Source organism: Pseudoalteromonas sp. SA25 (assembly GCF_011378705.1).
Lineage (GTDB): Bacteria > Pseudomonadota > Gammaproteobacteria > Enterobacterales > Alteromonadaceae > Pseudoalteromonas > Pseudoalteromonas arctica.
Genome location: NZ_WTKV01000002.1, coordinates 1 through 57,671 on the forward strand (window position 1 = coordinate 1; position 57,671 = coordinate 57,671).

The window sequence follows — 57,671 nt, forward strand, 5'->3', positions numbered from 1 at the left end:
AAGCAACCAACCAAGAATAGTTGGATACGTTCCTAAAAAGAGTAATTCTACAGCCTCAACGCCGCACTAAGCGGACTAAAATAGTGGGTTATAATGTGTAGCGAAGCGAAATCTAACCCACTGTTTTAATTCCGTTTAAGTGCCTTGTTAGCTATTATCTTCGATGCAAAAGCTAGCTTTATAAATATTATTTGCCACTAAATAGAATGCTAAGGATGCAAGCCAAACCATAAAGTATGAAAATTGATTGCTTAACGTTATAAGCATAGAAAACTCACCGCCGTATACTGTTCCAGAAGTAAGGTTTGCTACAGTTATACCTTTATATAGCATAATGATCGAAGTTAATAATAAAAATATAATTGATGTTTTATAAATAATAGAAATTTTCTCTGACATTGTATTTCCTTTACGTAGATAGCTAACAACTTTGTCTACGACATTTGTCGTTTTATAAACCGACAAATGTCCATATATTACAGTGCATTTATCTTAACCATCAAATAAACACCTGTAAACAATTAGTTAACTGAAAATTATTTTTAATCAGTGCGAAAATGCACCGAAATGGTGGAGATCAGTAATATTGGACAAAACAACAAGCACTGTCTATATATACAGTTAACTTTTGCTAGAGATTCATATCATGAAATCACCTTTTTTAACTATGATAGCCGAACAAATGTATCTAAAGCGTTATGCTAAAAGTACCGTTAAAGCGTATTTATACTGGATAGCTTCGTTTATTCGATTTAACTCTATGAGGCACCCAACAACGATGGGAGACAATGAGGTCGAACTTTTTTTAAACCACCTTGTCAACCAACAAAATGTTGCTCCTAACACTCAAGCACAAGCCTTAAATGCATTGAGCTTTTTATTTAAAGAAGTGATTAAAAAACCACTTTCATTATCATTAGGTTTTATTAAGAGCAAACGAGCAACTAAACTACCGGTAGTTTTAACGCAGCAAGAAATAAATAATTTTTTTAAAGTGTGCTCTGCAAAGCATTATTTACCCTGTGGATTACTTTATGGTAGCGGTATGCGCTTAATGGAGGTACTGCGTTTACGGATACACGATATTGACTTTGACTATAACTGCATTCGAATTTGGGATGGCAAAGGAGGCAAAAATCGTGTTGTAACGCTTGCAGTAGAGCTCACACCGCAATTACGTTCTCAAATACAATTAGTTGATAGTTACCTGCAATTAGATTTGAAAAACCCCTTGTATAGCGGCGCTTACATGCCTCATTTATTACGTAAAAAATATCCAAACCACAATAGACAGCTGGGCTGGCAATATTTATTTTCATCACATAAATTAAGCATTGATCCTGAGAGTAAGCAATTAAGACGTCATCATATCGATGAAAAACAATTACAACGCGCTGTTAAAAAAGCCGCTTTTGATGCACATATTAATAAACACGTTACGCCACATACTTTGCGTCATTCATTTGCTACGCACTTACTGCAAAGCGGCGCTGATATCCGCACAGTACAAACACAGCTAGGTCACAGCGATGTGCGTACTACACAAATATATACCCATGTACTACAACAAGGTGCTAATGGTGTTATTAGCCCTTTTTCAAGATTATAAGCGTCTCTTTTTAATCCTCTACGCATACATATTCGCTTTAAGATCAATACCGCCATCTATTTCTACTTTTAAAAAACATAAAAAAACCCCGCTTGTTTTTACACAAACGGGGCTCCACACTAATTTTTTAATCAAAAATAAAAGCGCCGATACTGCGGGCGCTTTGCATTATTGAATTTAATTACTTTAACTTACTGATTAACTACGCTTTTAAGTGGGTTAATCGGCTGTGCGTTATCGTCCAGTAGGTTCATATCAAAATCGAACTCATCTACACGAATCGCTTTTTCACGTTTGATGTTGTAATCAATTAACTGAACGTGTTCAGCTTGCGTGATTACGTTTGCCGCTAGTGCGTTATCAAGCGTGATGTTAAAGCGTATACCTGGTTTAATTACTTTAGCACGTAATGCTTTTTTAACTTTAGCCAGTTCGCCAAGTGATGCCATTTTAGCTTTGTAAGCTTGCTCATTAATATGATGGCCATCGCCCACTACTGGTTTAACTAAATGCGTGATTTGCGCTTTAAATGCGGTATCTAGCTGAGCTTGCTTAGCTAATTCGCGGATTAAGTCATCGCTAATTTTTGGCATTTTAGTTGAGTAGTTCATTGTAATGAAACGAATAAACTTACGAGTACCACTTGCAGGGAAGTTATCTAAAAACTTATGCAATGCTTCTTCAGCACTTTGTAGTGCAAAACGAGTCGCGTAATGGAAATACGGCGCTGCTTGCTCACGGTCACTACTTGATACTTTTTGCTCGTAATATTTAATTGATGCCATAGCTGCATATAAGAAGCTCATTACATCACCTAAACGTGCCGATAGCATTTCTGCTTGTTTTAACTTACCGCCAAGTACAAGTAACGAAAAGTCTGCGTACACTGCAAGTTTTGCAGATAACTTATGTACTGCTTTTTCGTAGTCGCGTACTTCTGGTAAATCAGAATTAGCACTTGCTGTAAATGGTAAAACACCAAGGCGAAAAGCACGGAAGCTGTTTGCTGTGCTGTAACCAATTGTTTTACGTAAAATGCCGTTAAATTCTTTATCTGCGCCTTTGTCTTCGCTGTGAATTGACTCAACCATAGATTGTAAATATGGGTGACAACGCATAACACCTTGACCAAATATCATTAGGTTACGTGTAAGAATGTTCGCGCCTTCTACCGTAATGGCAATCGGCTGAGCAACATAACCACTTGCTAAGGTATTTTGTGGACCGTTTTGAATCGCTTTACCCGCTTGAATATCCATTGCTGAATCAAGCACGTCGCGACCAAGCTCTGTCATGTGGTATTTAGCGATTGCGGTTACTACTGATGGTTTTAAGCCCATGCCTAAGCCTTCAGTTGTAAGTACGCGCATTGCTTCTTGTAGGTATGTTTTACCTGCAATGTCAGCTAGTTTTTCTTGAATACCTTCAAACTGGCCAATGGCTAAACCAAACTGTTCACGCACTGCTGCGTATTCAGATGCTGATTTAAATGCAACTTGTGCTGTACTAACACCTAGCGCAGGTAATGAAATACCACGGCCAGCACCTAAACAGCTAACCAGCATTTGCCAACCACGGCCGATATTTTTTTGCCCGCCAATAACAAAGTCCATTGGTACAAATACTTTGTTACCACGTGTAGTACCGTTGTAAAAACGAATACCCATTGGGTCGTGACGATTACCAAGCTCTACACCTGGGTGCTCTTTTGGAATTAGTGCACAGGTAATACCTAAGCTTTCTTTACCACCTAATAAACCATTAGGGTCCATTACTTTAAAGGCTAAACCAAGTACAGTAGCAATAGGTGCAAGCGTTATGTAGCGCTTGTCCCATGTGATCTCAAGGCCAAGTACTTCTTCGCCTTTATACATGCCTTTAGTAACTGTACCAATGTCTGGAATGCCACCGGCATCAGAACCCGCTTCTGGGCTTGTTAATGCAAAACATGGAATATCTGTACCATTTGCTAGGCGTGGTAGGTAATGTGCTTGTTGTTCTTGCGTACCAAAGTGAAGTAATAGCTCACCCGGGCCTAACGAGTTAGGAACCATTACGGTTACCGCAACTGCTGAGCTTTTAGTCGCAATTGTGCCAACAATAGTAGAATTTGCATAAGGGCTAAACTCTAAACCACCAAACGACTTAGGAATGATAAGCGAGAAAAAACGCTCTTTTTTCAAGAATTCTAAGATGTCATTTGGTAAATGAATGCCGTTTTGAATCACTGAATCGTCAATCATGCCCAATAACTCTTTTACTGGACCGTCTAAGAATGCTTGCTCGTCTGCGCTTAATGTAGCAGCAGGTACGTCGCGAAGTGCACTGAAATCAGGTTTACCTTGGTAGATAGAACCTTCAAGCCATACATCACCCGCGTCTAGCGCTTCTTGTTCTGTGATAGAAATACTTGGTAATACTTTTTTTAGTTTTGTACGTAAACTCATGATTGAACTCATCCGACCAGCTAAATAATACCTACATTACGTCATAAAAAATCGTTTAGATCAATTGCTCTATTCAATTAATTAACAGTTTTTTCAATTTATTTTCTTTACCTGAACGTAAACTGTTGAAACACAAAGGCTTACAGTTGTACGCTGAAAAAAAGTATTTTGATTAAAATGATGAATAAAACAGCAAAAGCTCTAGCGCTGTATCTATTTTTTTATGGGCATAAAAAAACGCAGCACAAATAGGCTACGTTTTTATTCAATTTGTAGAGGCTACATTATCAGTTAATCTAGCTAAAACTACCTAAATTTAAATCGAATTGTATAAGCGCTTCACTTAGTAACTTTAACAACTTGCTTGCCGGTAAAACCACCCGCAAGTTGTTTATTAAGCGCTTGCGATACTGACTCAGCACTAAAATCTATGGGCGTTATTTCTGGGTGTTTAATGTCGCCACTAACAGCTCCTTCAAGTAACAAGTTGCCCATAAAACTCAAACGTTGTTGTGCACATAAACTATTAGCAAGCCATGCACCACCAATCGATACAACACTAATATTGGGCGCTCGGTGATACATTAAGTCTTGATCAAAACAAGGTAGCGGATTTAAGCAGGCAATACGTCCGCAAAAACGCATTAACTCAATATTACGCTGAGTACACTCACCACCTATCGTATCAATAACCGCATCAAAGCCTTGTGGGCCAAGTTCTCTGCGGATTTTTTCGCATAGCTTTTTATCGCCATAGTCAAAAACCACATCAGCGCCTAGCTGCTTAACCAATTTATGGTTACGCTTTGATGCCGTGGTAAATACATCTGCACCGCGCTGTTTTGCATATTGAATAGCAAACTGCCCTACCGCTCCGGCTCCGCCTTCAATAAAAATAGTATCGCCTTCACTAATGCCTATTTTATCTAAGCTAATAAGTGCTGCCATACCGGCGCATGGAAGTGTTGCTGCAATGGCCGGATTTAAACCGCTTGGCACAACCGACACTGCAAAGTTAGGTACCTTGGTGTATTCGCTCAAAGCACCTTGCTCACCAATGTTGGCATGCCACATAACGCGCTGGCCAACATTTGGAAACACACCTTTATTAGCTTTAACCACAACACCTACGGCATCTAAGCCTAAAATGTGTGGATACTGCCATTTACAAAAGCCTGTTTTAGCAAATTGACCATCAACTGGATTTAAACCAACGTACTCTACTTTTACAAGCAGCTCGTTATCTGCACAAATAGGAACAGGCAGCTCAGCATCCGCTAAGTCAATTGCTTCATTTGGTTCTGGCAGTACAATAGCGCGCATCGTTTGCGGGATAATGTATTCATGTAAATTTTCAGTATTTGGCATCAATATAACTCTACTTATTAGTGTCGTTTAACGCATAACTCCATTGGCCATTAAATGACTGGTAAGCATTTACTTTGGCAAGCAGTGAAGAAATTGTTGTTTCAACAGCATTTTCTTGTGCTATTAAAACATCCTGGCGCGCATCTAACAACTCAAGGTAAGGAATTTGACCTTCTTCGTACATTGCTTGTGCTTGTAAAAATGCTTTATTAGCAAAGTCATAGCGCTCATCGGCAAAGCGTTTTTGCTGTGCTTGATTGACCAACAATTGCAGTGAAAGTTCACTTTCACTTAGTGCAGTTAATACCACTTGTTGATAATCGCTGTAAGCGGCTTCACTTAAAAACTGCTGCGCGTCGCGCTGTGCTAATAATGCTGGGTAGCTTAATAACGACCATTGTAACTGCGGCGCTACTTGCCACTGTTGGTCGGTATTTTTTAAGCCTGTGCTGTCTATACTCACAACCCCTGCAAATGCAGATAAGCTAATATCTGGTAATAACGCTTTGCTAGCTGCAACACTTAAACTATTTGCTTGGCTAAAGTCAAACAGTGCACGGCTAATATCTGGACGTAAGGCAATGGCATTATTAGCGTTTTTTAGTGCTACGCTAAAGTCACGTTCAAGCACGCCTTGCTCGTTTTCAATAGCAATATTTTGCGCTAGCTTACCGCTTAGTACTGCAAGAGCAGATAAATCGCTGTATTTTGCATACTCAATAGCAGGCATTAATGCTTGTTGCTGCCTAAGCTGCGCCATCGTACGGTTTAAATCAAGTTCGTTTGCGACGCCTTCGTCAACACGGGCTTGAAGAACGTCAATACTTTGTTCAAGCGCTTCAATTTGAAGCGTAACAATGTGTTGTTTTTCAACATTCCCTTGATAACTTACAAAGCCTTTAACAACTGACGAAACTACTTCAATTTGTAATAAGCGTACTTGCTCTGCTTGGCTCATGGCTGATGCATTTGCAGCATCAACCAACGCTGTTATGCGACCAAATAAATCTAGCTGCCAATCAAGAGCAACGTTTGCACTTGATTGGCGGTCAAACACGCTTGGTGCATCGCTTCGAGCTGCGCCAACATTTACGCCACCTTGCGGAAGGTACTGGGCTTTTTGCTCTCCTAGTCGCGCTAATGCACTTTTAAGTGTTAGCTGGCTTGTTTGCAAATTATAGTTATTTGCAAGCGCACCAGTAACAAGCTCATTTAGTTGATCAGAATTAAGCTTTTTCCACCAGTTTGTTTCATCAGCAACGCTAACGTTACTAGCAATATTAGCTTTAGCAACAAATTCGTTAACGGCTTTTTGCTCACTCATGGTGTCAATTTTACTCGCACACCCGGCTAAAAACACAGCGACTAATACTGCACTGGCAGTAAGACTTGTTTTAAGTCTTTTTTGCATTAATTTAGTCATGAGTATTCTCCTGCGCTTTCTCTTTTTTGTTAGTCACTAACATATAAAATACCGGCGTAAACAATAGGCCAAACACAGTTACACCTATCATCCCTGAGAATACTGCGTTACCCATTGCGTGTCGCATTTCGGCGCCTGCACCGGTGGCAAGTACTAACGGTACAACACCTGCTGTAAATGCAATTGAGGTCATTAATATTGGGCGCAAGCGCATACGACATGCCTCAAGTATTGCCTCTAAGTGCGATAAGCCTGAGTCGTGTCTATCTTTTGCAAATTCAACCATCAATATTGCATTTTTAGAGGCCAACGCGACCAGAACTATTAACGCTATTTGGGTGAATATGTTGTTGTCAGAGCCAACAAACCACACACCTAACAAGGCTGAGAAAATAGTCATTGGTACAATTAATATAATTGCCAGTGGTAAACGTAAGCTCTCGTACTGCGCTGCAAGTACCATAAATACAAGTAATACAACTAACGGGAATACATAAACCATGGTGTTACCGGCAAGTACTTGTTGGTACGTTACTTCAGTCCACTCATATTCAATACCTGTTGGTAGTGTGTCTGCGAGTACTTTTTCAATAGCAACTTGTGCTTGATCAGAGCTATAACCTGGCGCTGGGCTGCCATTTAGTTCTGCACTTGGGTAACCGTTGTAATGCATAACACGGTCAGGACCAATTGTTGGAGTTACCGTTAATACAGAGCCTAGTGGCACCATATTACCTGAGCGGTTACGTACTTTTAAATTAAGTATTTGATCAGGGTCTAAGCGATAGTCAGCATCGGCCTGTGCATTTACTTGGTACGTACGGCCAAACATATTAAAGTCATTTACGTACACAGAACCTAAGTAAATTTGCAGTGCATTAAATACTTCATCAAGTGGAATACCTTGAATAAGCGCTTGCTCACGGTCAATATCAATATCCATTTGTGGAACTTGGATACGGAAACTTGAGTACAGGCCCATTAATGCTGGATCTTGTTGCGCTTTAGTAATTACGGCCTGCAGACTATTAAATAGTGCTTCAAATCCTTTATTAGCTCTATCCTCTATTTGCAGTTTAAAACCACCTGTTGTGCCTAAACCTTGAATTGGCGGCGGTGGAAATACCGCTACAAATGCCTCATCAATGGCGGCAAAACGTTTATTCAACTCTGCCGCTATCGCCATCGCTGATTGGCTTGGGTCAGTACGTTTGTCAAAGCTCTCAAGTGGTGTAAATACAATGCCGCTGTTAGGGCTATTCGTAAAACCGTTCACTGATAAGCCAGGAAAAGCAACAGTATGTGCAACGCCTGGTACTTCTAGTGCAATTTGCTGCATTTGAGCAAGTACATCTTCAGTACGATCAAGGCTTGATGCGTCAGGTAACTGCGCAATAGCCACTAAATACTGTTTATCTTGCTGTGGAATAAAGCCACCTGGTACGGTATCAAATAACTTAATTGTGCCGCCAACAAGTGCGATGTAAGCCACCATTACAACAACGGTCATACGAATTAGTTTTTGTACCAGTTTTTCGTAACCTTTAGCACCACGATTAAATACGCGGTTAAATGGTTTAAACAACCAACGACCAAACAATTTATTAAGTAAACGCGTGAACGCATCTGGTTTTGCATCATGTGATTTTAATAACAATGCAGCAAGCGCAGGCGATAACGTTAGTGAGTTAAACGCTGAGATAATAGTCGAAATTGTAATTGTAAGTGCAAATTGCTTATAAAATTGACCTGATAAACCGGTAATAAACGCAGTAGGAATAAATACAGCACTTAGTACTAGCGCAATTGCAATAATAGGGCCTGTTACTTCGCTCATTGCAACGCGGGTTGCTTCAAGTGGCGATAAGCCTTTTTCAATATTACGCTCTACGTTTTCAACAACTACAATCGCATCATCTACAACAATACCTATGGCCAATACTAAGCCAAACAACGACAAGGTATTAATTGAGACACCTAACCACTGCATTACGGCAAACGTACCAATGAGTGAAATAGGCACAGCAATTAGCGGAATAATTGATGCACGCCACGTTTGTAAAAATACAATAACAACAATAACTACCAGCACAATTGCTTCAAGCAACGTTGCAATTACCGCGTCAATTGAGCCGCGAACAAATACTGTAGGATCGTACACAATGTCGTATTCAACACCAGTAGGGAAATCTTTAGATAAGCGCGCCATTGTTTCGCGTACTTGATCAGAAAGCTCAATAGCGTTTGAACCTGGGCGTTGGAATATTGGCATTGCAAGTGCCGGTTGATTATCAAGCTCTGCACGCAGTGCGTAAGTGTCTTGGCCTAAATCAACACGGGCTATATCAGATAAACGCGTTAACTGACCTTCGTCGCCTACTTTAATAATAACTTGTTCAAATTCTTCAATACTGTTTAAACGACCTTTAACGTTTAACAATATTTGAAATTGACTGTCGTTTGAAATTGGTTGCGCACCTAAGCTACCTGCAGCAACTTGCTGGTTTTGCGAGCGAAGTGCTGTTACTACATCTGTTGCTGTTAATTCGCGTGCAGCAAGTGCATCTGGGTTTAGCCATACTCGCATTGAGTACTTGCCAGCACCAAACATGCGAATATCACCTACGCCTGGCAAGCGGGCAATTTCATCTTTAATATTTAAATCAGCATAGTTAGATAAGTAAGCTGTGTCGTGCGTTTTTTCAGGTGAGTATAAATGCACTACCATGGTTAAATCTGGTGATGACTTTTCAGCCACAACACCTAAACGTTGTACTTCTTCTGGCAAACGCGGAAGCGCACTGTTTACACGGTTTTGTACTTGTACTTGAGCACGATCTAAATCGGTACCTAAAGCAAAGGTTACCGTTAGTGTCATGCGGCCATCACTGGTACCTTGCGAAAACATATATAGCATGTTTTCAGTACCGTTAATTTCTTGCTCCAGCGGTGTTGCCACTGTTTGCGCAATAACGGTAGGGTTAGCACCTGGGTAGTTAGCGGTAACAACAACTGTTGGAGGAACTACTTCTGGGTATTCACTTACTGGTAATTGGAATAGTGATATACCACCAGCAATTAAAATAACCAATGACAGCATGGCCGCAAATATTGGACGCTGTATAAAGAAATGCGAGAATTTCATCAATAAACCTTATTGCTTAGCCACAAGTTGTGCGTTGTCATTTAACAATGTAAATGCCACACCACTTGTATCAATTGTTACTGTTTGCGGAGAGATTGGCATACCAGGGCCTACGCGGGCTGGGCCATTTACAGCAATAACATCACCTTCGTTAAGGCCCGATGTAACCGCACGTAATGCACCGTAACGCTCACCAGTAGTGATAAGTTTGTATTCAAGTACGTTGTTTTCGCCAACCGTTAATACAAAACGATTTTTTAAGTCGGTACCAATTGCACGTTCTGGGATAATAATCGCGTCGCTAATAGAGTTGGCTGCAAGCTTAATACGTGCAAACGAGCCTGCGCGTAATTGGTTGCTGTCTTCATTAAATACTGCACGTACACGTAATGTGCCCGTTGATGAATTAATTTGGTTATCAATAAAGTTAATGTAGCCTTTGTATGCAAAATCGCTTTGACCCACTTTTTGCATTACAACAGTTTGATGGCTCGCAGCAGTAACATCATTAAAAGAGCTATTCCATGTGCGTTCATCAACATCAAAATAAGCGTACATAGCTTGGTTTGAAACAATTGACGTTAATACGCTTTGACCCGCAAGTATGTTATTACCTTTAGTAATATTTGCGCGAGAAATAATGCCATCAATTGGTGATACTACTGACGTAAACTCTAAATCAAGCTCTGCTGAAGTAAGTTGTGCTTGAAGTGCAGAAAGCTGTGCTTCGCGTTGGCGTAGTGTTGAAGTACGCGCTTGTGCTTGCTCAGTTGAGATTGCCTTACGGTCTAATAAGCGTACCGCACGTTTATCTTCACTTTTAGCTTGCTCAAGTGCGGCTGCTGCGCTGTTGATTTGCGCTTTTAAACTAGCAACCACGGCAGCAAATGGGCGAGCATCTAATTGAAATAAAACATCACCTTCTTTAACCACATCGCCTTCTTTAAATTCAATGCTATCGATGATTCCCGATACACGCGGCATTAAAGCAACTTCTTGTGGAGACTCTAAACGAGTTGTATATGTGTGCCAGCTTTGTACCGGCTTAACAAGCACCTGTGCTACATCAATTGGTTGAAGTTGCTGTGCAGGTGCTGATTGAGCTGTGCTCTCATCAGCACAACCCGCAAGTGTTAAAGATGCCGCAGTAAGTGCAGCAGCAATTAGATGTTTGTTCATGAAGACGCTCCATTGTTGATTAGCCTCGCATAATACGGATTAAACCCGTGTGTAAAAACCATAGATTTTTAAATTCATTAATGCCAAAATGGCATCAATAGATTAGTTAAGGTGTAATAATGGATACAACAAGTCGACTTTTAATGTTACTTGAAGTGGTTGAGCAAGGCTCTTTTGCAAAAGCTGCAGAAATCCGCAACATAGATCGCTCTGTTATATCTAAACAAATTAGCCGTTTAGAGGATGAGTTAGGCGTTAGGTTACTTAACCGAACCACGCGTTCATTTTCGCTCACAGCGGCGGGTGCCGAAATGATCAAAAAAGCCGCTGAGCTTAGAGAGCTGCTTGGCGAAACCGTACGCATGGCTGAAAACTACCATTTAGAACCGCGTGGCGTATTAAAAATCACTTCATCAACACTTATTGGTCGTCGTTATTTACAACCTGTACTTAATGATTTTCAAAAACGCTTTCCGCAAGTAGAAGTTGAACTGCGTTTAGACGATAGATTAGTAGATATAGTCTCTGAAGGATTTGATTTGGCTTTTCGTGTAGGTGAGCCTAAAGATTCGTCACTTATTGCACGTAAAATAGCGCGTAACCGATTATTAATTTTAGCTGCACCACAGTTTATTGAAACTTACGGTATGCCAAAAACAATCGAAGAGTTAGCGCAATTACCAGCAGCAAGCTATGCCAGTAATTCTATTCGAGTAGAAACCATAGATTACTACGATAGTAAGGGTGAACGCTGCGAGCAAAAAATAAAAAGTGTGTTTCGTGCTAATGATGCCGAGTCATTGTTAATGAAAACATTATCGGGCACAACTTACTTTGTCGCCCCTGCATTTATTATTGGTGATGAAATAATACAAGGTAAGCTAGTGCCTTTATTGACCGATGTAAAACTGATGGAGTTTAGTGCGATGTATGCCGTATATCCGCACCGAGATTTACCAGTGAGGACCCGGTTGTTTTTTGATGCTGTACGCGAGCATTTAGGAAAAGATAAACCGATTTGGGAAAACGGGATCCCCAATTTTGAGCAAATGTATTAAGTAACCCTGCTTAAGCAACTACCGTTTCATAGTCATGTTCTTTTTTAAACTTACAGTACACTTTATTACGGCCAAATTGTTTTGCTTTGTATAACTGTTTATCTGCTTGGTTTACAAAGCTTTCCAATGAATTAGTACTTTTAAATTTTGCCACACCAATACTGGTTGTAACATTAATTGCAAGGCCGTCAATGTCAAATGTGGTATTTTCAAAGCGTGCTCTTATTTGTTCAGCGGTATTAAGTGCAGCCTCTTCATTTGCAAAAGAGCTAAATAAAGCAAACTCTTCACCGCCTACTCTAAATACATACCCTCTACCAAGGACAACTCTTAGTAAAGTGGCCACCTCGACAAGTACTTGGTCACCCACACCATGGCCATGCTCATCATTTACCTGTTTAAAAAAGTCTAAATCGAGTAAAAACAAATATAACTGCGACTTATCTTTTAGTTCTACTTCAAAGTAGTGGTTCATTGAAAGGCGGTTACCTGCACCCGTTAATGGATCAAGTAACGCTAAATTTTTAAGGCGCTTTGAAAAATGCGAGCGGCTTCCTTCAAAAACATGAGAAATCGCCCAAATACTAAAATAAGCACAGATTAAATTAAGGGATAAGTTAAAAGTTTCAAAGGGGGCAAGTGTAGACTTACTCCCTAAAATAAACACTTGGATAACTAATAAATTTGCAGAAAAAATTACACCATATTGTTTACCTAATAACAGGTAGTACAAAATAGGTAATGCAAATGACCATACAAACACACCATTACGAGGCGATGCTAAGGATGTACCTAAAATAACAATTAGCGTTATAAGTACACACATTATTAGGGATTGCCAAAACTGTAGTGGACGGCGTATAAGTGAAATATAAGTAAATATACAATAAATAGAAAAACAGATTTCGATGTAGCCAAGCAATGGAAAGTTATTTACAGTTAAATTAAATCCCGCAAATCCTACCGATAAAAAACCAAAACAAAGACACATCCCTCTCAGGACGTCCTTTCTTAATGATTTAGTGCTATTAAGAGCCGCAATATCCATTCTAATCACTTAATAAAAATAAAAAATAAGTTTAACGTGAAAATACAATTTAACAAGCTTTGTTGATATAAAACCATGTAGATACAACCAGTTATTTACATTTTAGGGATAATGTAGTGTATTTCAGAAACACGTTTGATGCTTTAATATCACTAAGTGGCTTTAACAACTAGCCACCTAACATGGATAAATTAGTAGTAATACCTGTATTACCTTGGTGTAAAAGGTGAGTTGGTTTTTTGGTCTTAATATAACGAGATAACAATGCCATTAATTCACTGTTTGAACTGTCGTTCATATATTCTCTTAGCGAAATACCCTCTTCAGAAAACAGACACAAGTGCAGATTTCCTTTAGCTGTAACCCTTAATCGATTACAGGTACTACAAAAGTCGTTGCTGTAAGGCATGATCAAACCAATTCTGCCTTGATAATCAGGGTGGGCAAACTCTTGAGCAGGACCTGCTGATGCACTACGCGCAACTTGCTGCCAACCCGTTTGTAATAACTGAGTTTTTAAAACTTGCCCAGAAACATGGTTAGCATCAAAAAAGGCTTTGTTGTCGTTTGTTTGCATCAATTCTATAAAGCGGATGGTAACGGGACGGTGTTTAACCCAATTTAAAAATGTATCAAACTCTTTTGCGTTGTATTGCTTCATCAGCACGCTGTTTATTTTTACCGAATCAATACCCGTTTCAAGCGCAGTATCAATACCTTTCATTACTGAGGTAAATTTGTCATGCCCAGTAATGGTGTTAAACATGCGTGAATCTAAGCTATCAATACTTACATTAATGGCGTTTAAGCCTGCATCTACCCAGTCATGAATATTCTTATGAAGAGAAAAACCATTCGTAGTCATTGCAATTTTTTTTATGCCCGCGACATCTTTTGCCGCGCGAACAACATCTATAAAGTCTTTACGAAGCGTTGGCTCTCCGCCAGTGATCCTCACTTTTTCGATACCATGGTGTGCAAACGCTTTAAGCGTGTTGCTAATTTCATCAATTGTGAGAAAGCCACGGTCATGACCGCCCTGATAACCATCTGGTAAACAATAAACACACTTAAAATTACATACATCAGTAATAGACAAACGTAAGTAACTAAACTCTCGCCCTGTTGGGTCGATTAGCATAAATAAACCTTAACTAATATCAACAAGTAATAACAACCTAATACCAATTTGCAATAATACTTAATCATTTAATTAAGCAAATTGGTATAAACAACGCTACTTATTGATACATAAATAATAATTACATAAATATATTTAATAACTAAAAGGGGCAGCTTAAAGCATACCCCCTTTAGTTATTTTTGTTTTACGCTTCTAAGCCTTTTTTAAGTTCGCTTGGCTTCATTGGTAGGTCACGTAAACGCACGCCTACTGCATTAAACACAGCATTACCAATAGCAGGAGCAACCCCTATAACGCCAGGTTCGCCTAAACCAACTGGAAACTCATCACTTTGTAAAAATTCAATGTCAATATCTGGCACATCTTGCATTCTTAGCGGTAAGTAAGTATTAAAGTTAGTCGCTGATACCTGTCCATCTTTATACGTATTTGATTCATGCAATGCAAGGCTGCTGCCCCATAGTAACGACCCTTCAATTTGCGCCAGTGCGCCATCAGGGTGAACTATTAAGCCCGCATCTACAACAACATAGAGCTTTTTAAGCGTTATTTTACCACTATCACGGTTAACGTGAACATGCGCTGCGGTTGCAAGCCATGCTGGCATGGTACGTTCTTGCCCTGAGCTTACAGAAAAACCAATGCCCTCATCTTTAGCTAATTTAACAGAAGCTACTTTATCAGACACCGTTTTAAGCACATTACGTAAGCGCAGTGCTCCACCAACGCTCTCAGGTGCTTTACCCGCTTGCTTGCCTTTACCGTCTAACATTTCAATTCTAAATTGAACTGGATCTTTGCCTTGCTTATGGGCAATTTCATCAATAAACGACTCAAGGCTCCATGCAATCCAGCCAGGCCCTACTGAACGTAACCAACCAGGAGTAAAGGTGCTTTGTGCAACTTCGTTATTAATAGCACGTGCACGATGACTGCTCATGCTGTACCAATGATCAGCGCCCGATGCCGAAAATGCATCAAATTTACCTTTACCATCCACACCCGGTGATAAAAACCCTGGTGCCATTGCTTTAGTAGGCCAACCTGCAGCAAATGCATGCTCTAAACCAGTAAAAGTACCGTTTTTATCAAACGACGCCGTCATTTTTGCAGCAGATGCAGAACGAGACTGATCGAATAAACTATCGTCTGCTCGTGTAAATACCAGTTTTACTGGTTTACCTACTGCTTTTGCAGTTAGAGCTGCAGGTACAGTCCAATCACCAAATAATCGACGACCAAAACCACCACCTAAATAATAAGGACGAATAATTACTTTGTTTTGTTCTATTTCGAGTGCTTTAGCAAGCGCAGGTAACGTAAGTGACTGCCATTGGTTACCAGTATGAATAATCCAATTTCCGTCTTTAAATTCTGCAACCGCATTTAATGGCTCTAGCTGATAATGACTTGCTGTCGCTGTGGTATACATTGATTCTAACGACTCACTGGCGTCTGCTTGGGTTTTCTTTATATCGCCTTGATCAACAAATAAAGTACCCGAGTCGCGTTGCTCGCATAATCGCTTACCTTCTTTTTGAATATCAGCTTCAGATATATTTGCTGACTCACCCTTTTTGTAACTCACCTTTAAAGCATCTACTGCTTTAATGGCACTTGGGTAACTATCAGCTAATACAACAACCCAGCCTTGCACTGTGTTACTAGGGTCATTTAAAATTTCATAGCCTTTGTAACCTTTAATAGCTTTTGCTGCACTATCGTCAACGTTTGTTACTGTGCTGCCATAACGGGTTGGCGGTATTACTGGTCGCGCGTACAGCATGCCTTCAACTTCTACATCTATCCCATATACTGCGGTGCCATTTGTTTTGGCTGGTATATCAAGCGCTTTAAAGTCTTGTTTAAGCCCAGTTAAATGACGTTTATTAGCAGGTTTTAGTGGAAGGTTTGCAACTTCATCGCTGGTAAATGTACGATTAAACTCGCCTTTTTTAACTATGTCAGCGTAACTAACCGATTTTTCGCCTGCAATAATATAGCCCTTTTCAGCACGACATTTGTCTGCAGGCACGCCGAGCATTTTAGCTCCGGCTTCTATTAATGCAATTCGACCCGCAGCGCCGGCTTGAGATAATGGCTTGAAGCTTTGAAATACAGACCACGAACCACCCGTTACCATAAAACCCCATTTTTCATGGGTATCTACGTAGGTAATTGATACTTTATCCCAATCACATTCAAGCTCATCAGCCACAATGCGCGCAAGAGCAGTACCAATATGTTGACCCATTTCAGCTTTAGCAATACTCACTTCTACGGCGCCGTCGGTGCTCATAGTCCACCAAATAGTGGGGGAAAAAGCTTGTTGCGCAATTGATTCTTTTGCACTGAGCGAACCCGAAAATAACGCAGGGGCAAACGCCATGACTAAACCTGCGCTAGCAGTGCCAATCATAAACGAGCGACGATTTAAATTAACGGTTTCGCTATTTTTTTGAAATAATTTTTTCATTATCGGCTCCAGTTAAGCGTCTTGTGCATTTGGATCAAATATATTTACTACACTTTGTGACTCATCTGCAGCGCGTTGAATAGCAGTTTTAATACGTTTATAAGCCATACAGCGACAGTAGTTACCATTCATATGGCTTACTATTTCTTCATCTGAAGGACTTGGATTAGCTGCCAGTAATGTAGCAGCTTGCATTATTTGCCCCGACTGACAGTAACCGCACTGTGGTACTTGCTCTTCAACCCATGCTTTTTGAAGTGGGTGTTCGTTATTAAGCCCTTCAATTGTGGTAATGTTTTTTCCTGCAATTGCGCCAATTGGTAAAACACATGAGCGAGTTGCTTGCCCATCTAAATGCACCGTACACGCACCACACATTGCAATACCGCAACCAAACTTCGTACCTTTTAATCCAATTTCATCACGAATAACCCATAACAATGGTGTATCTTCACTTGCGTGTGATTCAACCACCTTGCCATTAATTGTAAACGTCACCATAGCTTGCCCCTTGATTAAGCTTTATAACCTGCGTTTAAATTATTTAATTTAAACGCAGGTTATAACAGTTAAGATTGTTGTAACTACTAATCCATAACACATATAGTTACCGCATCAGCTACATTAACAGCTAAATACCATAACCACTGCACTAAAGCGTTAGCGCAGCTAAAACTTATTTTGCCCTACTACTATTTTTTCACTCATTTTTAGCTATAAAATTACTTAGCTGCTTTTGAGTATCTATGTCTAAACTCGCACTATGTAAACTAATTGTATTGACGACCTCACTGCTGGAGCGCAGTAATTGCTGTGCACCTCTATCTGAAGTTAAGCTTGTAAGCTGAGATAAATCAACTGCTGGGAATATAGCGGGTACGCCTAAACGCTCACCATAGTTTGCGCACCAGCGCGATGGATTACGTGTAAAACCAGTAACTAGCTCACTTAAGTGCGCTACTTTTAGCTCAACCTGATCCGCGAGCATAAATAAAACCCCATCAAAGGACTTATTTTTAAACACTGTTTGAGAAGCTATCGCGATTGAATTACCTAAACCTTGGCTCCATTGCTTGTTCTCAATGAGCTCTATGTTTTTATAACCTGCCAGTGCTTGTGATACTTCTTTATGCCATGCCCCGGTAACTACATACACCGGCGTGTCATCAAGTGCTTGAAGTGTATTTACTGCATGCTCAATCATTGTTTTGCCAAACCCGATATCAGCCGTTAATTTACAGCCGTTAAAGCGAGATGATTGACCTGCGGCTAAAACAACTTTTGCAATTAGCACGCCTCTTGCCCCCAATGGCTTAGCGATTGGGCGTTTTTGTCACACAGCACTGCATGTATTTCACTGATCAGCGATAGCGCAATACTCTCTGGCGAGTCGCCGCCTAAATTTAAACCGACAGGCCCAAAAACAGGAGACTTTATTTGTGAAACACGCGTATTTGCGTGCTCTAAAACTTGTTCACGTCTGTGCTTAGGACCCAATAACCCTATGTATTTAAAAGGAACATCTTTAAATTGAGCCAACGTATTCGCGTCGAGATCAACGCTGTGAGCCATTAAAATAGCAGCATCTACTTTATGAGTTATGCAATATTCTTTTAACTCACTCGGTGTGATGCGCAAAATAGCATCAGCATTTTTAAAATATTGCCTTTTTGCATTAGCCGCGCGTGTATCCCATACAGTTACACTCCAACCAAGTTGTTTGGCAAATGTATAAACCGGAACTGCATCGGCCCCACCACCCACTATTAATAAATGAGGCGGCGGATAAATAGAAGTTTGCAAGCACGTAGCGCCTTGTAATTCTACCAATTGCGCTTTGCGGTTCATTGATAAACCATGTAACTCATCATTTTGCGTAAATACACCACTGCCGGCTGGCAAAATCGGGCTTACTTGTTGAAGGTATCGCCCTGGTTTATTCTCATTAAGTGCTTTAGATACGAGCTCTAACTGTAAATAGTCATTAGCTTTGTGAATGGGCTGCAGTAAAATGTGTACTATGCCCCCACAACCAATGCCAAGTTGAAATGTTAAATCGTCTTCATCGGTAGCATCATAACTAATGGTTTTACTGGTTAAAGTACTCATTACTTGTTTAGCGTGGCGCTGTATGTCAGCTTCTAAACAGCCTCCCGAAAGCATCCCCAAGCGCTCGCCTAGGCTCGAAATAAGCATCATAGCCCCTAGCTTTCTGTAGCTAGAGCCTTCAATTTTGTACAAAGTAGCTAAAACCCATTCTTGGTTGTCCCTATTGAGATACCAAGTGTTTAAGATACTTTTCAAATCTGTAACCATATATTGCCCTTTAAAAAGCATTTTTTGCGTTTAAAAACAAACCAGCCTAAACAGCTAATTTAAAACTTAATAATTCACGCACAATTTAGTTTTCTATTATATCGTTTAAGGTCTCAATTAACTCATCAAATTGATCATTAACGCTTTGGCGTTGTTTATCATTTAGAGTTAGGTTTAATTCGTAGAGTAAATTTATATATAAATTTAAGTTTGCTTCATTGCTTTTCAATAGTGCGTCGCTCATATAAAGTTCGCGCTCTTCAATAACTGTACTTAACTGATTTATAAATTCTTTTTTTGTAATTTCAGCATTTGTAAATACCTGTTTGGCTGCATTCAAACGGTTTTGCTTGTACTCTAACCACAGCGCTCCTGAGTCTTGATGTTGCTCATTAGTTGATTTAATCAGCGCTTTTTGTTGTTTATTAAGCTTGCCTATCCACTGCTCGTAGTATTCAAATTGATCTTCCAAACGCTCACTTTTTCGCTCAAGCGGGGTTTGTTCGTTAAACTCTTCGCGTTCGTCGTTAATTTTTATTTGAATATTGTCTAAAAGCTCACCTCTTTGCTCACTTGATAAGGTTGCTCCAAGCTCAGCTAAAGGCAGCTTTGCGTATCCAAGTAGGTTCTGCCAATGTTGTTTTGCAAGCACAACCTGTGTTTTTAATTGTTTAGCCTCCAATGTTTGGTTAAACAATACTTTTATATTTTGTATGTCTTGTCTGTAGGCGGGTAACTGGGTAGTTCGGTGCCAATTTTGTGTTGTTGTAATTATGTTTTTTAGCTGTGTATTTTGCTTTTTATTTAAATCAACATAATCGTCAACCCAAAACGATGAAAGCCAACTCAAATTATTGTAAGTAAAAGATGCCGAACAACTACATAAAAACAACATACTTACAGCAAGGCATATCTGTTTTAGTTTTTTTGCTTTGAAATTATTAAGCATAACCTTCTCTATTATTTAGATTGTGGCAAAGCTCAAAACTCATTTGATAATAATTATCATTTAAGTATTGACTTGCATTTAGATCTAACTGATAATCGTTCGCACAAACACAGTGTAACGACCTCAGTGCCTACGGAAGAATATTCAGCAAGGATGCTGACACATTAAAAGAAGAGCGTGCCGCTTCGTGTTATTACTTACTCGACCCAAGTAATAACATCAAATATCACATTTACTTGCTACATTGCTCATATTAGTGACGGTTAATATGACTCAAAAAAGCCCTAACGGGCTTTTTTTATTTCTTTAAATTTTCTATAAAATCTGTATCTTACACTTCTTAAACTCGTTTACTTACCTTAAAAGTCCACCGCGCTATTATTTACATTTTATACGCACGATCTGATAAGGTATCGCCTTGCGTTTGCGCTAAAGCTGGCGTAAAACATAACAGTAGACACCCTTTTTTGCATCTATTTATAATAACCGATTTAGTCTCTACTTAAATGCATTGAGTATTAAACGTTTAAAATGCGCAAATAGTGCAAATAGTGCAAAAATTTAATAATTTAGCATTTAACTAAAGTCTGTTTACCTGTCGGGATTAAAACTTGTTCTATTTAGGCGCTATTTAATCGCGGCAAGATATACTGGCCCTAAAACCTATCGTAACTATTACTAATTGGAGACATTAATATGTCACAGTTTAATTTGAAAGCACTCGTTCTTGCTGGCGTTTTACTTGCCAGCCCTTTCGCTCATGCAACATTAGAAGATGGCATAAGAGCAGCTAACGAAGGTGAATTTGCAGTCGCCCTAAAAGAATTTCAATACCTTGCCGATAAAGGTTTTGCGCCAGGAATTTACGAACTAGCTAAATTATACGAAGGTGGATACGGTGTAACACGCGATTACCGCAAGGCAGCTGCGCTTTATCAACAAGGCGTTAAAAAGAACCACCCGGATTCAATGTTTGCGTTAGCTGTTTTATACGACGAAGGTAAAGGCGTAAAGCTTGATCACCAAATGGCTGTTACCTTATTTGAAAAAGCAGCCAATAAAAACCTGCCTGCGGCTCAGTTTAATTTAGGTGTAATGTATTCCAATGGCGTGGGCGTTACGCGAGATTATGAAGCGGCACGCAACTGGTACGAAAAAGCAGCTGCAAACAATTACTCTTTAGCACAATTCAATTTAGCCCTCATGTATTTTGAAGGGCTAGGTATGCCAAAAGATTTAGAAAAGTCATACATTTGGAATACTATCGCTGAGTACAACGGCAATATGCAAGCGAGTCATAGCCGCAAACTTGATGAGCGTAAAATGCTACCAAAAGAAATTGAAGAAGCTAAAGAAAAAGCCGATGCCATTTATGCAAAAATACAAGTGGGTACTTATGCTGGCGAAGGTCGCTTATTTTAAAGTCTTATTTTAAAGTTTAAGAGTTTAAGACCTTAGTTTGAAGCTAATTTAAAAAGGCTGAATTACATAACGTAATTCAGCCTTTTTAATATCTTGATTTAGCAAGTTCAAAATCTATTCAACTTTACAAAATCAACATACTCTTATTTTATGTAAAGCCACTTTAGTAGCTTAATAATAAGTTTGCTTTGTTTTAGTAGCATAACAATGCGAGGATTAAACGAGCCCGATACTAACGTATTTTTTGCATGACTGAACGTTAAAAACCCTTCTATACCATGATAATGCCCCATTCCTGAGTGCCCTACACCACCAAAAGGAGCATCGTCAGCAGTTACTTGCACTAGCGTGTCGTTTATTGCCACAGTTCCACTGATTGTTTGCTTCATAATGTATTCTTGAGCGTGCTTATCTTGTCCTAAAATATAAAGCGCTAATGGGTGGTGATGGGCTTTAATATAGTCAATTGCGCTGTCGAGCTTGTCATAACTCATTATTGGTAGTATTGGGCCAAATAACTCATCTTGCATAAGCTGCATTTCGTCAGTAACTTGAGTCACTAAGTGCAGCCCCATACGATGTTTTTGCTCATCTTGCTGGTTTTGCTCAAGTGGCTTAATAATGTTTGCGCCAAGCTCTTGGGCTTGCTCTAAGTAGGTTGCTAAACGTTTATAGTGTGCATCGCTAATAATAGAGGTTAAGTTTTTACCTTCAACACCGTCTTTAAAGTGCTTTTTATAAAGCTCGCATAATTGCTGAACCAATTGATGCTCAAGCTCTTTGGGTACAAATACGTAGTCGGGTGCAACGCATATTTGCCCTGCGTTGGCCATTTTTCCAAACAGTAAAGCTTGCGCCGCTTTTTTAATATCGGCATTTTGCGTAATAATAACTGGCGATTTACCACCGAGTTCGAGCGTTACTGGTGTTAAATTACGACTCGCTGACGCCATTACTAATTTACCAACGGCCGATGACCCCGTAAATAATAAATGAGCAAATGGCAGTGATGAAAACTGCGCGGCTACGTCGCTACCGCCTTGTATTATTTTGCAATGCGTTTGCATGTCGTCTTTAAATATTTTTTCGATAACGGCGTTTGTGTGAGGTGTAAACTCGCTTAATTTAAGCATCACTCTATTACCGGCAGCTATGGCGGTAAGCACAGGTACTAACGCTAACTGAATGGGGTAATTCCACGGTGCAATAATACCAACCACACCTTTAGGTTGGTAATTAACACTTACTTTTGAAGGCCACAAGCTTAAACCTACAGAGCGGTTACTTGGCTTTGCCCATTTTGGTAGCTTTTTGATAATGTGCGCGAGTGTTTGAACCGTAGGCAATATATCGCCAAGTAAAGTATCGAAAGCGGTTCTGTAACCAAAGTCTTTTGAAGCAGCATCTACTAGCTCTTGCTCAAGTTCAACAATACGTACACGGAGTTTTTTTAATAAAACGAGACGTTTATCAATTGGCAAGTAAGGTGTTTCGAGAAAGCTTTTTTGCAATTCATCAAATTGGGGAATTAAAGGCATTGCCTGTGATGTGTCGGTGCTCAAAATAGATTACTCAATTTTTAAAGTTACCGCAGACTATAACCTTGTTCTGTTTTTCGAGCAATAACACTAATTATCTAAAAAAGAGCTTCTTGAGCAATATAAATAAGTATAAAGAGTAGCTTTGTTTAAAACTGTAAATATAAACAAAGCTACTGTTTGGAACTAATTTAGTACAGCTTTAAAAGCCAAATACTTGCGCTGCGATAGTCATTGTCACTAGCGTAATTAATACAATGGCGACAATATTTAGCACAAAGCCGGCTCTTATCATGTCGCGCATTTGAATTTGCCCAGAGCCAAAAACGATAGCGTTTGGTGGTGTCGCTACTGGCATCATAAATGCGCAACTACATGCAATAGCGGCAGGAATAACCCATACAAGTGGCGAACCTGTTATAGATTCTGCAACGGGTCCTAACAAAGGAAGAAAGCCAGCAGCAGTCGCTGTATTACTCGTGATCTCCGTTAAAAACGTAATTAATGCCACAACAACAAGTACGCTCATAACAAGTGGAATAGTACTTACACCTTCTATCATTTGGGCAATAAAATCAGCAAGACCTGATGATTTTATTTGAGATGCTAATGTTAATCCGCCTCCAAACAAAAGTAGCACACCCCACGGTACCTCTGACGCGTGATGCCAATCAAGAATACGCTCATCTTTGTCTTTATTCGCTGGCATTACAAACAACAGCAATGCCGCCGCAATTGCAATTGTAGTATCTGAAATATTAAGACCTGTTATATCACCTAATAAAGGTCTAAATATCCAACAAAGTGCAGCAAGTACAAATACAAACAACACGCCTTTTTCTGCACGTTGCATTACTCCAAGGTTTTTTAACTGCGTTGAAAATACCGCTTTCGTATCAATTTTTTGATCGTTTTTAACATTAGCATCTACTTTATACGCAAATTTAGTAAGCCAAACCCAGCTAATAATTAGCATGCTTAAAGACAGAGGTACACCTATAATCATCCACTGAGCAAAGCCAATTTCTATTTGGTAACTATCTGATAAGTAAGCAGCCATTAAGGCATTAGGCGGAGTACCGATTAAAGTAGCAATACCACCAATACTTGCACCATAAGCGATTGATAACAGTAAAGCCTTACCAAACCCTTCATTACCCGGGTCTGATTGCTTAACTAAACTGGTAATTGAAAGTGCAATAGGTAGCATCATTACGGCTGTAGCCGTATTAGACATCCACATCGACAAAAATGCGGTTACCAGCATCATAGCTAAAATTTGTAAACTTGGTTTTTTACCCGCATATAGCATAGTGCTTAGCGCAATACGTTTATGTAACCCCCAACGCTCCATAGCAATTGAGATTAAAAACCCGCCTAAAAATAAAAAGATTAACGGGTGTGCATACGGCGCGGCCACACTTTTTATTGCTGCTATGTCAGCCAGTGGTGATATTACCAGTGGTAGCAATGCAGTTGCCGGAATTGGTACAACTTCACTTACCCACCACGATGCCATCCAAAACGCTAAACCTGCGGTTTTAAATGCGGCTACAGACATACCCGTTGGTGGATCGAGTAAACATGTTAATAGCATTACTAAAGGGCCCAGTACTAAAAAAAGCCATTGAAAATGTCTGTTCTTACCTGGTTCTTGCGTCAATATATTATCTGTCATGGCTAGCCTCTAAAACTTGTATTTAAGACCAAGCGCAACACTGCTGTCGTCTTGTTCTTCTAAATTAAGATCGGTATATAAAAGGTAAGCTGTTGTTTGCTTATCAAATACATAGTCAAGGCCTGTGCTCCATTGCGTTGCCTCAGATGCTTGACGAAGAGTTGAGTCATCTTTAGCAAATTGAATTTTTGGCACCCACTTATCAAGTGTATAACTGGCACTTAATACGTAACCATTGCCCGACTTACTGCCATCTACTGATTCTGAATGCTGGTACAGCGCACCTAACTGTAATTGTTCGAACTTATAAACACCAACAAGGCGGCTTGCTTTTACATTGTTAAGTGAATCTACATGACTGAACGACACATAATATGAAGTACTTTTTAAATTACGGTCGCCATAAATAAGCGTAGCAGCAAAGCCTGCTTTATCGTCTTTATTGTCATCTTTTGGCGCATAAGTAAATGAAAACTGCGTATTATGCCAATAGTTTGAGGTGTAAGTTATAGTATCACCGAGGCGGTCTTGGCCTGCAATAACCTGTGCCATATCGGCTTGAGTTTCGTTAAAGTTATCGAGTTTACCTTCAGAGTATTTAAAACGAGTGTCGTTACGACCTACAACAACTTCACCAAACGCGCCTTTTAAACCTAAGTAAGTATTACGTGCTGTGAAAGGCTCTTGCGTATCATCTTCTTCAAAACCTTTAACTTGTACCTCATATTTAAAAACAGCACTTAAATATTCGTTAAGTTTATGATCGCCCTTAATACCAATACGCGAGTATGGCGCTTCAATTTGAGTACCCTCTTCGGCATAACGCATTATGCCCGTATCAGTACTGGCAATTTGTACTTCAGCTTTACCGTATACAGCGTACTCTGCAGCAAAAGATGTGTGTGAAAACGTAGCTAAGCAACCATAGGATAGAAATAAAATACAGGTGTGTGTAGTTTTTGTCATCGTGTGCCCTAATTATTAGAATCTACTTGTTGTAGCGCTAATAAGGCAACTTTACTGCCAAGTGTATAAAAGCAATCTATTTCAATAGCTTACTAAAATAAGTCGTTTAATTTAAATAAAAGGGTGTGAATTACCACACATAAGAAAGTGGGTCTTGTCACCAAACCCACACATTTAGTCAGTAAACATATCTCTATTAAGATTGTATTTACTCATTTTATCGTAAAGTGTTTTACGAGCAATTTGCAGTGTTTCCATGGTGTTTTTAATACTGCCGTGGTTTTGCTCAAGCGCGTACTCAATAAGTGACTGCTCATAAAAAGAGACTTTTTCAGATAAGCTTAAATCGGGAGATAAGCCACCTAATTGTTGTGTTTTAACTTCAGCAAAAGCAAGTTCGGCACCAAGTAATACAGCTCGCTCTGCTTGATTTCTTAGCTCTCTCACATTGCCCGGCCAGTCATAGGCAACTAACCGCTGTTGTATTTCGTAATTTACTGCCGCCGGCGGCTTATGATAGCGAGTTGCAGCAATAGAGCTAAAGTGTTTAAACAAAAGTAATATGTCAGCTTTTCGCTCTCGTAATGGCGGAATATTAACGTTAACCAAACTAAGTCTGTAGTATAAATCAGCTCTAAAATCACCCTTTTCAACTAACGCAAGTAAGTCTACTTTTGTAGCTGCAACAATTCTGATGTCTAAATCAATTGCTTTGTTATCGCCTACAGGTGTTACTTTTCGCTCTTCTAATACGCGTAATAACTTAACTTGCAGTGCCATTGGAGTGCTTTCTATTTCATCTAAAAAGACCGTACCACCTTGTGCATATTCAAACTTACCTTTTCGACTTTGAGTAGCCCCTGTATAGGCACCACTTGCTGCACCAAACAATTCGCTTTCTATTAACTGCTCTGGTACTGCGCCACAATTAATAGCAACAAAATTACAGCTAGAGCGATTACTCTGATCGTGTAGATACCGCGCTACAAGTTCTTTACCTGTGCCAGTTTCACCTTCAATCATTACATCGGTTGGGGTATCTATAATTGTGTTTAATAAGTGCATCATGTGTTGCATTTTAGGTGTGTCACCTAGTATGCGTACACCTGGGGCTGAGGTTTTCTGTACAGCCACTTTTAATGCGCGGTTCTCCATAACAAGGCTTCGTTTGTCGCACGCTCGTGCTATGCAATCAAGAAGATGTTCGTTAACTGGTTTTTCAAATAAATCATACGCACCTAATTGCATCGCTTTAACTGCTATCGATACATCAGCGTAACCAGTTAAAAATATTACAGGGAGCTCACTATCAAAAGCCGTTATTTGCTCTAAAAGCGTTAAGCCATCCATGTTCGGCATATTTATATCGCTCAGCACAACTCCAGCAAAGCGCCTATTGAGTTTGCTAAGAGCGGTACTTGCGTCATTAAAGCACTCAACGGTGTATCCTTCGAGAGTGAGCAATTGCTTTAAAGAGTCTCTGATCATTGCTTCATCATCAATGACTATTATGTGATTACATGGGGAGCTATCAATCATCTTTATTTTCCTGCCTGTTAGAGAGGCTAATTATAAATTCAGCCCCGCCTTCAACTCGATTGTGCGCGCTCAAACAACCATTAAACGAATCTATTATTTGTTTTGATATAGATAAACCAAGGCCTAAACCTTTACTTGATTTAGTACTATAAAAAGGTTCAAACAAATTACCAAATGCATGTTGTTCAATACCAGAGCCAGTATCTAAAATCGACAGTTTTACTCGCTCTTCAAAACACTCCAGTTGAAAACTTAAGTTACGAATAATTGCACCATTCATAGCTTGGCTAGCATTAGTAATTAAATTAACGAGTACTTGTTCAAATTTAAGCGAATCGACCCACACAACGACTGTTTCATCAAACTGAGGTGGCTCTACTTGTACGTTATCTTGCTTTAACTGCGCGCTAGAAATCATTAATGCGTTATTAACAAGCCCTGCAAGAGGGTAAGGTCTGAGCTGCATTTTTGAAGGTTTACTAAAATGCTTTAACTGACCTACAATTTGGTGCACTCGATTAACTAATCCCTCAATCACTACTAAGCTTTCACCAAGTGCTGAAGTATTTCCTTTAGCTAATAAACGCTTTGCCGAAGCTAAATAAGTATTAATAGCACTGAGCGGCTGGTTTATTTCGTGGTTGATTCCTGCACTTAGCTGTCCTATTGTCGCAAGCTTTGCAGACTGCACTAAAGCCGTTTGTACTTTTTCCAAAGCCTGAGTGCGCTCAAGGACTTCAAGTTCAAGGCTATGTCTGGAGTACACCAGCTTTTTATAACCCGCAAACCGAGTTAATAAAATATAACTAATAATAATAACTAAGCTACAGATAATAAATACCCAAAATAAGCGAGGCAGTTGAGCTGAATTAACTTTTGTTATATCAACAAGTACGTTCATTGTGGCATTAAAATATCGTAAAGGTCTTTGCGACATTACGTAAAGTTTTTTATCTATTTTTAAATGTTTAATACCTTCATTAGAAAATTGAAACTGCTTAATATACAAAGGCTGATGATCTAAATAAGCCCGACGAGATTTAATATCTCTGCGCATAGTTATATCAAGTTCAGTGAAGCTGTTTAATCGCCACGTTTGCATATCTGACATTGCAATTACCTCATCTGCAAGCTGCAAAAAAAAGTGACTACCCTTTGAAGTATTTAGAAGCTCTCTGTCATCCTCAAATTTACTTACATTCACTTTTAACACAACAACACCAATGGCTTTATTGTCGCGATATACTGCTTGTGAAAAGTAAATACCACGCTCTTTAGAGCGCATGCCTAATGCAAAGTACGCTACTTTTTCGCCTGCAAATGCACGTTTGAAATAAGGTCTAAACGCAAAGTTGCTACCTAAAAAAGTATAATCTGCTTGCCAATTACTACTGGCAATAACTTCGCCTTGAGTATTTAGAACAAAAATATCTGAGGAACCGCTAGCTTGTTGAATATCAGCAAGGTAGTTATTAATAGCGTTATAGTGCTGTGGCTGCGCATCTACAAAGTCTATCATTAACGAGTTATAGGTAAGTAACTGGGGAATAGCAGAAAAACGAGCAAGCTCAGTATCAATATAGTTATTTAATTGCGTAACTTGGCGCTCAGCCTGGTAGGTTGCTTGCTCAACATCATGAGAACGACCAAGCCAAAACGTAACAACTAATATAAGTACGAGTAACACACAAACAGTAATGATTTTTTTAGAAAAAGAAAACATGAAGAACTCGCAAAAAATAGCCAAGAAAATTTTAGGGCGCTAGTGTAACGGCTAATCTCTAGCAGAGATATAAACTTTTTGTTAACAACAGTTTTAAAGTGTTTAAAAACAAAAATCGCCGTAAACAACTACGTTTACAGCGATCTGTTTAGCATTAAATTAAAAAACAATTAATTTGTAGCTAATGTTGATCTATTTTTAACATATTTATATAAGCCAATTAACGACGCTGCAATCCAAAATATTTCGATTACAAAGCTCGCTAAATTAAAGTTATAACAAAGGCTAATTAACAGTAAAATTGCCCCTGTTAAATTCATCATATTATACGTTAAGCTAGCTGGAGATGTTTTACCTAGCTGCAGTAAAAAAAATGAACCAACTACTAAAAAAGTACCTGTCATGCCTATGATGTCAAATAAGAGTGCTATCACGAAACTATCCTTTATCCATTTTTAAATAACCCAATAAACTGGCCCGATCCATGGGGAGGGTATTTTTTCATTCATTGAAACAGCAAACCGGGCGATTCTATCAATATGGTAAATTCTAACAAGGCCATATGTCCGCATGCACAAGGCTTTATACTTATTCGCTTAATTAAGTATTATTGCGGTTTAGTATTACTTCATATACCTTATTTAAAGGTTACTTTGCCGCCAATTATTTTATAGGCCGGCGCACCGCGAATAATCGCTTCTCGGGCAAATGGCCGGCTACAGTTAGGGCAAATACAAGCCTCTGTTGTAAAGTCTTGGCTAATACGCTCTTTAAAGCACTTAATTAATGCTCCTTTCCCCCCTTTTCGATATTTAAATAAAGAGGCTTTACAAGCAGAGCAAAAAATATCAACCGTTTTAGTAGGGCCTTTTTTGTTGGGTTTTGCCATTACGTCCTGCGGTATTATATAAAGAGTAATTAGCAATTATATCAGTTTAGATGGGTAAAGGTTACCACCTCTGACTTAGAATTTAGATACGGCAGACTTAATCTATAAAGGCCCATTAAAATATAGCCCTTATAAAATAAACACATCCTAATCTTTAAAAAAGAAGCGGTTTAACTGAGATGACAATACATTCATATTAAAAGGTTTGACTATAAACCCTGATACCTTAGCTGCAATAACTTGCTTAACTTTATCTGTACTGTCTTCACAAGTAACCATTAAAACGGGAATATCAGCGAGTTCTTTATCTTTTCGAATGTTAGTAAGTAAACTAACGCCATCCATTTTTGGCATATGAAGGTCAGTAATAACCAAATCGAAATGTTGATTACGCAGAAATACCAAAGCTTGCAATCCATCAGTTGCTTCAACGATATTGCTATACTCTAGTTTTCTAAGCATATTAATTAGTACGTGTCGCATGAGTGGCATATCATCAACAACTAATATTTTCATTAGTTTCTTTACCAAATTGTATAACGGGATTATATAAAACTACTCTACTCGTAGATAAGGATCAAATTTGGATTTGCTGATTATTTAAATCTTACGGCCATATCCCTAAAATGAGCCCCATTAACGAAAATTGTAAAATATGGTACCCCCCGTTAATTAAAAAAAGCTTTAGAGGGCGTTGCTCAAATATATAACTCAATCCAAATGAACTACTGATCCAAAAAAAGCCGATCACAAAGCCGGCTCCTATACTTTCACCTACGCTTGCATCCTTACCTAAAAAAAGAGATAGCATTAAAGCCGCTATAAAAACTAAAAAAAAACTGCCACCAAATATCAACTTAGGGTTAGCCGATTGTAAATCCAGATCAGTTAAGCCAATACTTTCTAGCCATGCATTTTTAAAGAGAGCTTTTGAATACCATATACCACCAAGCATAAAAGAAGACAGCGTAGCCACTAGTATCGCAAAATAATCAACATCTAAAAGGTTCATACAAACAGCCGTATACAAAAAGTGTAATACCGTTTGGTATTAAATATTAACGGTATAAAGATACTCCCAATGTAGTTATAAATAGGGGATTGAGCAAATGGCCTAACTTAAATTAATTTTTGGTATAGAAGATAATTATAAAAATAAAATTTATAAATCGCCAAATTTTGCATTGGTCAATAAGGCTAAATCAGTTGGCGAGAGTGCTATTTCTAAGCCTCTTTTTCCGGCGCTCACATAAATAGTGTCAAAGAGAGAAGCACTGCTATGAATAAACGTAGCTAGACGTTTTTTTTGTCCAAGCGGACTCACCCCTCCTAAAATATAACCGGTACTAACTTGTACTTTTTGTGGGGCAGCCATAATTACTTTTTTAGCACCACATAGTTTAGCTAACTGTTTTAAATTGACTTGTTGAGATACAGGTGTAACAGCAACAATCAGTTGCCCTTCATGTGTTTCAAGTACTAAGGTTTTAAATACTTGTGCACTGTCTAAATTTAACTTTTCAACGGCTTCAAGCCCGTAGTGGCTATTATTCTTATCGTGCTCATAACTGAGGACTTCAAAGGTTTTTTTTTGCTTTTTAAGTAGATCTATTGCTGGTGTCATGCTGTTTCATCTTTTTTATTCACAGTAACAAAAATTAAGTTTAAAGCAAAAAAAAACGACGCTAAAAGCGTCGTTTTTTTGTTTATAATAATTTAAATTTATTTAGTTAAATCATCAAAAAACTTTTTAACACCGTCAAAAAAGCCTTGCTCTTTAGGACGGTTTTTAGAGCTATCTGTGCCCATGCTTTCATCTAACTCTTGAAGTAGTTCACGTTGACGCTCGTTAAGATTAACTGGCGTTTCGATTACCACTTTACAAATTAGATCGCCTTGTGCACCACTGCGTACAGACTTAACACCTTTGCCACGCATACGGAACATTTTGCCCGTTTGAGTTTCAGACGGTATTTTAAGTTTTGCACGACCATCAAGTGTTGGCACCTGAATTTCGCCACCAAGGCCTGCTGTAGTAAAGCTAATTGGTACTTCACAATATAAATTATTCGCTTCACGTACAAATATTTCATGTTCACGAACCGATACTTGCACATACAAGTCGCCCGATGGCGCGCCATGCATTCCGGCTTCGCCTTCACCCGTTAAGCGGATACGGTCGCCTGTATCAACGCCAGCTGGAATTTTAACTGAAAGCGTTTTAGTTTTTTCTACGCGGCCTTGTCCATGACAACTGTTACAAGGGTCTGAAATAATTTGACCTTGTCCCTGACACGTTGGACACGTTTGCTGAACAGCAAAGAAACCTTGGCGCATTTGCACCTGGCCAGCACCATGACATGTAGTACATGTTTTAGGCTTAGAACCCGCTTTAGCACCACTGCCATCACATGGCTCACAACCAACCCATGTAGGTACTTTAATTTCAACTTCTTTACCACGAACAGCTTCTTCTAAGCTTAAGTCCATGTTGTAACGTAAATCAGATCCACGTTGTTGGCGAGATTGACGTCGACCACCGCCGCCACCAAAAATATCGCCAAATACATCGCCAAATACATCACCAAAGTCACCATGTCCGCCACCAAAACCACCGTGACCACCGCCACCACCTTGTTCAAAGGCTGCGTGACCATGTTGGTCATACATTTGACGTTTTTGATCATCGGTTAGTATTTCGTACGCTTCTTTAACTTCTTTAAATTTTATTTCGAGATCTTTATCGCCTGCGGTACGATCTGGATGATATTTCATCGCTAAGCGTTTATACGCTTTTTTTATGTCTCGCTCACTCGCATCTTTGCTTACGCCGAGGACTTCGTAATAATCGCGTTTTGACATATCTATCACACTACTCTTTTCTGTTTACAGCGTAAGCTGCTGGATAAACCGATAAATCGCATCGATTTATCATTGAATTTTTAAACCTTGAATACATGCAAAAGGCGCGACAAGCTATTGCTCGCGCGCCTCAATTGTTCATCCTAACCTAAACACCTAACTGAGTTAAGTGTTTTTGGCTAGCGAGAAGCGGTAGCAACAATTACTTGTCGTCTTTCACTTCTTCGAACTCTGCATCAACAACGTCGTCGTCTTGCTTAGTTGACTGTTGTTCGCCAGCGTCTGCTGAACCTTGCTGTGCTTTCGCTTGAGCAATTTCCATTAGTTTTTGAGACTTTTCAGCAAGAGCTTGAGTTTTAGCTTCAATCTCTTCTTTATTGTCGCTCTTAATTGCAGCTTCTAAATCTACAACAGCCGCTTCAATTGCTTCTTTGTCTTCGTTTGGTAATGCATCGCCAGCTTCTTCAATTTGCTTACGTGTACCGTGAACTAAAGCGTCAGCTTGGTTACGAGCAGCTACAAGTTCTTCAAACTTTTTATCGTCTTCAGCATGTGCTTCTGCATCACGAACCATCGCTTCAATTTCGTCATCGCTTAAGCCTGAAGATGCTTGAATCGTAATTTTTTGCTCTTTACCTGTATCTTTATCTTTCGCAGATACATGTAAGATACCATCGGCATCAACATCAAATGTTACTTCGATTTGTGGTGTACCACGTTGTGCTGGACGAATACCTTCTAGGTTAAATTGGCCTAGAGATTTATTGTCGCTTGAACGTTTACGCTCACCTTGAAGTACATGAATTGTTACAGCAGATTGATTATCTTCAGCTGTTGAGAACGTTTGCGATTTCTTAGTAGGAATCGTCGTGTTTTTCTCAATCAATGCAGTCATTACTGAACCCATTGTCTCAATACCTAGAGATAATGGAGAAACGTCTAGTAATAGTACATCTTTAACGTCACCAGCAAGTACACCACCTTGAATCGCTGCGCCTACGGCTACTGCTTCATCAGGGTTGACATCTTTACGAGGTTCTTTACCGAAGAACTCTGCAACGATTTTTTGTACTAAAGGCATACGTGTTTGACCACCAACAAGAATAATGTCGTTGATGTCGCTTACTGATAAATCAGCATCAGCAAGTGCACGTTTAAGTGGCTCAATTGTTTTAGTTACTAAATCTTCAACTAGTGACTCAAGCTTAGCACGTGTTAGTTTCACGTTCATGTGCTTAGGACCAGATGCATCAGCAGTTACATACGGAAGATTTACTTCTGTAGACTGTGCAGATGAAAGTTCAATTTTTGCTTTTTCAGCAGCTTCTTTAACACGTTGCATTGCAAGCGGATCATTTTTAAGGTCTAAGCCTTGATCTTTCTTGAATTCAGCTACTAAGTAGTTGATTACGCGGTTATCGAAATCTTCACCACCTAAGTGAGTGTCGCCGTTTGTAGCAAGTACTTCAAAAGTGTGCTCGCCTTCAACTTCATCAATTTCAATGATTGATAAATCGAAAGTACCGCCACCTAAGTCATATACTGCAACTACGTTTTCGCCACGGTTTTTATCCATACCGTAAGCAAGTGCCGCAGCCGTTGGCTCATTGATAATACGTTTAACTTCAAGACCCGCAATACGACCAGCATCTTTCGTAGCTTGACGTTGTGAATCATTAAAGTATGCAGGTACTGTGATTACGGCTTCAGTTACTTCTTCACCTAAGAAGTCTTCAGCTGTTTTCTTCATTTTTTTCAGTACTTCAGCAGAAATTTGTGGTGCAGCGCGTTTTTCGCCGCCCGCTTCTACCCATGCATCGCCGTTATCAGCTTTAACAATTTTAAACGGCATGATGCCGATATCGCGTTGTACTTCTTCGTCTTCAAAACGACGACCAATTAAACGCTTAATTGCAAATAATGTGTTTGTCGGGTTAGTAACCGCTTGACGCTTAGCAGATTGACCTACTAATGTTTCGCCGTCTTGCGTGTAAGCAATAATAGACGGGGTTGTGCGATCGCCTTCCGCGTTTTCAATAACACGTGCTTTGCCACCATCAAGTACTGCAACACAAGAGTTTGTAGTACCTAAATCGATTCCAATAATTTTACCCATGAAACTTCTCCAACTTCAATATTCGTTAATACGTTCGATGACATAGTAAATAGGGATGCGCCAAACTTATTTCAACTGTAAAAATGAAAAAAAATTCATTTTTTATGATTTATTTACAAAATAACCCTAATAATTGTAAGGAATGGTGATTTTTACACCGCCAGGGACGCTTTTAATTACTGGTCTGACTAGTTTGATTGTGTTATAAATTTATTAAATCGCACTACAAAAGGATATCTTCTATGCATTTTGAACAATTACTTCAGCAAGCTTCAAAAATTGGAAATTTAGACAATACCGAACAATCAACTAGCACAATGCAATTCCCAGAAAACTGGTGTCAGGGCAGAACTGCTTTTGGTGGGCTTTCGGCTGCGCTGTTATATCAAGCAATCAGAGGCAAGGTAACGGATGATCGTCGCTTACTTTCACTCAGTACTAATTTTGTAGGGCCATTACTTGCCGATACCTCTTTTTCATTGTCTGTTGAAATACTGCGCCAAGGTAAAAGCAGTACACAGGTACTTGCCAAAGCGATTCAAAATGAACAAGTGTGCGTAATTGTACAAGCGTGTTTTGCTAAAAGTAGAGAGTCGGGTATTAATGTGCCTGTTTCGAAGTCTTTGGGTTTAAAGCCAGTAGATGAGCGCCACACGTTACCTTTTATAAAAGGTCAGATGCCTGAATTTTTCCAACATGTTGATTTATGCCCCCAACAAGGTGCTATGCCATTTAGTAGTGCAGAAACTTCTCACTTAGGTGGCTGGATGCGGTTTAAACATACGCCCGAACAAATAACTGAAGCCCATGTGATTGCACTTACCGATGCATGGCCGCCAACACTTTTACAAATGTTTAAACAACCCGCTCCTGCAAGTAGCATGTCGTGGTATTTAGAATTTGTGCAAGAGCCAAACTTAACACCTGGAGAATGGCTTGGCTTTGAAGCAATTACTCATCATTCAAAAGATGGATACGGTTTAGAGGATGGCTGTATATGGTCGCAGTCGGGTGAGCTAATAGCGCTTACACGTCAAACAGTGGCTTTATTTGATTGATGAATGGGTTTGGCCTTCATCAACAATCCTTTTATAAGTACCATTTTGCTTGATGAGCGCCAAACCAATATCAAACTCAGTAGCTAAAACGAGGTTATTAAAATAAGCAGGTCGATCTGCTTTTGGAAATAAAGTGTAAATTTGCACAGCTTCGGGGGATTTATGCCGATTGTAGTAATAGTAAAAAATACGCTTATCTAACACAATTACATCAACCCAACCTTTTAACAGCTTATCTACCTGCGCTTTTTGATTAATAACCTCTTGATATGAGCTAAAGTGTTTAACATTCCTTTTAAATATAGGAGGCAGATATGCCGTTGCATTTTGAAAAGCAAGAACGTTTTTATTAAACGTGCCTTCTATTTTATCAATGTTATATCTATTTCGCTTGAGTGTAATAGCTACATTTTCATAACTAAGTACCGTTTTACTTGGATAAATACCCGCACTAATTCCTCCAGCATAATTTAAAAGTATATCTACTCCATTATTATGTAATTGATGCTCAGCGCGTTTATTCGACATATATTGCATATTAATATTGGCAAATCCATTGGCCTTTAACGCGGCTTTTATTAAATTTAGGTGTATACCCGAGTCCGTTTTTACAAAAACATAGGGTGGAATTGATGCGCTCGCAGCGATCATTACCTCTCGCTCTTTATTAATAGCCACAGCATTTTGCGAGCAAACAAAGAGCCACACTAATATGTAGTAAAAATAATATTTCACACGCTTCCTTTATATAACGAACAGCTTGATGGCAGAACGCGTTGTATTAATGTATTAAATATAGCAAAATTGAAGAAATATTCTTCTTGCTTGGTATTAAATTGCAAACTGTATGCCCCTGCTGCGATCTGATCATAGATATACCTCGCATAATCGCAAAACAAATGGCGATATGCCCACATTGCCACCATAAACTTTGCGAAGCCGATGTTAATCACGATAGTCGTATAGTTGCACTAAGCTTTAGCGCACTATTAATGCTGCTGAGCAGTATGTTTTACCCTTTTATTTCTTTTAGCAGTAGTGGTATTACTCAAACTATTACTCTGCCCGACGCGGCTCGGATTTTATTTAATTACGATAGTGAACTGCTTGGCTTATTTATCGATTTGAGCATTATTGCTCTGCCTATGGGTTTGCTTCTTATTTTAATTCCTTTGCATCTTGGGCTTTTAAAAACATTACCAGAGGGCATAGCAAGGCGACTACTAAAGTTCACCCTTGCGTTAGAACCGTGGATTATGTCGGAAATATTTTTAATTGGCGTACTTGTTAGTATGGTTAAAATCATGTCGCTGGCTGATATTAGCTTTGGCACGAGTTTTTGGGCTTATGTGGGGTTTGTTATTTTATACATAGCCGCGCTTGTTCACTTAAATCGCCCACGCTTATGGGCTCAAATAAAGCCTGTAAAAGTACTCGAAGGCGCAGAGCATGCTAAACGTGCAATAGATGAAAATATTAAAGCCTGCCATGTGTGCCACCAACTATGTACCGGTAATATTTGTCAGCGTTGCCATACAAAAACGCACGTTAGAAATCCTTACAGCGTACAAAAAGCAGCAGCTTGGCTAATTACCTCTGTTGTTTGTTATATTCCAGCTAATGTGTTGCCTATTATGCACACCACTAGCCTTGGGGATGAATCCCCTTCAACTTTAATTGGTGGCGTAATTACACTTTGGAAAAGTGGCTCCTACCCTATTGCCGCTATTATATTTTTAGCCAGCGTTGTGGTGCCACTTGCTAAAGCTTTTGTATTGAGCTTTTTATGCTTTATGGTAACGAGGCCTGCCAATAAACATACAAAAAGTTATACCCGAATTTATCAACTGACTGAGTTTATTGGAAAATGGTCGATGATAGATGTATTCGTGGTTGCTATTTTAGTTGCCTTAGTTCAACTGGGTAATTTAATGTCAGTAACACCAGGATTAGGCATTGTATTTTTTACAGTTATGGTAATATGCCAAATGATGGCTGCCCATGCCTTTGACCCACGCTTGTTGTGGGATTCCCCTAAAAACAAAAAATCAGAGAACAAAGCATGACCGAAACTGCCGAAATAACAAAAGAACCGAAAATTTCCGCTATCTGGATCATTCCGGCAATTGCGCTGTTAGTGGGCATGTGGATGTTATACCAATACCAAGCTAATAAAGGCCCTACAATTTTTATCGAAATGCCACAAGCTGAGGGTATTATTGCAGGTAAAACTGAAATAAAAGTGCGCAGTGTAAAAATAGGTCAAATTGATCATGTTCGACTATCAGACACCCAAGACAGCGTTATTGCCCGTGCGCAAATAGACAAAAACTACAATAACTTATTAACTGATGATGCCAAAATTTGGGTCGTAAAACCACGCATTGATGAAACGGGTATTAGCGGAATGAGCACGCTATTATCTGGTGTATATTTAGAGTTTTCACCCGGTGAAAGTAAAGAGCTAAAAGAGCGTTTTAAATTACAAGACGAACCCGCCCTCATTGGTAAAGATGTGAAAGGTGGCCGTTTCAAATTAATGAGTTACAACGCTGAAGTGCTTGATGTGAGTACTGGTATATTTTTCAAAAATTACAAAATAGGTCAAATAGAAACCGCCACTTTTGATTGGGAAAACCAAGCAATGAAGTACGGCGTATTTATTAAAGAACCTTATCAAAATCTCATCACCATGAACTCTATTTTTTGGGTGAACGCAGGGATTGAAATTGACCTATCTGCCGATGGCATCAATATTAATACGGGCTCTTTAAGTAAACTTTTAAAAGGCGGCATTTCGGTTGGCTTACCTGAGCAACAGGCCCCGGGTGAAATAGCACAAGATGGGCATAGCTTTTCATTGAGCCAAAGCTATAAAGAAGCGCTAGAAGAGCGCTTTTACGATTTTGATTACTACCTCATTGAATTTGAACAATCAGTTCGAGGACTACGCACAGGTGCTCCTGTCGAATATAGAGGTATGCGTGTAGGTACTGTTGTTGAAACCCCTGCCAATGTAATTATTGACGGTAAACCTGCCCACTTTAGAAACCATAATACGGCGGTTCCAGTACTTATAAAAGTAGAATACGGACGCTTGTATCACGACAGTGCCTCAGCTAAAGAGTATTGGCAAGGTAGTTTAAAAGGCTGGATTGAAAGTGGTATGCGCGCCTCGTTAAAGCCTGGTAATTTATTAACGGGTGCAGTGTACGTTGATTTTGATATATACCCAGATGCACCGCAAGCACACCTAGGTAAACTTGTGCAGTATGATGTTTTTCCGAGTATTTCTAGCGGCATAACCGTATTAGCAGACCAAGTCTCTGACGTACTTAATAAAGTAAATAACTTAAAAGTTGAAGATAGCTTAGAACAAATGCAAGCCACATTTACCGATTACCGAGCGCTTGCTAATGAAATGCGAGAGCTACTAAGCCAAAAAGATACACAAAACTTACCAGGTGACTTTAATCGTAATTTCGAAAAGATGACAAAAAGTATGGAGCAGTTTGAAGTAACTATGCGCCAATTTGATAAAACCATGGCCAGTTACCAAGCAGGTTCTGAACTTCATCATCAAATACAGCAAACATTAAAAGAGTTTAAACGTTTAAGTGAGGGCCTACAGCCTCTAACTCGCGGATTAAACGAGCAACCTAATATGCTAATTTTTGATAAATCATTACCAGCAGATCCAAAACCAAGGAAGCAATAATGAAATCGTTATTTTTAACTGCAAGTTTATTATTACTATTGGCAGGTTGTAGTTCATCAATACAAACTGCGACACAGTATTACCAGTTTGAGCAGCCTATTGGTGCCTCGTCTCGAAATGTGACAGACACAGACGCACAATTAAGAATACAAACAGTTGTACTTAGAGGTGCTTTAAATAATTTAGGTATTGCTATGAAAATAGATAGCAACCAAATTCATGCTGCAAATTACAACCTGTGGGGCGAATCGCCGGATGTAATGCTCACTGCAACAGCCCAGCAAACTCTTTTTAATGCTATGCCAAATTGGATGGTAATAAAGGGCTTACCGGTCATTACTGAACTCGATCAACAAACGTTTTATGAGCTTGAATACGAAATTCACCACTTTAATGGCGATATGGAAGGTAACGCTGATATTTCAGGGCTTTGGCGTTTATATTACACACACCCTGAAACAGGCCGACGTCTTATAAGTATTCATAATTTTTCAAACCTAGTACCTATAGATGATGATGGATACGACGGTTTAGTTTCAACGCTTGAAGCAACATGGCTAAATATAAACCTAAATGTTGCAAAACAAATAGAACAAGCAAGACTTTAATCATTAAGTGAAAATATAATTACGGCGGTTTTATCATCATTGATAACCGCCTTGCCCTTTATTTTAAAGCCCAATTTTAACAACACATTCTGCGATGCCCTATTATCTGGTGATGTTATTGCACACAGTTTTGTAATTCCAAATTCATGCTTATGTTGCAAAAGTGCGCTGGCCGCTTCAAAAACATAGCCCTTTTTTTCAAAACCGCTTACAAGTGCAAAACCTAAATCAGGTTGCAGTAACGCGGCGCGTTTATAAAACCCAACAACGCCAACCACTACAGCATTATGCAAAGTAATAATGTAAGGCCCAAAGCCTTGGCGTACATGAGAAGCAATAAATGACTGATTGATGTACGACTTGGCATCATCAAGGGTATAGATTGCTTTATCACCAATATGCTCTATGAAACTCGCCTGATTAACTAGCTTAAGTAAAATAGCTGCATCAAGCTCATTTGCATGGCGCAACAACAGTCGATTTGTTTTAAATACAGCGTTCAATGTAAGCTCCTCTAAAAAACTTTGTTTTGCATGTAACTTTTTGTTGACTGAAATTAAAAAGCGGATTATTTTTGCGCCGATGTTTTTACAGGCACAACAATAGCGGTTTGCACTCCTTGCACCGTCTGGCGCCAAAGCCAACGCGTTTCACTTAAGCCGCTATTTAACATAACTGTTTATGTGTCCCTCCCTCGCGTACAAAAGCAGTGACTTGGAAGGTGATTTTACAACAAACTTATCATCTTCTTTGTTTTTGTATAAGCAGTTTAAAAATTAATACTATTGTAATTTTTATACATGCTTTTAATTTTGTGAATACTTAAATGCTTGAACCTTCTGCGTTGAGTTTACTACCACCGTTAGTGGTGGTTGTATTGGCTGTTGTATTACGCCGCCCTATTTTATCTTTACTTATTGGTGCTTTAGTTGGTTTAGTTATAGCCGATCCTGCACAGGTACTTACTAACTTTGCGAGTACATCGCTAAAAGTGATGACAGACGAAACCATTGGCTGGCTAATACTTGTATGTGGTGGCTTTGGCGCTTTAATCGCGCTATTAGTGCGCACAGGTGGCGCATCGGCTTTTGGCAAGTTAGCCCTTAAATACACTAAAGGTAAGCGTTCATCTTTGTTTATGACCTTTTGTTTGGGTGTAGTTATTTTTATTGATGACTACTTAAATGCGCTTACCGTGGGTGAAACCATGAAACGCATTACCGATAAATTTAAAGTGAGCCGTGAGATGCTTGCCTATGTTGTAGACTCTACTGCTGCACCAATTTGTGTACTTGTCCCTTTATCTACCTGGGCGGTTTTTTTTGGTGGCTTACTCGTAGATAACGGTATTGCTGAAGAAGGCAAAGGGATTGCAGTTTATATCCAAGCCATACCGTATATGTTTTATGCGTGGTTTGCAGTGCTTGTTGTTTTACTTGTTGTGCTGGGTATTATTCCTGCGATTGGTCCAATGAAAAAAGCAGAACAAATGGCACAAATTGAGCAAGCTCAAGTCGACCCTGCTCAATACAATGACGTTCAAACAGCGGATGAATATGCAGTAAAAGCAGCTGAAGAAAACTTTGAAGATGCTGATCCTAAAGGTAAATTACGTAACTTTTTGGTGCCGATTATTTTACTGGTTGCATTTACGGTTTACTTTGAAATAGACGTATACAAAGGCTTACTAGCAACAATGGCGGTCACTCTCCCGTTTTATGCGCTACAAAAATTAATGAGCGTAAGTGAAATGATTGAGCGCATGCTTGATGGCTTTAAAAGTATGATCCCCGCTATTGGTACTGTTATAGCGGCGTTTATATTCAAAGACGTATGCGACTTAATTGGTTTGCCTCAGTTTGTTATTGGTAGCTTAAGCCCTTATATGACCGCAGCATATTTACCAGCCGTGGTATTTATTTCAATGGCTATTTTAGCGTTTGCAACAGGGTCTAGCTGGGGTATTTTTGCTGTATCAATTCCGATTGTTATGCCACTGGCAAATGCGGTTGATGCAAACATACCACTGGTCATTGGTGCGCTATTATCGGCTTCTTCTTTTGGTAGCCAAGCGTGTTTTTACTCAGATTCAACGGTGCTCGCAGCGCAAGGCTCTGGTTGTAATTTAATGAGCCATGCCGTTACACAATTGCCTTACACGCTAATTGCTGCGGCATTAGCTGTTATAGGCTTTTTAATAATGGCTTAATTAGCTTAATAAATAAAAACCCCAATGTAGCAATACATTGGGGTTTATTTTTAGCTGTATAAATAAAGCTTATTTTTGTAGTTTAATACCATTGTAATAGGCATCAAGCGTTGTGATTTTAGTTTGATTTGGTAAATCGGCAAAGTCACTTTCTATAAACTTAGTACCACGTAATTGCACATTTAAACGTGCCGCATTAGGATTAAGCATTGTTTGCTTGTAGTAGTCTTTTATATCTGCAAGCGTTACTTTTTCAACTTCATCAATCAGCTTTTGCTTAGAATCAAAGGTAAAGTTTTCACGGTACCAATCGTTTATAAGTGGGCTCATTTCGTCACTTAAATTTTTAGGCTGCTCTTTAAGCGATACCAGGGTTGAATTTTTAAGCTGCTCAAAAGTCTCTTCGCTCATGTTATCAAGTTCAACTGCGTATTCTTTTTTAAACTTATCAAAACGAGCTTGTATTTCTTTTGGTCCTTTAACTGGTGTTTGAATATACAAACCAATTGCTGAGTAATCTTCAATTGGGCGAGCTAAGGCACCTACTGCGTATGCAAGTTGCTCCTCAGTACGCATTTTATCAAACGCAACTGTTCTAAAGTGGCTTTGTAATACAGTCGCTTCTGCTTTTTGTTTGTAACCCGCAACAGGGTGAACGGTCATATCAACCACCGCTACATCAGCTACATCTATATCTTTTTGCAGTACCAGCGTTTCGCCCGGTTGTGGCAACCATGCTTTGCTTCGCGCAAATTCACTGCGTTTATGGTTGCTTGGTAGCGTTGCACTTAATTCGTCTGCAATCGCGTCTATATCTTGCTGATTGTAGTTACCGTAACTAAATACGCGTAAATCGTTTTGTGCAAACGTAGCTGTTTTTAATTGTGCTAAGTCGGCAACACTCACTGAGTCAGCGGCTTTAATAAGGGCGTCTGTATCAAAACCACCTGTACGCGTTAGTTTTGAATACTCGCCAAATGCTTGTGCATACGGAAACTGTTTTTGTTGGTTTAGTAAATTACGTTTAAAGCGATCAACTGCTTGGCTAAATGCTTGTGCTGTTTCATCGGCTTTTAATCCGGTTAAAGCTTGTTTAAGCAATACATCTTGTTTATCTGTAAAACCACTCATAGATAAAACAAGACCATTACTCGGCGCAAGGCTTACACTCATACCAGCGATTGCTGCTTCGGTACTTAACTGACTTTGTTGAATATTGTATAAATCAGCCCAAACAGAATAAAGTACTTCTGCTTTAATATCGTTCAAACCGGGTTGAGTATTTATATAAACTTCGACAAGCCCTTTTGGCTGCTCTGCAAATTTTTGACTTGCTTGGCGCCATACTTTTACACCATTTTTATCGTAAGCAAGCTCAGGGTGTTTTTGCTCTTTAAATGCTTGAGTTTTTATTGCAAAATTTTCAGGCAATAAATTGTTTACAGTTGGTAGTGCTAACTTAAATTCGCTTGGTTTTTTCCAGCTGGCAATTTCATCATCGCCAATATCACTAATGCGGTATTTGCCGTCGTAAAAGTGTAGTTGCGAGTCAGTCTCTTCTTGTTGCGATACATACCAAATACGAAGAGTATCGGCATTTAACTGCTCAAGTACTTTATTTACAGCATCAGCGTCAAATTTTGCATAATAGTAAGGTGCATTAATAGCGTGATTTAACGGATAGTCTTGCATGCTTTGCGTAAGTGAACTTACATAATTAAACTCATCACCTTTTTCTAAAAACTTAAATTGGTTATTTAGTGATGTACGAATTTCGTTGAAGTACTTGCTATCAACGCCCTCTTTTTTAATTAAATCGATGTACTGCATAATAGTCGCAACTATTTCGTCACGATTTTTCATGCCTTCATCTGTAAGCTCTGCGTTTACGTTTAATGACCCGTAGTTACCATATTGATTTGGTGCAGCTGAAGCTGACAACTGAGATACCCACCCTTTGTCACGAAGCAATTGCGCTGGGCTGCCCGGCATTTCATTACTTAGTAAATACGCTACAAATCGGTTTGGTTTAAGGGCAAATTCGCTATTATTATTAGCAATGGTGAAATCAAGTTGTAGCTGTTTTACATCTTCATTTGGTGCATAAAACACGCGTTTCCCGCCAGCGTTATCAAAATCAAGTTTTGCAGTTACTGTTGGTTTTTCGATGTTTTTATTTTTTATATCAGCAAAGTATTTTTGTGCTTTTTGCTCCATTTCAGCAATAGGTAAATTAGAAATAAGCGCTACTTTCATGACATTTGAAGAATAATATTTATTATAAAAATCAACCGTTTCTTTATGAAGAGAACTATTTTCTTTGTCACCAAGTGTTTCTAGGTTACCAATTAAAAAGCGATTAGCCGGGTGATCGCCCATCATTTTACGCGCTAGTTTAAATTGACCAAAAAAGTCCATTTCGCGACGCATTGACCACTCTGCGTTTACTGCATTTTTTTCTTTGTCTGTGTACTCAGGGTATAACTTAGGTGCTTTGAAAAAGTCGGCAAAACGGTCTAGCCCTTCATCAAACGCGTCGTTATTAATTTTAAACATGTAATTAGTAATATCGAGCCAAGTATACGCATTGTGCGCGCCACCATTTTTGGTCATAAAATCAGAATACCCTTTTGTATCTGGGTAACGATCTGTGCCTAAAAACAGCATGTGCTCTAAATAATGCGCCATACCCTGTTGCGACATCGGGTCGTGTAGTAAACCTACACCTACACTTAGTGCCGCTGCTGACTTTTCAGCACCAGGATCAGACACTAAAATAACTTCAATGTCGTTTGCTAATTTAAGTGTTTTATATTCGCGGTTATCGTTAGGACTTACAACTAACGTGTCTGATAATAAAGAGGCCGGAGGCGCTACAGAAACCGAAGCTGTATTTGAACAACCACTTAAAACTGCAAGTGCGATAGCACTAAAACCAATAATCTTTTTCATTTTTGTTTTCCATTAAAAAGTATTGCGCAAAATAGCGTGCGCCAATTCAAAGCAATATAGTTAAGCTAAACTAACATTTTCAATTAATAACTTTCTACAAAATAACGCTATTTTGTGTAACACATTGTGAAAAATGTCTTCATAATCAGATATTAGTTGGGAGTCTGCCAACCTTGCGAGATTAAAAATCATTCAATATCAAAAGATCCACAAACTCTAAATAATAATAAGGAAAAACAATGGAAAAAATCATCATACTTGCCATGTTTGCACAAGTTACGCTTTCACTGGTTGTCATGCTCATTATGGGTAAAAGACGCTTTGCAGCAGCTAAAAACAAACAATTAGATTTAAGCGATTTTAAAACAATGCAATTAGATAAGGCTGGCGACACTATTAGGGTTGCAGATAGAAACTTTTCAAATCAGTTTGAAATACCTGTGCTTTTTTACGCGGGGTGTTTACTTGCACTACAGCTAAATAGCGCCAGTACACTTGTGGCTATACTGGCCTGTTTATTTGTAGCAACACGTATTGTGCATAGTGTTATTCATTTAGGTGAAAATAACGTACGCGCACGTTTTAAAGTGTTTTTACTAGGTTGTGCTTGTGTGTTTTCAATTTGGCTTGCGATGGTTTGGCGAGTATTACTTTAAACAGCAAAGTTTAATAATAATGTGGGCGGCTGTTTTACGCCATCCACATTACCGTTAATTTTAATTATTTAGCACGTTTTAAACGAGGAACCGCAAGTAAAAAAGCACCTAAAAGCCAAATTAATCCGCCGCCAGAACTGCTACCTGAATCTGTTGATGTGTCAGAATCAATTAGCGTATTTTCAGTAACAGTAAGACCTGCGGCTGAATTAGGATCATCATCCATTACCGCCACGTTTTGAATAGTCACTAAATTAGCACTGCTAATTGTTACATCAGTGCTTGCACATTGTTCAGCAGTAATACCAACAACGGGTGTTTCACCACAGTGTATTAATGCTGCAATTTTATCTAACGTTGATTGGCTTGCTGCAGTAATTTGTCCAAACACAGTAAAGCCACCGTTTTGCGTATCAAGTGCTGCACTATTGTCTGTAATATTAAAAAACCACTGGCTTGTTGCGCTATTAGCATCACCCGATAGTTTAGCCATCGCAATGGTGCCCTTAACATTAGAAAAAACAGGCTCATTTTCTACAGCAGGCTTTGTGGTAATCGCATCTAGCGAGTCAGAAAATGTAAATCCTCCCCCTTGAATAACAAAGTTACTAACAGAGCGGTGAATTACTGTTTCGTTATATGAATCGTCTTGAACGTAACTTAAAAAATTTGCAACTGTTTTAGGTGTTTGTTGATCAAACAAGTTAATTTCTATGACACCTTGGCTCGTGTTCATTTCGACAATAGTGGCAGCACTTGTAAAGCTTGCTGCGGCGAGTACTGAGCCAAGTAAAAGTTTTTTCATGTTGTATTCCTGTTGTTATATTTTTAGATAATTGTTAATGCGTTAACACATTAATGCCATAGGCGATCAAAATCGATTCTAAAGTGCGAGTTGATACAAATTAGACCGTGTTGATAACAAATTAATTACATATACCATTACTTATATTCTTTTTAGCTATATAAATCTAATTATTTAAAATTAAATCATCTTAAGAGTATGGCTACTTTTTGTTACCTTTAAAAAACACAAAACAACAGGATCTTATAATGCCACACACTAAACATGCAATTTGCGACTTTGGTTTACACAAAGGCGAACCCTATACAAAACTGCCAGCAAGCTTTTTAACCTGGATGATAGGTACTAATCACCACAAGCGAGAGTATGCGAATACGGAGTTGAAGCGTCGTGAACGTGCTGCCACAAACCAATTAACAGCCCCTTCCAAATAAAATGTAAATAAGTACGTTTTTTTAGCATAGAACTAGTTTAAACTAGCTGCCTGATAAATTAAGTAGACCTTAATCCATAGGTATTTTATGCGTATAATTATTTTATTTTCGGTTATTTTTAGTGTACTCGGATGCACATCTCCTGCTCCTGAATCCGTGTTTAGCGCTACCCCGACTAAATATTTAACTGTTCTTCATACTAATGATAACCACGGGCGTTTTTGGCAAAACGAAAAAGGCGAATACGGTATGGCCGCTCGCAAAACGTTAATTGACTCTTTACGCAATAAAGCTCAAAAGCAAGGTCATGCAGTATTACTACTCTCTGGTGGTGATATAAATACAGGTATTCCTGAGTCAGACTTACAAAAAGCAGAGCCTGACTTTAAAGGAATGTCGCTGATTGGTTACGATGCAATGGCATTGGGTAATCACGAATTCGACAACCCTATTGATGTTTTAAAGCAACAGCAAAAATGGGTGAACTTTCCTTTTCTATCAGCCAATATATTTGAAAAAGAGTCAGGCGAACACGCGTTTGATAGCTATAAAATATTCAAAAAGAATGGATTAACTATTGCTGTTATTGGTTTAACAACAACCGACACAGCTAAAATTGGTAATCCTCAGTATATTGGGCACTTAGAGTTTAAAGACCCTGTTGACGTTACAGCAAAACTAGCTAAAGAAATAAAAGCTAAGTATAACCCTGACATTACAATCGCCCTGACTCATATGGGTCATTATGTTGATGCTAGCTTTGGTATTAACGCACCCGGTGATGTAACACTTGCTCGCTCACTTCCTGCAAACACCCTTGATATGATCATTGGTGGCCACTCTCAAGAACCTGTATGTATGAGCGATACAAATGTAAATGACGATAGCTTTAAACCAGGTCTTGCCTGTAAACCAGACCAACAAAACGGTACTTACATTATGCAAGCCCATGAATGGGGTAAGTATGTTGGTAAAGCTGAGTTTAAGCTTGAAAACGGAAAATTAACGTTACTAGACTACAAACTGATGCCAGTTAATTTGTATGTAGATAAAGTACAAGCTGATGGCTCAACTAAAGAAGTATTAGCAAACGAGTACATTAAACCAGACTCAAAACTTGAATCTTATTTAGCGGTATACCAAGCTAAAGGCGCTAAACAAATTGAAGGTACCATTGGTGAAGTAGATGCTCGCTTAGAAGGTGACAGAAACAAAGTTCGCTACCAACAAACAAATCTTGCACGCGTAATTATTCAAGCTCAAATGGATGTAGTGGGTGCAGACTTTGGACTAATAAGTGGTGGTGGTATTCGCAGCTCAATAGAGGCTGGTGAAGTGAGCTATAAAGATATTTTAAAAGTACATCCTTTTAAAAATCGTATTACTTACATGGATTGGCAAGGCAGTGATTTATGGGACTATTTAAATACAGTAACCAGCTTCCCACCGGATGCTGGCGCTTATTTGCAATACCATAAACTATCGTTTGAGCGTAAAAATAATCAGTTAGTTAATGTTGTTATTAACGGCCAACCTTTGAACAAAAATAAAACTTACCGTATGAGCTTAAATAGCTATAACGCATCAGGCGGTGATGGCTATCCTGCGCTTACAAATAAAAAAGGCTTTGTTAGTACAGACGAAACAGATGCCCAAGCACTTCAAGATTTTATATCAAAAAACAGCCCTCTTAAAACGGCTGAATTTACTCCTAAATAGCCTCTAATAATAGGAAAGTAACCTTGTTACTTTCCTATTATTTCAATACTGCCCTTTTTAATATTTGCCAGCCCATAACTATGCAAACGAGAACGAGAGCCTTCTCCATAGGCTTTAGGTGGGTAATATAACTCTTTTTCTTCAGGACACTCACTAAGTACTTCATCTAACGCCGCACGTATCTCACTCAAGGTTTTTTCTAGGCTATTATTAAAATTAGGTCTTTTTCTAACCGTATGACCAAGTTCGACCAACCTATAAAAATACTTGTTAGCAAGCTCTAGAAGCTCCTCTGGCACATCTTTATTATGACTAAGCGCTACATCATAGTTATTTGTACAATACTCTACAAGTGCTAAATAAAAGCACAATGGCTTATTGGCTAAACACATTTTTTGTTTTGTATTACAACTACTTGATAATGTTTTATCATTAAGGTCAACAATAAGTATCAACGGCGTAGGCTCTGTAATTGATTGATGCTGTGCATTATTAAACTGCTTATTGCTCTGTTTAATAAACGCAAATTTCACCCAAAAACTAATCAACACACTTAATACTAAAAATATAAAATAGTAAATAAAATGACTCAATGTAAAGTGGGTTTGTTGGACGTTAAATACAACTAATACGAACCCATTACTAGTGCTCAAACTACGTATTATTTGGTGTGAGTTTACAGGTGTTACCATCTCGTTTTTTGGTGCAATAGCAACAACTTTGAGCTCGTTCGAATTAATGTAGCTGTTTAAAGTTTTAATGTAGCTGTTAACTGCATCTTTATTACCTGAATGCTTTAGCAGCTCATTCGATAAATCGAGTAAGGGTAAGTCGAGTGCTATTTGCCTTTCTATCTGCGTAATTTTTTGTTTAGCTACTTGCTGGCTTTTTTGAGTTACAGAAATATAAAAGACAGACGACAAAATAAAAAACAAACTTATAATAACAAGTAATTGCTTATACTTACTCATCACCAACCTCCTCTTTTAAGCCTACTGAGCTGGCGCCACAGCGCCAAAATGGCTGGACGTTTTGATAGTAATGCAAACTTTGATCTTTAGACATATCAAGCAAATTTTCCTGCACTGCGCATAATAAATCTGTGTTGTTTTGCTGCATTTTTAAATACCATCTTGTTCCAGAAATATTATTACTCAATGGCGTAATATAGTTTTTTGAAAAACGTTTTTCGTCGCTCTCTTTCCAAAACGAAGCAATAATATCTACTTTTCCATTAGCGAGTAAATCACGTAATTCGTTATGAGAGCTAGCATAAGTGATTTTCAAATTGGCTAAATTAATATCCAACTCTTTAAACGTTTGCTTTGGTAAAATATGCCCTGACCGGCTGGTCGGATAATCAAGCAAACCTATGCGCTTATCTAAAAAGTATTGTTTAGTGACTCGAGGTTTTTCTTTAGAAGATATAAAAAAAGCCGTATAGTCAGAAAAACCAACAACGGGCTGGTAGTTATAGGTCGACTCTGCTTTAAAGGCTGCCATAATATTGTTTTTAGCCAAAATTAAGTCAGCAATTCCTTTACCCACAAACTCAAAGCTGTCTGCCGTTCTATACCCCCAATACCCTTTTACAGAGCCATATTGCTTAACCACCACGTTATCAGAGCATAACTTTTGTGTTAATAACTTAGCTATTTTTTTTGATTGCGTAAAAACAATTAATTGGCCTTTGTTACTTGTTGCAGTTGTTTGACACTCTGTTGAGGTTTCAATCATAACTGGAAAGTGTAATTCATCATTGTATACACTAACTTGACCGCAAACCCACGTAACGACCAACAATAGAAACAAAAATGTAACAATTAACATTTTGTGCAACACGATATTTTTAAAATTCAAAGCAATGCCACTCAAAAATAGACTATATAGTACATTTGAACAATTTCGCTTACTTATTACAACAAGTAATTTTACCTGTTAAACATAAACTATTGATTTAAAAGTAACGTGAATAAGAAACTATGAATTTTAATGAGTCCTTCCTATCAACACCAAAAGTAAGGACAATTGACCGCATTAGCCTGTAGCAACGCCATGAAATATTCATTAAGGAAGTTCTAATGCATAGCAATATAAAGTACTCGATATCTTCTGCGCTTTTGATTAGTGCAATATTTACAAGCACTGACTCACATGCTTGGGGTCAAAATGGCCACCGCATTGTAGGTAAGATTGCAGAATCTCATATAAGCGAAACAACTAAAGCGGCAATACAACCCTACCTTGATGGTGAATCACTTGCACAAATATCAACGTGGCCTGATGAAATGCGCTCTGCCCCTGGCGAGTTTTGGCAAAAGCAATCATCTCGTTGGCATTATATTAATGCAGCACCAGGAAAATCTTTCAGCTTCAATCACGATCACACTAAAAACAAAGAATCTGTAAGTAATATCCTAGAAGGCATTCACTATTCAATGCAAACACTTACAGATACCAACAGCACCTTAGATGCTAAACAGTTCAGTTTGCGTTTTTTAGTGCATTTAGTAGGTGATAGCCATCAACCATTTCATGCTGGTCGAAGTGAAGATAGAGGTGGTAACCGTATTAAGGTTTCATTTTTTAACGAAGAAACAAATCTTCACAGCCTTTGGGATACAAAGTTAGTTGAGAACGAGAATTTATCGTTTACTGAGTACGCACAATTTATTGATACAAATAACAGCGAGTTAATTGCTGAGTATTTACAAAGCTCACCTATGACATGGGTTGAAGAATCTCATAATTTAGCCACAAAAATTTATAAATATACCAACAACGAAATTGGTTATAGCTACATATATAACAATACTCCAATTATAAAGACACGCTTACAACAAGCGGGTATTCGATTAGCTGGATTACTAAATGCCTTATTTGACCCTTCTGCAAAAGAGTTAGAAACAGCTTTAGCTTTTGAAAAGAAGCAAACTAACTAGATGTATTTCATATTAATGTAATACTAGAAAAGTAAAATCAAAGAAATATGATTAAAAAGCAATACATAATTTAAATACTGCAAAGCTTAATAAGGCCCATTAGCTTGGTTCTTATAAGTATATTTAAAACTATAAATTTGACATTAATAACACGGGAAATCAACATTATGACTAAGCTTCGTCTTTCGAAATTAACTGGTGCTATAATTTTAGCACTAGGTGTTTCTACAAGCGCAATGGCTGCTGATACTTCTTCTGCAATGCGTGGTAAAATTACGACGCCTTCAGGTGGCAGTGCTGCAAACGTTAAAATTAAAGTAGTTCACCAACCAACGGGAACTATTAGCGAACTAACTACAAACGAAAGTGGTACGTTTATCGCTAATGGTTTACGTGTAGGTGGTCCTTACATGGTTATCATTGATTCTGATACGTTTAATGATACCACTGTTGAAAATATCTACTTGAACCTTGGTGAAACTTACCGTTTAAGCTCGCAGCTTGCTCCGCTAAACATCGAAAAGATTGAAGTGTCTGGTTATAAGATTGTTCAACAATCAGGTGGCTCTAGCAGTACATTTGGCTCTGACACTATTGAAAACATGCCAAGTTTTAACCGTGATATTAAAGATATTGCGCGTTTAAATCCACTTGCGAGTATTAACGGTAATGGCGAGCTAACGTTTGCTGGTAGTAACCCTCGTTCAAATGGTTTAACTGTTGATGGCATCGGCCAAAACGATGATTTTGGCTTAAGTTACGGTGGTTACCCTACTTCACAACCACCTGTTGCACTTGATGCTATTGAACAAATTTCTGTTGATGTATCTCCGTTCTCAGCCTCTAAAGGTAACTTTGGTGGTGGTACTATTAATGCGGTAACAAAATCAGGTACTAATGAGTTTAAATTTTCTGGCTTTTATGAAACATCAACTCCTGATATTGCTGGCGATGTAGACAGTATTTCTCAAGTATATGCAGATGGTAACCCTGTTTTAGATGACGATGGACACCGTACATACGTTATTGATCAAGTTGAACCAATCCAAACCGAGCAGCGCTATGGCTTTAATGTTGGTGGACCATTAATTGATGACACTTTGTTTTACTTTGTTAATTATAATAAATGGACAAGCGAACTTGATTTAGATTATGGCTTTGAAGGTTCAGGCGCAACGAACGAGTACGACGTAACAGAAGATAGTTATAATAATTTTCTTAACATTTTAAGTAATGAATATGGATTAACTGACTCTTTAGGTGGCGATCCTAAAGATACGAACGAATCATTACTTGTTAAGTTAAGCTGGAACATTAATGATGCCCACCGTCTAGATTTTACATACCAATGGCAAGATGACAAAGACGAAACAAACGTTGGTACTGGTGGAAGCACAGTAAGTTTAGCGTCAAGCCGTTATACTTACGCTACTAAATTTAATAATTTTGCGACTAAATTATATTCAGATTGGAATGAAAACTTCTCAACTGAAATTGGCATTGCTTATAAAGATGTTTCATCTAGAAGCTTAACAAATTCTGATATCGGTTTCGTTAAAGTTGAAGAATACTTCCGCGGTCCTGCTTACGAGTTTGGTACAGACGAATTTCGTCATGCCAATAGCTCATCAACTGAAAACCTAACACTCACGTTTGATGCTACTTATTTACTGGATGACCATGAGATTAACTTTGGTATGCAGTATGAGTCGTTAAACTTATACAACTTATTTGCTGCCAATTCATTAGGCTCTTGGGAGTTTGATAACTTTGAAGGTTTCGAAAACCGTGAAGTTGGTAACTTTAGAGGCGCTTACGATTTTTCTTACAGTAACGCATTTACAAACAATCCAAATGACACAGCTTATGATGCTACGCGCAACCAATTAGCGCTTTACATTGAAGATACGTTTTACGTTGGTGACGATTTAGAAGTAACAGCGGGCGTTCGTTACGAGCGTTTATCATCAGATGATAAACCAACACGTAATGAAAATTTTGTGAATACATACAGCGCACTATATGGAGTTGATAACTTCAATAACCAAGAAAACCTAGATGGCTTAGATATTTTCCTACCACGTATTGGCTTTAAATATTATGCCACTGAAGCATTAACCATTAGTGGTGGCATAGGTCGCTTCCAAGGTGGCATTCCAAATGTTTGGTATAACAACTCATTCCAAAATGACGGTATTACTTTTGTTGAAGCGCAGTCAACAGCAATTAACGATTATTATGCAAACAACAAAGCAGATATTACACAAGTGCCTGACGCAATTAAAAATTCGTTAGTACAAGGTGCAGGTAGCACAAACTACATTGACCCTGACTTTAAATTACCTTCAAGTATCCGCGCACAAGTTGGTTTTGAGTATGAGTTTGACTCAGAATTGCTTGGCGATGGATTTAAATGGCAAGCAGAAATTGCTTATCATAAAAAAGAAAACGAAGCTGTATGGCATAATACATCAATTCAGCCAATTGGTTTAGCTGCTGATGGTGAGCGTGTAATCAACGAAAGCATTTATGCCAATGACAACTTTGATATTGCAATGACTAACTCATCTGACGATGGTCGTTCAATTATTATCTCAACAGGTCTTGCAAAAGAGTTCGAAAATGGTCTTTACGTTTCAGCAAGCTACGCACACCAAGACGTAACTGAAGCATCTTCTGGTTCTTCTTCACGTGCACAAAGTAATTATCAGTACAATATTACACGTAACCGAAATGAAGACTTTGCTGATCGTGGTTCTTACGAAGTAGAGCACAGCTTTAAAGTTAATTTAGCTTATAACACTGAATTCTTTAGTGGTTACGCAACTAAGTTTAACGTATTTTTTGAACGTCGTTCAGGTCGTCCATTTAGCTACACTATGGGCATGTTTAACGATGGTGACCTAGGTGATACTAATGCTTTTTACTCAAGCTCAGCTTACTTAGCTTATATACCTACAGGTGCTGATGATCCAAATGTAAACTGGGATGAGTCTGGTTTATCTTGGAATGAATTAGAAACGCTTCTAAATCGTGCTGGTATTTCTGAACGTGGTGAAATTTTAGGTCGCAACTCAGGCACTCAACCTTGGGTAACTACTATGGATGTAAGCATCAAACAAGAAATTCCTGGCTTTGCTGAAGGTCACAGCGGTGAAATTTACTTCATGGTTGATAACTTTGCAAACTTACTAAACAGTGATTGGGGTGTTGAAAAACGTTTAGGTTTCTCTGACCAAGCTGTTTATGATTTTGGTGGTTTAGACGATGAAGGTCGCTATAAAATTGATGGCCGATTCAACGGTGCTGATGTTCGTAACTACAGTCAATATCAAACTAGCTCATCAGCTTGGCAAGCTAAAGTTGGTATTAGCTACAAGTTTTAAGCCTTAAAACTGCATAAATAACTTGTTGAGTTATTTGTAAGTTACATTAGGGCGTGTTGTTCTTTCGAGGTTGAATTTGCAGCAGTATGTTTGGTTTTTAGGCAAGGCAGAGCCTATGTAGTGTGGTTATTCCCCATAAATAGGCGATAACGCAGCATAAAGACCAAACATGCGCTGCCCGATGGGTTCTGCCTAGGGGCAATTTACTCTTTGTTGCTCGGTCTTTACTTAGCCCACTAGGTTACAAACCTCGCGCCGCGATTAAATCGCCCCTAGATTGAACAAATTTCAATCCACAAAGATCAACACGCCCTAGACCCATTGCAAATTTGTAATGGTTTTTTTATTTTACCCCTACAATTTCACATGTTTGTCATAAAGCCCACGTAATATATATCCCTATATAGAGTTATTGCTCAAATAGACACTCAAATAGACAAAAACAGCACTGTTTATTAAAAATATATTGCAGTTGTATTTTATTTGTAACGAATAAATAAGGTACACTAGTAACGGATTTTGAATAAATGAACTTCAACTGTTTATTTTGCAAAATTTAAAATAAAAATATAAAAATTTAATTAATAACTACACGGGAAAATTAAATGAAAACTCAATTACGCAAAACAGCTCTTTCACTTGCTATTGCAGCATGTGTTGGTGTAAGTGGCGCTGCAATGGCTAACGAAACGACCTCTGCAATTAAAGGTCAAGTAATGGGGCCTAACGGCAACCCAGCAGCCGGCACTAAAGTAACAATTTTACACGTGCCTTCTGGATCAGTAAAAACAACTGAAGTAAATGACGCTGGTTATTTCACAGCTAAAGGCCTGCGAGTTGGCGGTCCTTATAAAGTAGTTGTTGATTCAGATGTATATGCAGACCAAGAATTCAATAACATTATATTAAACATTGGTAACGACTACCCTGTAAATGTTTCTCTTGAGTCACAATCAAGCATGGAACAAATTGTAGTTTCTGGCGCGCCAATTAGCTCTATGTCTGGCGGTACTGGTCCGGCGTCTACATTTACGCTAACTGATCTTGAAAATACACCAGCTATTAATCGTGATTTAAAAGATATTATTCGTATCGACCCGCGTATAACAATTGATGATAGCCGTGGTTCTATTAACTGTGGTGGTGGTAACCCTCGCTTCAACAGCTTAACGCTAGACGGCGTTCGTATGAACGATAACTTCGGCTTAAGCTCAAATGGTTACCCAACTATTCGCGCACCTTTTTCTTTCGATTCAATTGAGCAAGTTTCAGCTGAACTTGCACCGTTTGACGTTCAATACGGTGGTTTTACATCGTGTAACATTAACGCTGTAACCAAATCTGGTGGCAATGATGTTCATGGCGCTGTTTTCTATGATTACACTAGCGACTCTTTCAAAGGTGATAAAATTGAAGGCGATGACGTTGATAACGGTAACTATACTGAAAAACGTTACGGCTTCAACGTAGGTCTTCCACTAATTGAAGATAAACTATTTTTATTCACTTCATATGAGAAACTTGAAGGTGTTCAACAGTTTAACTACGATGGTTTAAACAGCGGCAGTGTAACTGCTGATGATATCTCGCGTATCACAAACATCGCTCAAACTGTATATGGTTACGATGTAGGCGGAATGCCTTCAAGTATGCCTGTTGAAGATGAAAAAATCTTAGTTAAACTAGATTGGAACATCAACGAAGATCACCGCGCAAACTTAATCTATAACTACAACGATGGTAATACTGTTTCACAGGCTGACACTGGTTCTAGCCGTGTATCGCTATCTAATCACTTTTATAGCGACAGTGTAGAGTTCACATCAATTATCGGTTCTGTTTACTCAGATTGGTCAGATGACTTCTCTACTGAAATACGCTTAGGTAAATCTGAAGTTGATAAAATTTCTCAGTCACTAGATGCAGCAAGTAGCTTTGGTGAAATGCAAATTCGCACAGCTAACGGTGGCACAGTATTCATTGGTCCCGATGATTCACGCCAATCGAATGATTTAGATTACGATACCACAACATTTAAAGTTGCCGGTACTTACTACCTAGACCAACACACTATCACTGCTGGTTATGAATATGAAAACTTGAGCATTTTCAATTTATTCGTACAGCACACTGAAGGTGAATATCGCATTGGTTCGATTGATGAGTTTGAATCAGGCATAGCTGACCGTATTTACTATAACAACTCAATAGGAACAAACGATCCAACTGATTCAGGTGCTAGCTTTGAGTATGCTCAACACACGTTTTATGTACAAGATGAGTATGCAT

The 57,671-nt window shown here is 38.7% G+C and carries 45 protein-coding genes (1 of these 45 running past the window's edge); 14 read left to right on the forward strand and 31 right to left on the reverse strand.

The features are described 5' to 3' along the window. Positions 1-147: 147 nt before the first annotated feature. Complete coding sequence (locus GQR45_RS01535) at positions 148-399, reverse strand: hypothetical protein (RefSeq protein ID WP_165724911.1); 252 nt, start codon at positions 397-399, stop codon at positions 148-150. Between the two features lie 247 nt (positions 400-646). Here GQR45_RS01535 and GQR45_RS01540 point away from each other — a divergent pair, with 247 nt between their 5' ends. Continuing rightward, on the forward strand, positions 647-1,609 hold the full coding sequence (locus GQR45_RS01540) for an integron integrase (RefSeq protein ID WP_076926105.1): 963 nt from the start codon (positions 647-649) through the stop codon (positions 1,607-1,609). 191 nt (positions 1,610-1,800) lie between these two features. On the opposite strand, the gene GQR45_RS01545 is transcribed toward GQR45_RS01540, so the two are convergent. The 5 genes from GQR45_RS01545 to GQR45_RS01565 form a co-directional block, all read right to left on the reverse strand. Further along, positions 1,801-4,056 (reverse strand): acyl-CoA dehydrogenase, encoded by a 2,256-nt coding sequence (locus tag GQR45_RS01545; protein ID WP_165724912.1) that lies wholly within the window; start codon positions 4,054-4,056, stop codon positions 1,801-1,803. A 339-nt stretch (positions 4,057-4,395) separates the two neighbouring features. Further along, positions 4,396-5,424 (reverse strand): zinc-binding dehydrogenase, encoded by a 1,029-nt coding sequence (locus tag GQR45_RS01550; RefSeq protein ID WP_165724913.1) that lies wholly within the window; start codon positions 5,422-5,424, stop codon positions 4,396-4,398. Between the two features lie 10 nt (positions 5,425-5,434). Continuing rightward, positions 5,435-6,847, reverse strand: coding sequence for a TolC family protein (locus tag GQR45_RS01555; RefSeq protein WP_165724914.1), 1,413 nt, complete (start codon positions 6,845-6,847; stop codon positions 5,435-5,437). Beyond that, positions 6,840-9,992: a multidrug efflux RND transporter permease subunit gene (locus GQR45_RS01560; RefSeq protein WP_165724915.1), complete on the reverse strand. Its 3,153-nt coding sequence runs from the start codon at positions 9,990-9,992 to the stop codon at positions 6,840-6,842. Before GQR45_RS01560 ends, GQR45_RS01555 begins: the two co-directional genes overlap by 8 nt. 9 nt (positions 9,993-10,001) lie before the next feature. Then, positions 10,002-11,171 carry an efflux RND transporter periplasmic adaptor subunit gene (locus GQR45_RS01565; RefSeq protein ID WP_165724916.1) on the reverse strand — a complete coding sequence of 390 codons (1,170 nt, stop codon included), beginning with the start codon at positions 11,169-11,171 and terminating at the stop codon, positions 10,002-10,004. A gap of 119 nt (positions 11,172-11,290) precedes the next feature. Here GQR45_RS01565 and GQR45_RS01570 point away from each other — a divergent pair, with 119 nt between their 5' ends. Beyond that, entirely contained in the window at positions 11,291-12,229 is a 939-nt protein-coding gene (locus GQR45_RS01570) for a LysR substrate-binding domain-containing protein (protein ID WP_007582020.1), read from the forward strand. Positions 12,230-12,239: 10 nt separating this feature from the next. On the opposite strand, the gene GQR45_RS01575 is transcribed toward GQR45_RS01570, so the two are convergent. The 7 genes from GQR45_RS01575 to GQR45_RS01605 form a co-directional block, all read right to left on the reverse strand. Next, positions 12,240-13,277 (reverse strand): GGDEF domain-containing protein, encoded by a 1,038-nt coding sequence (locus GQR45_RS01575; protein ID WP_165724917.1) that lies wholly within the window; start codon positions 13,275-13,277, stop codon positions 12,240-12,242. Between the two features lie 169 nt (positions 13,278-13,446). After that, entirely contained in the window at positions 13,447-14,418 is a 972-nt protein-coding gene (gene moaA, locus GQR45_RS01580) for a GTP 3',8-cyclase MoaA (RefSeq protein WP_007582018.1), read from the reverse strand. Positions 14,419-14,605: 187 nt separating this feature from the next. Then, complete coding sequence (locus GQR45_RS01585) at positions 14,606-16,897, reverse strand: molybdopterin cofactor-binding domain-containing protein (RefSeq protein ID WP_165724918.1); 2,292 nt, start codon at positions 16,895-16,897, stop codon at positions 14,606-14,608. Between the two features lie 12 nt (positions 16,898-16,909). Next, complete coding sequence (locus tag GQR45_RS01590; protein ID WP_007582016.1) at positions 16,910-17,398, reverse strand: (2Fe-2S)-binding protein; 489 nt, start codon at positions 17,396-17,398, stop codon at positions 16,910-16,912. Positions 17,399-17,597: 199 nt separating this feature from the next. Next, positions 17,598-18,191: a nucleotidyltransferase family protein gene (locus GQR45_RS01595; protein ID WP_010553929.1), complete on the reverse strand. Its 594-nt coding sequence runs from the start codon at positions 18,189-18,191 to the stop codon at positions 17,598-17,600. Continuing rightward, entirely contained in the window at positions 18,185-19,213 is a 1,029-nt protein-coding gene (locus GQR45_RS01600) for an XdhC/CoxI family protein (protein WP_165724919.1), read from the reverse strand. Before GQR45_RS01600 ends, GQR45_RS01595 begins: the two co-directional genes overlap by 7 nt. Before the next feature lie 85 nt (positions 19,214-19,298). Further along, positions 19,299-20,162 (reverse strand): DUF6279 family lipoprotein, encoded by an 864-nt coding sequence (locus GQR45_RS01605; protein WP_165724920.1) that lies wholly within the window; start codon positions 20,160-20,162, stop codon positions 19,299-19,301. 696 nt (positions 20,163-20,858) lie between these two features. On the opposite strand from GQR45_RS01605, the gene GQR45_RS01610 reads away from it, so the two are divergent. Next, a complete protein-coding gene (locus GQR45_RS01610; RefSeq protein WP_007582012.1) occupies positions 20,859-21,584 on the forward strand; it encodes a tetratricopeptide repeat protein in 726 nt (241 codons plus the stop codon). A gap of 143 nt (positions 21,585-21,727) precedes the next feature. Here GQR45_RS01610 and GQR45_RS01615 read toward each other — a convergent pair whose 3' ends face one another. The 12 genes from GQR45_RS01615 to dnaK form a co-directional block, all read right to left on the reverse strand. Then, positions 21,728-23,146, reverse strand: a complete 1,419-nt coding sequence (locus GQR45_RS01615; protein WP_206008495.1) for a coniferyl aldehyde dehydrogenase — start codon at positions 23,144-23,146, stop codon at positions 21,728-21,730. Between the two features lie 178 nt (positions 23,147-23,324). Further along, on the reverse strand, positions 23,325-24,800 hold the full coding sequence (locus GQR45_RS01620) for a DASS family sodium-coupled anion symporter (RefSeq protein WP_165724921.1): 1,476 nt from the start codon (positions 24,798-24,800) through the stop codon (positions 23,325-23,327). Positions 24,801-24,809: 9 nt separating this feature from the next. Continuing rightward, complete coding sequence (locus GQR45_RS01625) at positions 24,810-25,766, reverse strand: porin (RefSeq protein ID WP_024593158.1); 957 nt, start codon at positions 25,764-25,766, stop codon at positions 24,810-24,812. A gap of 174 nt (positions 25,767-25,940) precedes the next feature. Further along, a complete protein-coding gene (locus GQR45_RS01630; protein WP_010553935.1) occupies positions 25,941-27,305 on the reverse strand; it encodes a sigma-54 dependent transcriptional regulator in 1,365 nt (454 codons plus the stop codon). Beyond that, complete coding sequence (locus tag GQR45_RS01635; protein ID WP_165724922.1) at positions 27,298-29,028, reverse strand: cache domain-containing protein; 1,731 nt, start codon at positions 29,026-29,028, stop codon at positions 27,298-27,300. The genes GQR45_RS01630 and GQR45_RS01635 overlap by 8 nt, the downstream gene beginning before the upstream one ends. A gap of 170 nt (positions 29,029-29,198) precedes the next feature. Next, the gene (locus GQR45_RS01640) at positions 29,199-29,462 is read right to left on the reverse strand and encodes a hypothetical protein (RefSeq protein ID WP_010553937.1); all 264 of its coding nucleotides are present in this window, start codon (positions 29,460-29,462) and stop codon (positions 29,199-29,201) included. A gap of 203 nt (positions 29,463-29,665) precedes the next feature. Then, entirely contained in the window at positions 29,666-29,917 is a 252-nt protein-coding gene (locus tag GQR45_RS01645; protein WP_010553938.1) for a hypothetical protein, read from the reverse strand. A gap of 147 nt (positions 29,918-30,064) precedes the next feature. Beyond that, complete coding sequence (locus GQR45_RS01650; protein ID WP_010553939.1) at positions 30,065-30,433, reverse strand: response regulator; 369 nt, start codon at positions 30,431-30,433, stop codon at positions 30,065-30,067. Positions 30,434-30,524: 91 nt separating this feature from the next. Beyond that, on the reverse strand, positions 30,525-30,929 hold the full coding sequence (locus GQR45_RS01655) for a DUF1761 domain-containing protein (protein WP_165724923.1): 405 nt from the start codon (positions 30,927-30,929) through the stop codon (positions 30,525-30,527). Between the two features lie 150 nt (positions 30,930-31,079). After that, positions 31,080-31,541: a Cys-tRNA(Pro) deacylase gene (gene ybaK, locus GQR45_RS01660; protein WP_010553941.1), complete on the reverse strand. Its 462-nt coding sequence runs from the start codon at positions 31,539-31,541 to the stop codon at positions 31,080-31,082. Positions 31,542-31,639: 98 nt separating this feature from the next. Further along, positions 31,640-32,779, reverse strand: coding sequence for a molecular chaperone DnaJ (dnaJ, locus tag GQR45_RS01665; protein WP_010553942.1), 1,140 nt, complete (start codon positions 32,777-32,779; stop codon positions 31,640-31,642). Between the two features lie 202 nt (positions 32,780-32,981). After that, the gene (gene dnaK, locus GQR45_RS01670; protein WP_008171317.1) at positions 32,982-34,895 is read right to left on the reverse strand and encodes a molecular chaperone DnaK; all 1,914 of its coding nucleotides are present in this window, start codon (positions 34,893-34,895) and stop codon (positions 32,982-32,984) included. A gap of 242 nt (positions 34,896-35,137) precedes the next feature. On the opposite strand from dnaK, the gene GQR45_RS01675 reads away from it, so the two are divergent. Next, a complete protein-coding gene (locus GQR45_RS01675; protein WP_165724924.1) occupies positions 35,138-35,953 on the forward strand; it encodes a thioesterase family protein in 816 nt (271 codons plus the stop codon). On the opposite strand, the gene GQR45_RS01680 is transcribed toward GQR45_RS01675, so the two are convergent. Continuing rightward, positions 35,942-36,688: a transporter substrate-binding domain-containing protein gene (locus GQR45_RS01680; RefSeq protein ID WP_165724925.1), complete on the reverse strand. Its 747-nt coding sequence runs from the start codon at positions 36,686-36,688 to the stop codon at positions 35,942-35,944. The genes GQR45_RS01675 and GQR45_RS01680 overlap by 12 nt on opposite strands. Positions 36,689-36,852: 164 nt before the next feature. Here GQR45_RS01680 and GQR45_RS01685 point away from each other — a divergent pair, with 164 nt between their 5' ends. Genes GQR45_RS01685 through GQR45_RS01695 form a run of 3 tightly spaced genes read left to right on the forward strand, consistent with a single transcriptional unit; the run spans position 36,853 to position 40,279 of the window. Next, a complete protein-coding gene (locus GQR45_RS01685) occupies positions 36,853-38,019 on the forward strand; it encodes a paraquat-inducible protein A (protein ID WP_240920108.1) in 1,167 nt (388 codons plus the stop codon). Further along, positions 38,016-39,671 (forward strand): intermembrane transport protein PqiB, encoded by a 1,656-nt coding sequence (gene pqiB, locus GQR45_RS01690; protein ID WP_007582433.1) that lies wholly within the window; start codon positions 38,016-38,018, stop codon positions 39,669-39,671. Before GQR45_RS01685 ends, pqiB begins: the two co-directional genes overlap by 4 nt. Beyond that, positions 39,671-40,279, forward strand: a complete 609-nt coding sequence (locus GQR45_RS01695) for a PqiC family protein (protein WP_007582431.1) — start codon at positions 39,671-39,673, stop codon at positions 40,277-40,279. The genes pqiB and GQR45_RS01695 overlap by 1 nt, the downstream gene beginning before the upstream one ends. On the opposite strand, the gene GQR45_RS01700 is transcribed toward GQR45_RS01695, so the two are convergent. Continuing rightward, entirely contained in the window at positions 40,276-40,782 is a 507-nt protein-coding gene (locus GQR45_RS01700) for a GNAT family N-acetyltransferase (protein WP_165724926.1), read from the reverse strand. The genes GQR45_RS01695 and GQR45_RS01700 overlap by 4 nt on opposite strands. A gap of 323 nt (positions 40,783-41,105) precedes the next feature. Here GQR45_RS01700 and GQR45_RS01705 point away from each other — a divergent pair, with 323 nt between their 5' ends. Continuing rightward, complete coding sequence (locus tag GQR45_RS01705; protein WP_165724927.1) at positions 41,106-42,488, forward strand: Na+/H+ antiporter NhaC family protein; 1,383 nt, start codon at positions 41,106-41,108, stop codon at positions 42,486-42,488. 69 nt (positions 42,489-42,557) lie between these two features. Here the strand turns inward: GQR45_RS01705 and GQR45_RS01710 are convergent, their stop codons facing one another. Further along, complete coding sequence (locus tag GQR45_RS01710) at positions 42,558-45,440, reverse strand: insulinase family protein (protein ID WP_165724928.1); 2,883 nt, start codon at positions 45,438-45,440, stop codon at positions 42,558-42,560. Positions 45,441-45,679: 239 nt separating this feature from the next. On the opposite strand from GQR45_RS01710, the gene GQR45_RS01715 reads away from it, so the two are divergent. After that, positions 45,680-46,096, forward strand: coding sequence for an MAPEG family protein (locus GQR45_RS01715; RefSeq protein WP_024593147.1), 417 nt, complete (start codon positions 45,680-45,682; stop codon positions 46,094-46,096). A 64-nt stretch (positions 46,097-46,160) separates the two neighbouring features. On the opposite strand, the gene GQR45_RS01720 is transcribed toward GQR45_RS01715, so the two are convergent. Beyond that, positions 46,161-46,901 (reverse strand): peptidylprolyl isomerase, encoded by a 741-nt coding sequence (locus tag GQR45_RS01720; RefSeq protein ID WP_165724929.1) that lies wholly within the window; start codon positions 46,899-46,901, stop codon positions 46,161-46,163. 248 nt (positions 46,902-47,149) lie between these two features. Between GQR45_RS01720 and GQR45_RS01725 the strand changes: the two genes are divergently transcribed. After that, positions 47,150-47,335 (forward strand): hypothetical protein, encoded by a 186-nt coding sequence (locus GQR45_RS01725; protein WP_024591811.1) that lies wholly within the window; start codon positions 47,150-47,152, stop codon positions 47,333-47,335. Between the two features lie 87 nt (positions 47,336-47,422). Beyond that, positions 47,423-49,054: a bifunctional UDP-sugar hydrolase/5'-nucleotidase UshA gene (gene ushA / locus GQR45_RS01730; RefSeq protein WP_121953579.1), complete on the forward strand. Its 1,632-nt coding sequence runs from the start codon at positions 47,423-47,425 to the stop codon at positions 49,052-49,054. Between the two features lie 26 nt (positions 49,055-49,080). On the opposite strand, the gene GQR45_RS01735 is transcribed toward ushA, so the two are convergent. Next, positions 49,081-50,025, reverse strand: coding sequence for a hypothetical protein (locus GQR45_RS01735; RefSeq protein WP_165724930.1), 945 nt, complete (start codon positions 50,023-50,025; stop codon positions 49,081-49,083). Then, positions 50,018-50,884: a hypothetical protein gene (locus GQR45_RS01740; protein ID WP_206008496.1), complete on the reverse strand. Its 867-nt coding sequence runs from the start codon at positions 50,882-50,884 to the stop codon at positions 50,018-50,020. Before GQR45_RS01740 ends, GQR45_RS01735 begins: the two co-directional genes overlap by 8 nt. Positions 50,885-51,135: 251 nt before the next feature. Here GQR45_RS01740 and GQR45_RS01745 point away from each other — a divergent pair, with 251 nt between their 5' ends. From GQR45_RS01745 to GQR45_RS01755, 3 genes are all read left to right on the forward strand, one after another. After that, positions 51,136-51,996: a S1/P1 nuclease gene (locus GQR45_RS01745; protein WP_165724931.1), complete on the forward strand. Its 861-nt coding sequence runs from the start codon at positions 51,136-51,138 to the stop codon at positions 51,994-51,996. A gap of 167 nt (positions 51,997-52,163) precedes the next feature. Next, on the forward strand, positions 52,164-55,382 hold the full coding sequence (locus GQR45_RS01750; RefSeq protein WP_165724932.1) for a TonB-dependent receptor: 3,219 nt from the start codon (positions 52,164-52,166) through the stop codon (positions 55,380-55,382). A 605-nt stretch (positions 55,383-55,987) separates the two neighbouring features. Next, on the forward strand, positions 55,988-57,671 hold the 5' portion of the coding sequence (locus GQR45_RS01755) for a TonB-dependent receptor (protein ID WP_165724933.1). Its footprint extends 1,466 nt past the window's final position; the window shows 1,684 of its 3,150 coding nt (coding positions 1-1,684); the start codon lies at positions 55,988-55,990; its stop codon lies beyond the right edge, outside the window.

Bases quoted from the DNA above. Each gene is read 5' to 3' on its own strand.
- GQR45_RS01535 (WP_165724911.1), bottom strand. From the start codon at position 399: ATGTCAGAGAAAATTTCTATTATTTATAAAACATCAATTATATTTTTA.
- GQR45_RS01540 (WP_076926105.1), top strand. From the start codon at position 647: ATGAAATCACCTTTTTTAACTATGATAGCCGAACAAATGTATCTAAAG.
- GQR45_RS01545 (WP_165724912.1), bottom strand. From the start codon at position 4,056: ATGAGTTTACGTACAAAACTAAAAAAAGTATTACCAAGTATTTCTATC.
- GQR45_RS01550 (WP_165724913.1), bottom strand. From the start codon at position 5,424: ATGCCAAATACTGAAAATTTACATGAATACATTATCCCGCAAACGATG.
- GQR45_RS01555 (WP_165724914.1), bottom strand. From the start codon at position 6,847: ATGACTAAATTAATGCAAAAAAGACTTAAAACAAGTCTTACTGCCAGT.
- GQR45_RS01560 (WP_165724915.1), bottom strand. From the start codon at position 9,992: ATGAAATTCTCGCATTTCTTTATACAGCGTCCAATATTTGCGGCCATG.
- GQR45_RS01565 (WP_165724916.1), bottom strand. From the start codon at position 11,171: ATGAACAAACATCTAATTGCTGCTGCACTTACTGCGGCATCTTTAACA.
- GQR45_RS01570 (WP_007582020.1), top strand. From the start codon at position 11,291: ATGGATACAACAAGTCGACTTTTAATGTTACTTGAAGTGGTTGAGCAA.
- GQR45_RS01575 (WP_165724917.1), bottom strand. From the start codon at position 13,277: ATGGATATTGCGGCTCTTAATAGCACTAAATCATTAAGAAAGGACGTC.
- moaA (WP_007582018.1), bottom strand. From the start codon at position 14,418: ATGCTAATCGACCCAACAGGGCGAGAGTTTAGTTACTTACGTTTGTCT.
- GQR45_RS01585 (WP_165724918.1), bottom strand. From the start codon at position 16,897: ATGAAAAAATTATTTCAAAAAAATAGCGAAACCGTTAATTTAAATCGT.
- GQR45_RS01590 (WP_007582016.1), bottom strand. From the start codon at position 17,398: ATGGTGACGTTTACAATTAATGGCAAGGTGGTTGAATCACACGCAAGT.
- GQR45_RS01600 (WP_165724919.1), bottom strand. From the start codon at position 19,213: ATGGTTACAGATTTGAAAAGTATCTTAAACACTTGGTATCTCAATAGG.
- GQR45_RS01605 (WP_165724920.1), bottom strand. From the start codon at position 20,162: ATGCTTAATAATTTCAAAGCAAAAAAACTAAAACAGATATGCCTTGCT.
- GQR45_RS01610 (WP_007582012.1), top strand. From the start codon at position 20,859: ATGTCACAGTTTAATTTGAAAGCACTCGTTCTTGCTGGCGTTTTACTT.
- GQR45_RS01620 (WP_165724921.1), bottom strand. From the start codon at position 24,800: ATGACAGATAATATATTGACGCAAGAACCAGGTAAGAACAGACATTTT.
- GQR45_RS01625 (WP_024593158.1), bottom strand. From the start codon at position 25,766: ATGACAAAAACTACACACACCTGTATTTTATTTCTATCCTATGGTTGC.
- GQR45_RS01630 (WP_010553935.1), bottom strand. From the start codon at position 27,305: ATGATTGATAGCTCCCCATGTAATCACATAATAGTCATTGATGATGAA.
- GQR45_RS01635 (WP_165724922.1), bottom strand. From the start codon at position 29,028: ATGTTTTCTTTTTCTAAAAAAATCATTACTGTTTGTGTGTTACTCGTA.
- GQR45_RS01645 (WP_010553938.1), bottom strand. From the start codon at position 29,917: ATGGCAAAACCCAACAAAAAAGGCCCTACTAAAACGGTTGATATTTTT.
- GQR45_RS01650 (WP_010553939.1), bottom strand. From the start codon at position 30,433: ATGAAAATATTAGTTGTTGATGATATGCCACTCATGCGACACGTACTA.
- GQR45_RS01655 (WP_165724923.1), bottom strand. From the start codon at position 30,929: ATGAACCTTTTAGATGTTGATTATTTTGCGATACTAGTGGCTACGCTG.
- ybaK (WP_010553941.1), bottom strand. From the start codon at position 31,541: ATGACACCAGCAATAGATCTACTTAAAAAGCAAAAAAAAACCTTTGAA.
- dnaJ (WP_010553942.1), bottom strand. From the start codon at position 32,779: ATGTCAAAACGCGATTATTACGAAGTCCTCGGCGTAAGCAAAGATGCG.
- dnaK (WP_008171317.1), bottom strand. From the start codon at position 34,895: ATGGGTAAAATTATTGGAATCGATTTAGGTACTACAAACTCTTGTGTT.
- GQR45_RS01675 (WP_165724924.1), top strand. From the start codon at position 35,138: ATGCATTTTGAACAATTACTTCAGCAAGCTTCAAAAATTGGAAATTTA.
- GQR45_RS01685 (WP_240920108.1), top strand. From the start codon at position 36,853: ATGGCGATATGCCCACATTGCCACCATAAACTTTGCGAAGCCGATGTT.
- pqiB (WP_007582433.1), top strand. From the start codon at position 38,016: ATGACCGAAACTGCCGAAATAACAAAAGAACCGAAAATTTCCGCTATC.
- GQR45_RS01695 (WP_007582431.1), top strand. From the start codon at position 39,671: ATGAAATCGTTATTTTTAACTGCAAGTTTATTATTACTATTGGCAGGT.
- GQR45_RS01705 (WP_165724927.1), top strand. From the start codon at position 41,106: ATGCTTGAACCTTCTGCGTTGAGTTTACTACCACCGTTAGTGGTGGTT.
- GQR45_RS01710 (WP_165724928.1), bottom strand. From the start codon at position 45,440: ATGAAAAAGATTATTGGTTTTAGTGCTATCGCACTTGCAGTTTTAAGT.
- GQR45_RS01715 (WP_024593147.1), top strand. From the start codon at position 45,680: ATGGAAAAAATCATCATACTTGCCATGTTTGCACAAGTTACGCTTTCA.
- GQR45_RS01720 (WP_165724929.1), bottom strand. From the start codon at position 46,901: ATGAAAAAACTTTTACTTGGCTCAGTACTCGCCGCAGCAAGCTTTACA.
- GQR45_RS01725 (WP_024591811.1), top strand. From the start codon at position 47,150: ATGCCACACACTAAACATGCAATTTGCGACTTTGGTTTACACAAAGGC.
- ushA (WP_121953579.1), top strand. From the start codon at position 47,423: ATGCGTATAATTATTTTATTTTCGGTTATTTTTAGTGTACTCGGATGC.
- GQR45_RS01735 (WP_165724930.1), bottom strand. From the start codon at position 50,025: ATGAGTAAGTATAAGCAATTACTTGTTATTATAAGTTTGTTTTTTATT.
- GQR45_RS01740 (WP_206008496.1), bottom strand. From the start codon at position 50,884: ATGTTAATTGTTACATTTTTGTTTCTATTGTTGGTCGTTACGTGGGTT.
- GQR45_RS01745 (WP_165724931.1), top strand. From the start codon at position 51,136: ATGCATAGCAATATAAAGTACTCGATATCTTCTGCGCTTTTGATTAGT.
- GQR45_RS01750 (WP_165724932.1), top strand. From the start codon at position 52,164: ATGACTAAGCTTCGTCTTTCGAAATTAACTGGTGCTATAATTTTAGCA.